This is a genomic window from Pseudomonas syringae, assembly GCF_000737245.1.
In the GTDB taxonomy this organism is placed as follows: Bacteria; Pseudomonadota; Gammaproteobacteria; order Pseudomonadales; family Pseudomonadaceae; genus Aquipseudomonas; species Aquipseudomonas syringae_J.
Genome location: NZ_JPQU01000017.1, coordinates 56,422 through 114,092 on the forward strand (window position 1 = coordinate 56,422; position 57,671 = coordinate 114,092).

The window sequence follows — 57,671 nt, forward strand, 5'->3', positions numbered from 1 at the left end:
CTCGCCGATGCACTGGCCCTGGCGCTGCGTCGCCTGGGAATGACTGTCACCAAGGCGGTATGAAGTCATGGAACGTATACCTATTCTGCAGATGGGCGCTTACCTGCTGGTCACCATCCAGGTCGACATGCACGATCAGCTGGCCCTGACGTTGCAGGATGATTTGTCCGAACGGATCAGCAAAACGTCCGCCCGGGGTGTCTTGATCGACATCTCGGCGCTGGACATTGTCGACTCCTTTGTCGGGCGCATGATCGGCACTATTTCTGGCCTGTCACGCATCATGGACGCTGAAACCGTGCTGGTTGGCATGCAGCCAGCTGTGGCCATTACCCTGGTTGAGCTAGGCATGACCTTGCCGGGCGTCAGTACTGCGCTAAACGTCGAGCGAGGCATGAAGTTGCTCCAAGAGCGAGTGCTTGCCCAATGACCGTGCGCAGCAGCGGGACGCAACCCGTGCTGATCGAGCAGGATGTCGTGCTTGCGCGCCAGACGGCCCGCAAGCTGGCTCAGGAATGCGGCATGCGGTTGATTGACCTGACCAAGATGGTCACTGCTGTGAGCGAGCTGGCACGCAACACCATGGTCTACGGTGGTGGCGGTGACATGGATTGGCAGATTCTGGATGAAAACATGCGCACCGGCTTGCGCATAACCTTTCGCGACGAGGGGCCTGGCATTCCCGACCTGAAACTGGCCATGACTGATGGCTGGACATCCGGTAGCGGCATGGGGCTCGGCTTGACGGGCGCTAAACGGCTGGTCGATGAGTTTGAACTGGACACCACGCCGGGCGTTGGTACGCGTATATCGATCACCCGATGGACGTGAATCTGCGCGGCAGCCTGACTCAGGTTTTATTGATTGAAGACAGCAGTCAGGTGGGCCACGCCCGACGCATGGCTCAGCAACTGGCTGAAACCCTGGGATTCGACAGCGCGGATGCCGGCCGCGTCGCGCTGGTGGCCACCGAGCTAGCCAGCAACATCCTCAAACATGCGGTTCGCGGCGAATTGCATCTGCGGGTCTATGACAGCGCAGGTTTTTCGGCGGTCGAGATCATTGCCGTTGACCGCGGCCCAGGTTTCGACCTTCACTCAAGCATGCGTGATGGATTTTCCTCGGTCGGTACCCAGGGTATAGGGCTGGGTGCCATCGAGCGTCAGGCTGACGTGTTCGATGTTCACGTGGATGGCCGTGGCGCTGTAGTGCTTACGCGCTTTTTCCCACGCAATTGCAAGACCCGTGACCTGCGGATCGGTATTAACCAGCACTCCCTGCACGACGATCCAGCCTGCGGTGACGTCTGGTCGCTGGCTGTTCACGGCGAGCAGATAAGCGCATTGATCATTGATGGCCTGGGCCATGGTGAAGACGCGGAAGTAGCCGCTCGGGCAGGGGAGGTCGAGTTTATCCGGCAACCGTTCGATCGCGCAGAGCATGTACTTGAAGAAATGCACCATGCCATGAAAGGCACTCGCGGTGGCGCGGCAGCACTGATGCAGTTCGACGCGGCCAGTGGTGGGCTTCGCTTTGTCGGCATCGGCAATATTGGCGCAACCCTGCTCGATGAAGAAAAAAACCGAGGGCTTGCGTCCCATCCAGGCATTGTCGGGTTGCAGTTCAGGAAAGCTCAGGCTTTCGAACATGCTCAGGTGAACGGGCAATTATTGGTGATGTATAGCGACGGTCTGCAATCTCGTTGGAACCTGCGTGATTATCCGGGTCTGATCTATCGTCATCCTGCGGTGATTGCAGCGGTGCTGCATCGCGATTATTGCCGTGGCCGTGATGATGTCACTGTCCTGGTCATTGCCATGGAGGCCTTCAATGCCTGATTTGACCGCTGCCGAGCTTGAACTGCAAACCCTGCGCGCTGAGGCCGAAGCCTTGCGTGCTGAACTTGAAGAAACCAATCAGGGCGTACTCGCGCTTTATGCCGAGCTTGATAACCAGGCCGACGAATTGCGCCAGGCGTCGGATCTCAAGAGCCGTTTTCTGTCCTACATGAGCCACGAATTTCGTACGCCCCTGGGGTCGATCCTGAGTATCACCAGTCTGCTCAAAGACGAAATCGATGGACCGTTGAGTGGCGAGCAACATAAACAGGTGGCTTTTGTCAGCGGTGCCGCTCAGGAGCTGAGCGATATGGTCGACGATTTACTCGACCTGGCAAAAATCGAAGCAGGGCGCATCACTATTTCCGCCGCCTGGTTCGATATGTTCGACCTGTTTTCGGCACTGCGCGGAATGTTCCGGCCGATCGTCAATGCGTCGGAGGTTGATCTTATTTTCGAGGAGCCGGTGGGACTGCCCCGGCTTTATTCCGATGACAAGAAGCTTGCGCAGATTCTGCGTAACTTCATCTCCAATTCGCTGAAATTCACTCAGCGCGGTGAAGTACGGGTGTCGGCAAAACTGCAGGGTGACGACCAGATCCGCTTCGCTGTGACCGATACCGGCGTGGGTATTCCACAAGAGATGCACGGCGCACTGTTCGAGGACTTCTCTCAGATCGATTCACCGCTGCAGAAGCGCTTGCGCGGCACCGGTCTCGGTTTGTCGCTGTGCAAGCGGTTTGCTGAACTGCTCGGCGGACAGGTGGGGGTCGAAAGCCAGCCGGGTCAAGGCTCGACGTTCTTTGTCATCATCCCGCTGGCCATCGCTGCGGGGCACGGTGATGCGTGAATTGCGCCTGCTGATTGTCGATGACAACGCCGCCACTCGCTACGCCCTGCGTAGGCGTATGGAACGGCATGACTTTATCGTGTCAGAAGCAGGCACCGGCACTGAGGGGCTCGAACTTATTGCTTCGCAGATGCCTGATGCGTTAATCCTGGATGTGAACCTGCCGGACATGAGCGGTTTCGATATTGTCCGCTTGCTGCGCTCTGAGCCGCGTACGGCCTTACTCCCTGTGGTGCATGTCTCAGCGGCGTCGATTCAGACGGCGGATATCGTCACAGGTCTTGAAGCCGGGGCGGACGCATATCTGGTCCATCCCGTGGATCCGGACGTGCTGTTGGCGACCTTGCGCACCTTGCTCCGGGTAAGGGATACCGAATACGCCTTACGTGAGAGTGAAGCGCGCTTCCGGGAGATATTCGTCAACATCTCCGCGCCGATCGCGGTGATGGATGCCGATCTCAAAGTGCATGAGTGCAATCATGCCTTTGCCCGATTGATCCAGCAGAGCGCGGCACAACAGTCCGTGTATCCTTCGCTGGCTGGCGAACAGGACGAAATCGTTCAGGAACTGCGCGCCGGACTGCTGGCGGGGGAGCGCTGGAAAGGCACCTTGCGCATGGTGGTTCGGGGTGAGTTGCGCGAAACCGAATGGCAGATATCGCCCTACCGCACACCGCAGTTGAGCCTGGTCTTTATCGAGGATGTTACCGAGCACCGACGTCGCGAACAGTCACATCTCGAACAACTCGATACCGTCAACATCCAGTTGGCCCATGAAGTCGCCGAACGGGCCCGCACCGAAGCTCAACTGCTGCAGGCGCAAAAGATGGACGCGATCGGCAAATTGACCGGCGGTATCGCCCATGACTTCAATAACCTGTTGACCGGCATCATTACCGGCATCGAGCTGATCAAGAAGCGCACCGAAGAAAATCGTCCTGAAAAAATCATGCGTTATGCCGACGCGGCCCTGGCGTCCGCTTCCAGCGCGGCAGCGCTGACCCATCGATTGCTGGCGTTTGCCCGTCAGCAGCCGCTGGATGCACGGCCGATTGATATCAACCAGCATATCCGCTCGCTGGAAGACCTGTTGCGACGCACCATCGGCAAACGCATTGCACTGAAGCTGGACCTCACCTCGCAATCAGCGATTGCCCTGGTGGATGCAAGCCAGCTGGAGAGCGCACTGCTCAATCTGGTGATCAACGCCCGCGATGCGCTGCCCCAGGGCGGAACAATTCGGGTCACTACGTTTGCCGCGCACTCCACCGGTGATTCAAGACTGGCCGATGGTGCTTATCTGGCGCTCTCCGTTAAGGATGATGGGGTTGGCATCGAGCACAGTGTGATCGACAAGGTGTTCGATCCGTTTTTCACCACCAAGCCCATTGGCGAAGGCACTGGATTGGGGCTTTCGACCATTTACGGTTTCGCCCGGCAGTCAGGGGGCGATGTCGTGATTCGCAGCCTTGCGGGGCACGGCACTGAAGTCACGCTGATGTTCCCCGCCGGGATTGATGTAGTCCCTGCCCAGTCAGCGCCCAGTCTGCCGCCTCGCTTGGGGGCGGGGCAGCATATTCTGATCGTCGAAGACACAGCCTCGGTGCGGATGTTCGTCAATGAACTGCTCGTCGATAATGCCTACCGCTGCACTCAGGCCGCTGATGTGGCCACTGCCTTGTCGATACTGGAAAACGATGGATCCATCGACCTGCTGCTCACAGACGTAGGGCTGCCGCACATGAATGGCCGCGAACTGGCAGACCGGGCGCGGGGGTGGCGTCCCTCTCTGCCCGTGCTGTTCATGACCGGTTACGCTGAGAATGCCCTCAATCGGCAGAGTTTCCTGGGTGAGCGCATGGACATGATCATCAAGCCGTTCAAGCTGGGTGCATTGCTGGAAAAAGTCGACGCCATGTTGGCTTCCGGTGCACGTCAGATGTGATGGCTGGCCGGTTTCAAGTGACCGGTCAGTCACAATCAGAAATATGTAGTGCTCTAAAATAATCACTACATAACCATTGACGCATGCCTTTTCGACTTGCATTATGCAGCTGTCTCCCTGATCGGGAGAGCAGTAAAAGGGTGTTCCAGACATACACGACGAGCCGTCGTGATGTTCCCGGATGTGTGCTGCCCACAAGGCAGATTGATGAAGCTGAGCCAGCATGTGCGTCGTACGGCGTGGAGATGCCGGCGAGACGTCCTCATGAGGCTTGTGGCTGACGGTAGTATGGTTACCCTCGAATCAGGATGTTTCGCTACCTTTCCTCTCGTTTTGACACTGTTGCGTAGGGCTTTTTCATCAAGGCTACATGCATCTAGTCTAGTACCGGCTCTGCATGGGTGTGGACGATTTCGATCGTTCATCTGCAGCGATATGAATCAATTGGCCGATTTGATGATGTGTTTTAACTCACTAATTAATCAGATTGACGAGCGGTCAAGGAGTATCAAATGAACTTGAATAAACAACCGACTATCGATGAACTTGCGCAATTGTTTGCAGCACGCAAGGACAGCCTGGATAACCATATCCTGTGGGTCTGCAAAGAGGGCGAAGTTCACATTGACCCGCTGGCATCAGGCACTCCGGAACAGGCGTTCAACGAAGTTCATCCTGAAATGCGCACCCGTCTGCGCATGTACCGCAGGGGCCAGGGCTATGTAGGCAAGAAAGCCGCAGCCGACAAGGTATTCATGAGTCGAGTATTTCAAACACTAAGGAATGCCTGGATTGAAACCGAGCAACAGTCGGAAGTCAGGGTCGTTGATCGGTTGTATTGAGTTGCTGTTATCGGAGTTAGCGAGCGTCGCGGATGTTTGAAGTGAATCGCTTTCGTCGCCGTCGTAACCATCGATAACGCTACAGGATAACTATTGAATAACGCGCTCAACAGAAGTGCTGATCGACAAGTGATCTTCAAAGAGCTCCTCGAGGAAACTCCGGGAGCTTTTGTTTGGGCGCTCACCCGGATCGCAGGCAAAAGAAAAGCCCGCGATGGGGATCAACGGGCTTGAAAGTCTTGAAGGAGCTGGGGTAACCATACTCTGCCGAACGTGAAAAAAGTGTGAATGGTGATTCAGTGATTGCTGATCAATGACAAAACGATCGAGTGTTCAGGCTGACCGTTGCTGCGCGAGTCGCCGGGCTGACGAGTAGCAGGATCGCGTAGGCCTTGAATGTCCTCCATCAGTAGCTTGGCGAGTATCAACGCGCCGTATCGGCCCTTGTAAGCTGAGGGCCTTATTCCCGAAACGCCGAAAACCTCGCTGGTCTGGATGTCCCTGATGCAGAGCGAGATGACATCTTCCTTGCGATTGGTGCATGAAACCTTGAACCCTGGAAGGCGGTTTGCCAGCACATGTTCTATTTGACGTGGATTTAGCAGATTCATCGGACCTCCTTTTCTCGTGCCCATAGGCTAACAACAAAAACCTTCGAGTATCTACCACTTGTCTTCTTGCGATGGGCTGTATGAGCGGTGTTACACAGGGAATGAAACTTATTCATTTGAGGGTGTGCGTTATTTTTGAGCGGGCTGTTCGGATGTAAAAACTTTGATTGTCTAAAGTTTGATACATGTTGGATCAGCTTTGCCGATGTTTTGCAGAGGCGTAGGGCAGTTGGCTTTATCTGATGCCGGGTATTTGCCGACGAGCGGCGTCTGACCGCCGACTATAATTCATAGCCCGAAGGTAGTTATCCGGCTAGGAGAGTCTCATGACCCTGCAAACAATGTGTCGAGTTCACGTGAACGGCTATGCGCTGATTCATGTCCGTGGCGCGCAATGGACCGTATGCACTGCCAGTAATCGACTGGGCGTCTTTCCGACGAGGGAGGAGGCTTCCGCATTTGCCTTCGCGCTTCCGCCACGGCGGTCGAAAGAAGCATCGCGAATCGCTCGGGAATGAACCATGCACCCGCAGTGTCGGGTCGTAGAGGCTTATTTTAGTTTGATCACTGTTGCACTAGTGCGCGCTAGTGCGTTTGTCACTGGGCGAATTAGAGCCAGCATTGTAGGTTTAGACAGTCAGATACGTACCTATTACTTTCATTCATTGTGGATGGAGCGGGTGGAGGGCTGTTCAAATGGATGGGCAAATGGATGGCATCGGGCTGCGGCTCAGAAGGGAAAGGCTTCGTCTGCGCCTCTCTCAAAGGGAACTCGGTGAAGCCGGTGGCGTAGAAATAAATACACAGGGCAAGTACGAGAACGCAAAACGTTTGCCAAAAGCGGACTATCTTGCAGCCGTGTCGGCGCTGGGCGTTGACGTACTCTATGTGTTGACTGGGCAGCCGGCGTCCGCAATCACTGAGCTCAGCAATAGCGAATCAATGATTCTGGCTAATTACCGCGCTCTGAAGGACGAGGATAAAGCAACAATATCCCGGGTAGTCCTGACCATTTCAGGCTTATTGGCAGACGGACAGGGCCCTGTTAAAAAAACAGGGTGTGTTGAAACTCATCGGCGTTACCAGGCCTGCGACGTTGGCACTGCTGATCCTGCAGCGAACATTGGGAGATGACTGATGCCTCGTGGTAGCAAAGCCAAGTACGCCGAGAAGCAGAAGCGTCAGGCCGGAGACGCACATACTTTAGCCGCCAAAAAAAAGCCAATCCAGACGGGATTCGGCCAAACGTGCTGCCGCTTCCATAGAGGGTAAGACTTGCTTATCCAACGATCGCTGTCTTCCCAAACCAAGGATTCGCTGGTCAACGAGGCCCGCAGCCAGCAAATATCCGGGCGTTCTCAAATAACTAAACCGCAATTGGTTGGCGCGTTGAGGAGAAATTCCTGACCCTGCGAGACGGTTGCGAAAACACCCGGGTCTGTTGCTCATTGGCTAGGGCTGACAGACAGTCCATGGGACGAGTCTGGAGATCACATCAGGAGAACAGCTATGTCGACTATCGGCATCCGCCTGAGGCAGGAAAGACTACGGGTGGGGCTCACTCAACGCGAGCTGGGGCTGCTGGGCGGCGTGGCTGCGAACACTCAAGGTTTTTATGAGAAGGACAAGCGCTCTCCCAGGGCCGATTATTTGTCCCGGATTCTCTCAGCCGGGGTCGACGTTGTGTACGTCCTGACCGGCACTCCCGTGCCCCCCTCGGGATTCTCCTCGGGCGATGGCGTTCTTGATCCATTGGATGCCGTGTTCGACGCCTACCTGACCCAGTCACGCACGCTGGCGCGGCAGTCAAAACAAGGAGTGTTGATCGCTACCAAACTGGCTGTTTTCTGCCGCAACCAGTTGACCATTATTGCCGCCATGAAATATCTGGCTGCGATTGCCGAGCGCCAGGGCTACACCGGTTTGTCGAGGCGGGTTGCCTCCGCGTTGACAGCGCTTGATCGCAATGTATCGATCATTGATGAGGTGGTCAGTGAGCCGGGTTTGCACAGGGAGCATCGCTCGAATTCAGCCAGCCATTAGCGTGTCAGGGCCCGGATTCTGGATGATTGAGGGAAACTTCGCTGGCCCCCCTGGTTTCGTTTCCCGCTGATCTGCTGTATAGCTAAGGCTCATTTCTTTCGTGGCAAGGAGCTGTCGATGTCGGAAGTAGAGCAAGCCCTCAATACGTCGTCGGACGTAAAGTATGACGACCTGATCGCACACTTGAAGGATCAAGGTAAACAGATCGACTGGCTGCTACAGTTTCTGGTCAAGTTTGTCGTGACCACCCCGGTCGAGATCGGAATTACTCTCTCTGTAGGCGGCAATCTGGTGTCAGGTCAGTTGATCGGTCACGACGCTTATTTCAAGCAGTTGGCTGAGGACATGGCAGCGCCATTCGGTCAGTTCAAGGATGGCACCGACGAGTCAGTAAAAGAGATCATTTTGTCCTTTACTCCAGGTGAGTCAGCCGATTCATCAACGGCGTTCCACTTCATTCACCTGAAAGACTGCAAAACTTACGCGAGCGATCAGAGCCCGATCTGCGAGGAGGGTGTGCTCTGGCGCGGCAAGATCGCGTCGGTGGATGGCTTCAATCTTGGCTTGTTGCAGCGCAAATAAGTTGCAGAGCAAATAATCTGGTCTTCAGATATGAGCCCCGGTATTTCCGGGGCTTTTTATTTGCTTGCCTGAGCCATGGCTTTCTTTGAAGCGCCACGCCTGGCGAAGGATTTAATAATGTTCTTGGTGGCTGAACTGGCGTTGAGATCGCTGACATTTTTGCGGTGTAGCCACTTACAAGCGGCAATCTCGTTTTGCGGCGAGGGCTTGGCGGACTGGGAGAGTATCGTCATAAAGATGTAGTGCGTGACCTGATCCTTTTCATATTCGGCCAGGTAAACCAGGTCGATGTCATTCAAGCCGGTTTCCTCGGTCAGTTCGCGAATAGCAGCCTGCTCCGGAGTTTCACCCACTTCTATTTTGCCGCCGGGCAGCGCCCACTTGGATTTTGGCTTGCGCACGTAAAGAATCCTTCCGTCGCGCTTGCAGATGACTGTGGCCCGTTCTTTCATCGTCTATTCACCTTTCGTTGCCCAACCTGAAGAGGTGAGGCTATTGCCTGTTGTTGCTAACGTCTTGAAAGCGCTGAAGGTGAATGGTTCACTGGGCATGGTCACATTTGTGTCATCAAACCTTCATGGAGCTCGGTAAAGCATGAATGGTGCCACCCCCAAAGAATTAATCTGCGGTACATGATTATCTCGGCCAAATGCTCAGGAAATTTAGCGGAGACCTGACCACACGCGATCCAAACCATGCTGGATGCTCCGTTTTGCTGAGCATGAGCGCGTTCGCGGACTATCAATGCATTCAAATGGTGCGCCTCCAGACTAAGGTCGACGACCGTCTATCGGGCGAAATCGTCATATCTACTTATGGGATGTCCTATTGATTACAGGGCATAAGGTTGGTCAGTTGCCCTCCTGCGATATTTGTAAAGAAGGCTATCCAATGACTATGCGAGAAGACTCCAGAAATCAGGCAAGCGCATTGATGCTTGAGTTGAACGATGCCACCTGCGCGATGATGGGGATGGTTGGCTCGCATCAAACCACCGGCCCGCTCTGGGAAGCAGCTTCGATGCGCCAGAGCCGCTCTTTCGGACGTTGGAACGCTTTCCTGCGGGAGTCTGATATTTACAGCCACGCGCTGAATTGATCTCGGCGTATGAATAACCTCTGGCGTATTCGCGTGTCCTACCAGTTCAAGAATGAACCGCGTGAATGTGTCGTGGAATCAGAACAGCAAGAGTTGCCCATTGAAACGGTTGCCATGCCCTTGCTGCAATTACACTTCGGCGACGGTGAGAACAGTTTAATTATCCCGTCCGCTGACGCGGCACCTGTTGAAGTCTTGCGTCAGGCTGAGTTGCTGGGTATTGCCGGTATAATCGTCAGCAACATCAGCTAGCACACTTGGTGTGACTACTGAATGGGAGCGCGTTCCCGTAGGAGCGCACGAGCAACGCGAGGCCGCGATCGCGGTGTATCAGACGCTGCCTCGCGTTGCTCGTGAGCTCCAGAGCGTGAAACATCGCTACCTCGTAGCGGCCCACCCTTAAATCTCGCAGCGCGCTTCCTACATAGGTGGCGTAACCCCATCTTTTCCTGCTGAAATCGATTGAGCGTTCAGCCTGCCATCCTCGGCTTTCTCGGCGCGCAGCACGACTTTCACGCCAGGACTCAATAGGCTTCGGTCCCCAGGAAGCAGATTCACTATCGGTACGTCGTCTGGTACCACGATGGTTTTCTGCCCCCCTTTGTAATTGATCGTCATGCTGCGTCCATTGCTGGTCACCAGACCGCCGACTGATCCGTTGGTCATGGTGCTTTCCTTGGTCAGATCGAATGGGCGATGACCATCGCCGGTGCCCGCCATTTCGGGTGGAAAAACATGTATTTCCAGCGCCTTGAGCGTCCCGTCAGGCTGAGGGACTGCGGCCGAGCCGATGTAGCTGCCGGGCTTGATGTCAGCAACTTTGGCCAGGGTCACGCCTCGCACTTGAGTTTGCGGGAGCAAATGGACGGTCAGATCTTCGCCTCGATTGCTGCGGATTTTCATCACCTCGCCGTCGAGCGCCGTGATCGTTCCGCGCACGCCGATTCTTTCCGGCGCGGGCGTCTGAGCTGTGGCTCCCGTCGCCATTACCAGAGCGGAGACCAGCACTGCGCTACTGACGAGTTTTGCAAGCAAGGGCCTGCCAATGGAGAGAGTCATTTCGAGTATTCCTCTGATGATCGGGGGGAGCCAGTCAGCGCTTAATACCCAAGGGCATCGTGCTCCATCAAGCCCGGTTTTGACTGTTTAGATACAGTCGTCTATAAAAAAGCGGCTTTCTTATCAGTGATTCGAATATGCCACTTGCACGCTTATGGCGGCACCGTGAAGATACACGCTTGCAGTCCCTGGTTTTGGAGCTTTCATGAATGTCCCTCCCTTGGCCCATGACCGGCGGCAGTTTTACGAAGACCCGGCAATCGTGAGCGTTAGTGAGGTTGCGGCAGCGGGTGATGCAGCCGAGCCCATCGAAACGCTTTTGAGCGCTATTCAGAACCACATGGGCGACGTGCCGTGGGCTGTCTATGCCGTCGGTGATCCGATGCACTTGCTAGGCCGCGGCGACAGCGAAATGCGCTGGTCAGTGAGTATCGCCAACGACCGATTCGATGACTTCTGTCGTGAATACCAGATGCAGCGCTGGGTGGCCGGCCGGGGCGAAGGAGTCTTGGCATGGTTGCTGGCGCCGCAGGATGAATCCGGCAACGTCGAGCTTGGCCGACTGGCACAGCGTTTAGGCCATCGGTTACAGACTGATGCCCTGGCCAGAGCGCAAATCACTCAGCGAGTCTTGTACGAAATCACTTATCTGGCCAGCTCCACCCGCGATCGCGGGGCGTTTCTGCAAGGGGTGCATGACCAGCTCGCATCGCTGATCGACGCCGAAAACTTCTACCTGGCCCTCTACGATAAAGCCTCGGGCAAAATCACCTATCCGTACTACATCGATATCATCGACAAAGAGGTGGTGACGCCTGACGCCCACGAGTTCATCGATCCATCGCATCTGTCCATGACGGCCTACGTGTTGCAGAGCGAGCAGCCCTTGTTCGTGGATGCGACCGGAATTGAGCGAGCGAGGGCGCAAAAGCGCTTCTACTGTATGGGCGAGCGTCCCGAGTTCTGGATGGGCGCACCGCTCAAGAATGCTTCTGATGAAGTGTTTGGCATGTTGGCCATGCAGGTTTATGACGTGTCCCGGGTTTACAGTGCCGAGGACCGGGCGTTGTTTCTGGTGGTGGTCCGGCATGTGGCCATGGCACTGGATCGCATCCTGCATCGCGCTGATCTGGAGCGCACGGTGCTGCTGCGTACCCAGGAGCTCTCGACGCTCAATGCCGCGTTGCGCCAGGAAGTGGCCGAGCGTGAGCGAGCCGAGCATCTGCAAAGCGCGCTGTTTCAGATCGCCGAATTGTCCAGCCAGCCTGGTGACATGGCCGAGCTGTTTCATAGCTTGCATTTGATCGTCGGTGAATTGCTCGTAGCGCTCAATTTCTACATAGCCCTGTTCGACAATGCTACGGGGGAAGTGACTTTCCCTTACTACGTGGATGAGCGCGTGCGTACTCGGCCGCCAGCGCGTCGGGGCCAGCGTGGTTTTACCGAATACGTGATACGCGAGCGTCGAGCCTGCCTGATTGACCTGGAAGAAACGCTTGTCCTGGAAACATCTGGCGAAGTCGAACCCATCAATGTCGACAATCGCTCATCCTCCTGGCTGGGGGTTCCGCTGTTCGACGGCGATGATGTGCGTGGCGTGTTGGCAGTACAAAGTTATTCCCCCCTGGTGCGTTATTCGCTACGCGATCAGGAGCTGCTGACGTTCGTCTCCCGGCACATTGACACAGCGCTGGCCCGGCGTAGCGCGGCAGAGGCCGTCCACACCGCCAATCTGCGCCTGGAGGCCCGTGTTCAGGACCGCACCCGCGAGCTGGATCTGGCCAACGCCAAACTGCAACACGAAAACTCCCATGATTCGCTCACCGGGTTGGCCAACCGCAGTCATCTACAGCAGCGTTTGCAGTCCGCATGGCGGGAGTTCAGTACCAGCGGCAAGCCTCTGGGCGTGATGTTCATTGATCTTGACCGTTTCAAACTGGTCAATGACAGCCTCGGGCATCATTTTGGAGACCAACTGCTCACCCAGACTGCTGACCGTTTGCGCAGTTGCATGCGTGAATCGGATCTGCTGGCACGTCTGGGTGGGGATGAGTTCGCGGTGCTCGCAGTCGAAGCGTCCCTGGACGTCACCATCGGCATTGCAGAGCGGATACTCGCAGCCTTCGACTTGCCGTTCTTTATCGACGGCCATGCAGTGTTCTCGTCGTGCAGCATCGGCGTCGTTGGGGCAGATAGCCAGTTCCATCGGGAGCCTTCCGATCTGCTGCGCGATGCTGACATGGCGATGTATCGGGTCAAGAACGGTGGACGTGACAGTTTTGCGGTGTTCAATCAGGAGCTGCGCCGCGAGGTGTCCGATCAGGTTGAGCGGGAAGGGGCTTTGCGCAATGCCCTCAAGCGTACCGACGAACTGATTCCTTATTTCCAGCCCATTGTCTGCGTCACCACCGGCAAGCTTTTGGCCCTGGAGGCGCTGATTCGCTGGTGTCGGCCGGATGGCAGCGTTATGGCGCCGGGGTATTTTCTTCCTGCGCTGGAGGGTTTGCGGCTGATCGGGCGTCTTGATCTATACATGCTGCAATGTGTCGTGGCGATCCTGGCTCGTCCTGGCAATGAGCATTGGCCGACCGTGCATGTCAATTGCTCCAGTTACAGCATCACCCGAGCGGAGTTCGCAGGCGAAGTGTTGGCTTTGCTTGCCCGTTATGACATGTCGCCGGCGCGTATCTGCCTGGAACTCACTGAAGGTGCGCTGGTTGCTGAGCCCGAGGCCGCCCGTCAGTCCATGAAGCATCTGGCTGATCATGGCGTTTCAGTGGTGCTGGATGATTTTGGCGCTGGCTTCTCATCGCTCAGTTATGTCCATCAGTACCATTTCAGCGGTTTGAAGATCGACAAGTCGTTCATCCTCGAGCTGACGACCAGCTCCCGCAGCCGCGCCATTGTGCGGGCGATTGTGCGGATGGCCGAGTCCCTGGACCTGAGCGTGGTGGCAGAAGGTGTCGAAGATCAGGCCACCCTCGACCTGCTGCGGGAGATAGGAGCAGGCCAGGCCCAGGGTTACTTCTTTGCCGTACCGCAGCCGGAAGAAAAGCTGGTGCTGAGTCTGTAGCCAGACGGCAAAAGCTGGCCGCAGTTGGCTGGACTTTGCCGTATTGCTCGGGGCCATCCGTGGCGTCGACCTTGCCTGAATCGACAGCAAGCCACTGCCCAGGGAGGCTTGCGGCGGCGCATGCAAAGTGGCACCAGTCTTGCTGTTCATATCGCGCAAGACAATGGGCAGCAGGAGGTGAGCAATGAACACTGCGAGTATCAGCGCTCTTCACCATCTGGTTTCACAGGTGGTGGGGCGCAAGAGTCAGGAAGATGCGGCAGCCGACGCGTTTTCCGTGCCTGCCAGTACGGTCAGCCCTGTACCGGCAGTCAACAGCATCGAGCAGAACACAGGCAGCCAGCAGGATGCGTCGTATGACGAAGCATTCGCCAAAATGCTGGTCAACCTGAAATCCGCAACCCAAACCGCAGCAGAGTCCGAGCCGACTTTTGTTTCAAAGACCAGCGATAGCAATATCGCGGCCAATGATTCAGCCGTGGTGACTGACGCTGATGTGGGCGATGCCGTATCAAAATTCAACTCGGTCCAGCAACAGTTCATGGATTACATGAACCTGACGCCAGCCGAACAGATGCGCGAAAAGCTTACTGGTGTCAGCAAGGATGATTACGACGCCATGTCTCCGGAAGACAAGCTCGCCATCGATGACAAGCTGCAAGCGGCGTTGAAAGAACAGCAACAAACCGCCACTGCTGATGTGAACAGCAAGATACTGGCGGCCAGGTTGGCGTTGGTTTAAGGCGGCTTTACGCGGTGCGGCGGTAACCGCTGTTCGCTGCCTCGCGGTGCTCGTGAGGTCCTGCAGACTCTGTGGGAGCCGAGCTTGCTCGCGAAGGCGGTTGATCTGGCAGAAGATGCGGTGAATGTACCGGCCCCTTCGCAAGCAAGCTTGCTCCCACGGATGTGTGGATGCACTCGATACCGGTAGGCGCTCACGAGCACCGTGAGGCGGTGATCAGCGATTCAGGCATCTTTCACCCCAACTGCTCCCGATACGGCAAGTCCGGCCCAACCTTGGTGCAGGTCAGTGCTGCTGCTTTTACGGCGAACCTGAGCATTTCGTCGAGGGTTTCTTTGCGCAGGGTAGGCAGGCTCATGGGGTCGTCCAGTTGGCGCTCGGTCAGGAAGGTGATCAGTGCGGCCTGAAAGGTATCCCCGGCACCAACCGTATCAGCGGTCTCGACCTTTTCTGCGGGCACTGACCAGCTGCCGTGTTGACGGCTGAACACTGTGGCGCCATCTGCGCCTCGGGTCAAAATCACTAACTGACAACGTTTGCTCAGCCAGCCCTGAGCGATGCTGGCTGCGTCCTGGTCGGGATAGAGCAGTTCAAGGTCTTCGTCGCTGACTTTGATCAGGTGCGCATGTTCGGCAAAGGTGCTGACCTGCTTGCGCCAGCGCTGGATATCCGGCGCCGGGTTGAGGCGTACATTGGGGTCCAGGGTAATCAAACGCTTGCCGCTTTCCCTGACCACCAAAGCCAGCAGTGTGTCGGCAATCGGCTGCACCACCAGCGAAAACGATCCGACATGAATGCCGCGCACCTGTTCATCAAGGTCCGGCAAATGCTGGAGGCGCAGTTGTCGATCCGCGCAGCCTTCACCCCGGAAGCTGTAAACCGGAGAGCCGTCGGCACCCACGGCAACCATGGCCAGGGTGGTCGGGGCATCGAAAGCGACCAGAAAGTCGGGCTTCACGCCTTCTTTATCCAGCACGGTGTGCAAGCGCTGGCCCAGATAATCAGTAGACAACCCGGCAAAGAGTCCGGCTTCCACGCCCAGGCGTCGCAAGCCGACGGCAACGTTGAAGGGTGATCCTCCGGCAATCGCTTGAAAGCCCAGTCTATTGAGTGGGCCGCTGCTATCGGGCTGACTGAAAAAATCGAAGAGTGCTTCACCACACACGAGAAACATAGGTGCTCCTGAAGTTAGATGAGCCAATGCCCTAACGCGACGGCAACTGGCTGCGATATCGCTCGTAGACCTGTCGATAGGCGATGACGTTCGCGGCGATAGGCCGGGTTTCACTGCCAATATCCAGACTCACACAGCGCGCGCACAGACTTGCGAGGGTTTCTGGCGTTGAATCTGGGTCTGCTTCTGCGCCTGCGTTTGAATGGCACCACGCCGCCTGTATGGCCGCACCCAATGCGGCCGCTTCGGCGTGCTCGGTGCAGATGACCGGCGTGGCCATGATGTCGGCGACTATCTGCCGCCATATCGGGCTTTTCGCGCCGCCGCCAATCAAGCGGATATTCGAGCTCTTGATGCCACTGTCCCGCAGCAGGTCCAAGCCGTAACGTAATCCGAAGGTCGTACCTTCCACGACTGCACGGCACAGGTTGGCCTGGGTCAGATTGGTCGCGTCCAGGCCGAGAATGCTGCCGGTGGCATGGGGCAGGGCAGGCACGCGTTCGCCATTGAGGAACGGCAACATCGACACGCCTTGCGCGCCAATAGGTGCTTGATCCACCGCCAGGTTGAACGCCGCAATATCCATGTCGAACAACTCGCGCACGGCTGCAGTGGCGTTGGTCAGGTTCATGGTGCAGATCAGCGGTAGCCAGCCGCCGGAGGATGAGCAGAACGTCGCCACCGACGCCTCATCGCTGACCTGCGCCTGATCGGTAAAGGCATACACGGTGCCGGAAGAGCCGAGGCTCATGGTAATAGCCCCCGGTTCAATATTGCCGGTGCCGATGGCGCCCATCATGTTGTCGCCGCCGCCACTGGACACCACGGCTTCAGGGTTTAGGCCTAGCCGCTGGGCGATCTGCGGAAGAATCCTGCCCACCGGGGCCTCTGCCTCAAGCAGTTCGGGCAGGGCCCGGCTGAGACGACCGGTGGGGTCGATATGATGCAGGATGCCCAAGTCCCACTGGCGGCTGCGCACATCGAAGTAACCGGTGCCCGAGGCATCGCCATACTCGCTGGCAGCGCGCCCGGTCAGCCAGAAATTCAGGTAGTCATGGGGCAGGAGGATATTCTCGATGCGCTCAAAAATCTCCGGATGCTGCTCCTGAGTCCACAGCAGCTTGGACACCGTATATCCCGGCGCGATGACGATACCCAACCGCTGCAACGAACCCGTGTCACCGCCCAGATACTTAAGCAGCCGGTCGTTTTGCGGAGTGGACTCGGTGTCGCACCAGAGTTTGGCCGGGCGCAGCACCTGACCTTGCGCATCCAGCAACACCAGCCCGTGTTGCTGGCCCGAAACGCCAATGCCAAGGATCTGCTGGCCCGAGACGCCCGCCTGTTGCAATGCTTGCTTCGTCGCCTGTTCAAAAGCGCTCAGCCATTGCTGCACATCCTGTTCACGGCGGCCATTGGCGCCGCTGATCATGCTGTGGGGCGCCGAGCCCTGACCGAGTACCTGCCCGGAACGGGCGTCGAGGACAATGGCTTTACTGCCTTGGGTGCCGCAATCGATGCCGAGAAACATGCTCACCTCAGACGGTTCTGGCCAACAGGTTTTCCAGGGTCTTACTGACGCCCAGCTGCTTGAGGCTGTTCAGGTTCTGTTCGAAGGCGGCAACAAATTCGGCAGATTGCGCGATGGCAGCGCCGAAAATCTCTTCCACGGCCAACAAGCGCTGGGTGATCAGAACATCGTCTGCCACCAGTGCCTTGCAGAAGTCAGCCCTTGGGTCGACGATCTTATAGGTCACGCCGTTCTCGCCTTCAGTGCGTTGCAGATACACCGCCCAGGCGGCCACCACCAGCGCCGCGCGCTCCAAATTGCCCTGGTCAACGATCAGCCGGTTGATAGTCGGCACGGTGAATTTGGGGAATTTCGATGAGCCGTCCGAGCAGACTCGCTCCAGCTGGTCGGCAATGGCCTGATTGGAGAAACGCTCGATCAGGGTGTCTTTGTAACCTTCCAGGTCAATCCCCGGCACCGAGGCCAGCTGAGGGGTTACATCTAGGTCCATGTAGCTGCGGATGTAGCTCACGAACAGCGGGTCGTTCATAGTCTCGTGGACGAAGCGATAGCCCTTGAGCGCGCCCAGATAGGTGAGGGCCAGATGGCTGCCGTTGAGCAGCTTGATTTTCATTTCTTCGTAGGGCGTCACGTCGTCGGTGAATTGCACGCCGACTTCTTCCCACGCGGGGCGGCCGTTGACGAACTTGTCCTCCAGCACCCATTGCACGAAGGGTTCACAGACCACTGGCCAAGCGTCGTCGATGCCTTTTTCGTCCGCCAGTTTCAGGCGGTGGGCGGTGCTGGTCATGGGCGTGATGCGATCGACCATGGCATTGGGGAAGCTCACGTGCTCGGCGATCCAGTCGTGCAGCGCAGCATCCAGCGGGGCGGCGAAGGCCAGCAGCGCCTTGCGGGCCACGGCGCCGTTGTGTGGCAGGTTATCGCAGGACATCACGGTAAATGCCGGAATCGATGCTGCGCGACGCTTGTTCAACGCCGCGCACAGCAGGCCGAACACGGTTCGCGGCGCGTCCGGATTGGCCAAATCATGCTCAATTACCGGCAAGTGGCTCATGAACTCGCCAGTGCTGTCGTCGATGCAGTAACCGCCTTCTGTAATGGTCAGCGAGACGATGCGGATTTCAGGGCTGGCGAGTTTGTCGATCAGCGCCTGGATATCGTCTTCGGCCAGCAGCATGCCGCTGATGGACGCGATGATCCGGGTTTCGGTGTCCGGAGTGTCGCCCAGCTCATACAGGGTATAGAGATAGTCCTGGCCCGCGAGCGCATCGCGCACGGCACGGTCTTCCGGGCGCAGGCCGATGCCGCAGATGCTCCAATCCAGGCCCACGCCCTTGTTCATCAGCGCATCGGTGTAAAACGCCTGATGTGCCCGGTGAAAACCGCCGACGCCGATATGCGCAATGCCCTGGCGTGTTGCTCGGGGCGCATAAGCGGGCAAGGCGATACTTGCCCCCAGCTGCGTGAGATTCTGATTATTCAATTTCATGGCAGGGACCTCTGATTCTCAGGCGGCGACCGGCAGGGCTCTGGCAATCACCAGACCCTGGGCGTCGAACAAATGGCAATGAGCGCTATCCAGATGCAGGTTGAGGGTGTCGCCGTACTGGCTGGCCAGATCCCCCCGGATCCGCATGGTCAAGGCTTCACCAGCGCGGGTGCGTACATGGCAATAGGTGTCGCTGCCAAGCCGTTCGCTGACATCGGCAATGACTTGCATCTGGCAGTCGCCTTCTTTGGCAAGGTTCAGGTGTTCAGGACGAATGCCCAGCGTCACCGGATCGCCGACGCTCTGATGTGCATTAGTGAACGGCAAGGTGATGCGCGTGCCGGCGTCCAGTTCGACTTCGCAGCCGCTGGCTTCGACGCGGCTGACTTTGCCCTTGAGGAAACCCATTTTCGGCGTACCGAGAAACCCAGCGACAAACAGGTTGGCCGGGTGGTGGTAAAGCTCCAGCGGCGAGCCTACCTGTTCGACCTTGCCGCCGTTGAGCACCACAACCTTGTCCGCCAGGGTCATGGCTTCCACCTGGTCATGAGTTACGTAAATCATGGTTGCCTGCAGCTCTTTGTGCAGGCGCGACAACTCCAGGCGTGTCTGCACCCGCAGCGCGGCGTCGAGGTTGGAGAGGGGTTCGTCAAACAGGAAAATCTTCGGGTTGCGCACAATCGCCCGGCCGATGGCCACTCGCTGACGCTGTCCGCCGGAGAGTTGCTTGGGCTTGCGTTCCAGCAGCGGGCCCAGTTCGAGAATCCGCGCGGCTTCATCGACTTTCTTTTTGATCAAGGCCTTGTCGCCCCCGGCCAGATCCAGAGCGAACGACAGGTTCTTGCCAACGGTCATGTGCGGGTATAGGGCGTAGGTCTGGAACACCATGGCCAGATCGCGTTTGGCAGGGGTGACCTGAGTGATGTCGCGGCCATCCAGTTCGATGGTGCCGGAAGTAACGTCTTCCAGCCCGGCAATCAGGCGCAGCAGAGTGGACTTGCCGCAGCCCGAGGGGCCGACGAAGACCACGAACTCGCGATCTTTCACGTCCAGGTCGATGCCTTTGATGATCTGATGGCCATCGAAGCCTTTTTGCAGATTTCTGATGCTGAGGTTAGCCATGATGGCCTCCGTTCTTATTCTTCAATATTTCAGCAATGGGTAAACAATGTGCCGGTTGGTCCTGCCAAGCCGATGTATTGCTTGCGAAGCCGACCTGTAGGAGCGCGCTTGGTCTGGGCCGCATCCGGACGATAGCGTTGGATCAGGCAATGATTCTTCAACTGAACCATCGTAATCGTCCGGATGCGGCCCAGACCAAGCGCGCTCCTACAGGTTCTGGCGTTTACCGCACCACCGCGGGCCGTCAAAGGCGGCGCCGGATATCTTGTGTCCGTCATTTCACCGCCCCAAACGACAGGCCGCGGACCAGCTGTTTCTGACTGATCCAGCCGAAGATCAGGATTGGCGCACAGGCCAGCGTCGACACCGCAGAAAGCTTGGCCCAGAACAACCCCTCGGGGCTGGAGTAAGAAGCGATCAGCGCGGTCAACGGCGCTGCATTGGACGAGGTGAGGTTCAGTGACCAGAACGCTTCGTTCCAGCACAGGATCAGCGACAGCAGCGCGGTGGACGCCAGGCCGCCTTTGCAGATGGGGATCAGCACCTTGAAAATTTCCTGACGGGTACTGGCGCCATCCAGCCTTGAGGCTTCGAGGATTTCCCCAGGGATGTCCTTGAAGTAGGTGTAGATCATCCACACCACGATAGGCAGATTGATCAGCGTGTAGATCACGATAAGCGCGATACGGGTATCCAGCACGCCAAAGGTCTTGGCCAGCAGGTAGATCGGCATCAGCACGCCCACTGGCGGCAGCATTTTGGTGGAGAGCATCCACAGCAGCGTGCTCTTGGTGCGCTTGGTCTCGAAAAACGCCATTGAGTAAGCTGCAGGTACCGCGACCAACATGCACAGGATCGTTGCGCTGAAGGAAATCACCAGCGAGTTCCAGGCGAAGTGGAAGTAATCACTGCGCTCCTGAATGTGCAGGTAGTTTTCCAGCGTCGGCGTGAAGATGAACTGCGGCGGCGTCGCGAAGGCGTCGATCTCGGTCTTGAAGCTGGTCAGTACCATCCAGAAGATCGGGAAGAAGATCAGCGCCGCGATCACCCAGCACAAGGTGCCGAGCAGCACGCTTTGCAGGCGACGGGATTGTTTGAGCGTCATCATGATTCGGCCCTCAAGACTTATCGGTGAGGTTTTTGCCGATCATCCGGATCAGGATGATTGCAGCAATGTTGGCGATGACCACGGCAATCAAACCACCAGCGGACGCCATGCCCACGTCGAATTGCAGCAGGGCCTGGTTGTAGATCAGGTAGGCAAGGTTGGTCGAGGCAAAGCCCGGCCCACCGTTGGTGGTCGTGAAAATCTCGGCGAATACCGATAGCAGGAAGATGGTTTCTATCATCACTACCACGGCAATCGGCCTGGCCAGATGGGGCAGGGTCAGGTGCCAGAAAATGGCGATGGGGCCTGCGCCATCCAGGCGTGCGGCTTCTTTCTGTTCCTGATCCAGCGATTGCATGGCCGTCATCAGGATCAGAATGGCGAACGGCAGCCACTGCCAGGAGACAATGATAATGATCGACAGCAACGGGTAATTGGCCAGCCAGTCCACGGGCTGAGCGCCAAACAGCTTCCACACCGAGGCCAGAATCCCGGACACCGGATGAAAAATCAGATTTTTCCAGATCAGCGCGCTGACCGTGGGCATGATAAAAAACGGCGATATCAACAGCACCCGCACAATGCCGCGACCCAGGAAATCGCTGGCTTCCAGCAGGGCGGAAATCAGCACACCCAGCACCACGCTGATCAGCAGTACGCTACCCACGAGCAGCAATGTGTTGGTGGCACCAGGGATAAACCCGCTGTCGGTGACGAAGTATTCGAAATTTTCAAGGCCGACGAATTCGTTTTCGCCGGGGTTGAGCAGGTTGTAACGGATCAGCGAGAAATAGATAGTCATGCCCAACGGCACGATCATCCAGACCAGCAATAGCAGGACCGAAGGGCTGACCAGAAACCAGCCGGGTTTGGTCACGCTGCCTTTCGCCAGCGGCTTTTCGCCTGGCGTAGCAGCATAGGGAGTGGGAGTCGAGGTTGTCATGATGGCGATCCTGGTTCAAAGAAGAGCGGTAGGCCGGGGGTCTAATACCCCGGCCGATAGTCAATGGCTGACTACTGCTTCTTCGGATAACCCGCTCGTTTCATATCCCGTTCAGTGGCGGTCTGCGCGTTTTTCAATGCCTGTTCAGGTGTTGCTGTGCCGACCAGTGCTGCCGAGAACTGCTGGCCTACCGAAGTACCAATCGCCTGAAATTCAGGAATGGTCACCAACTGGATGCCCACATAAGGCACAGGCTTGAGCGTCGGAGTCTTGGGCGTGACAGCCTTGAGGGATTCCAGGGTGATGTTGGCGAATGGTGCGGCCTTCTTGTACTCATCGGTATAAGTCGAAGCACGAGTCCCTGGCGGTACGTTGGACACGCCGTCTTTCTCCGCTACCAGTTTCGCGTAATCCTGAGACGTGGCCCATTCGGTGAAGGCCTTGGCGTCTTTCTGGTTTTTGGCGCTGGTCGGGATCGCCAACGCCCAGGAGTAGAGCCACGCCGAGCCTTTGTCGGTGACTTCATGTGGGGCATAGGTAAAGCCCACGCTGTCGGCCACCTTGCTCTGGGATTTATCGGTCACGAAGGAGCCTGCCACGCTGGCATCGACCCAGATGGCGCATTTGCCGCTATTGAACAGCGCGAGGTTTTCGTTGAAGCCATTACTGGAGGCCCCCGGAGGGCCGGATTTCTTCATGGTGTTGACGTAGAAGTTCAGCGCGTTTTTCCATTCTGGCTGGTCGAACTGCGGCTTCCACTGTTCGTCAAACCAGCGCCCGCCGAATGAGTTGGCAACCGTGCTGATCAGGGCCATGTTCTCGCCCCAGCCCGCCTTGCCACGCAGGCAGATCCCGTACTGTTCCTTGGATTTGTCAGTGAGCTTGTCGGCAAACTCGGCGATCTGGGTCCAGGTCGGGCGCTCAGGCATGGTCAGACCTGCAGCCTTGAACAGGTCAGTGCGGTAATAGGTGATGGAGCTTTCAGCATAGAAGGGCAGCGCGAACAGCTTGCCATCCACCGATAGACCATCGCGTACAGACGGGAATACATCGTCGAGGGCGTAGCTGGCCGGCAGGTCTTTCATCTCTTGCAGCCAGCCCTTTGCACCCCACAGCGAGGCTTCGTACATGCCGATGGTCAGCACGTCGAATTGCCCGCCCTTGGTGGCGATGTCCGTGGTCAGACGCTGGCGCAGGACGTTCTCTTCAAGGACGACCCACTTGAGCTTGATATCAGGATGTTTCTCTTCGAAGGTTTTCGACAGCCGCTGCATGCGGATCATGTCGCTGTTGTTGACCGTGGCGATGGTGACGTCGCCCGCAGAGGCGGTGGCGCAGAGCGTCAGACAGGTACTGGCGAGCAGAACTTTTGCAGTGGTCTTCATGTATCTCTCCTCTTCTGTGCCCGATGAGCGACAGAGGGTCAGTTATTGTTTTTGTTTCTTCCTGAGACGAGGAAGAGGTGTACCGATTACAGCGGGCGGCGCGGGCAATGACAAATCCTGCGGCGCACTGATACTGATACTTTTTTGCACTAATGGTCAGCGGGCAAACCTTGCCTGACCCGTCCGGGAAGGTCTGCGCCGGTGTTTCAGCGTAGTCGATGGGGGGTTGCGGAGGTGAATCAGTACAGGTTTTGTTCGGTCAGCCGCTGAACGGCCAGACGTCGATAATGAGACGGCGTCATGCCCTTGAGCTGCTGGAAGCGCCGGTTGAAGTTGGAAATGTTGTTGAAACCCGACTCGAAACAGACGTCTGTCACCGGTTTGTCGCCGTCTGCCAGCAGTTCACAGGATTTGCTGATACGCAGGCGATTGACGAACTCCACAAAGCAGCGACCGGTCGCCTGCTTGAAGACCCGGGAGAAGTACGTCGGCTTCATGCCCAGGTACTCAGCAACTTCTTCCAGGGGCAATTCTCGGGCGTAGTGGGCAAAAATGTAATCGACGGCGCGGTTGGTGCGGTCGACGCTGTGTTCATCAGCCATCTGCACCGAGTTGCTGGCAGATAGCAGTTGGTAGTCATCGCTGACTGCCAGCAGCTCCAACAGGATGAAAAAGTGCCCGAGACGACTGATCCCTTTGGAATCGGCGATTTTCTGCATCAGTTTCATGGCCTGGCGAATGGTTCGCTTGCAGCGGAACTCGATGCCGTACTGCGCGCGCTCCAGCAGGGGGGTCAGGGTTTTCAGTTCAGCGAAGACCTGATTGCCGCTTTCCAGCAGCTCATCGGTGAAATTCACTAGCATGTCGCGCTTGGGCACGACTTCACCTTCGTCGATCTGGCTGATCCAGTTGTGGGGCAGATTCGGACCGGTGAGAAACAAAGTCCCAGGGTAGAAGTTACCGATATAGTCGCCCACGAAAACCTTGCCGGAACTGGCAACAATCAGGTGCAGCTCATATTCCTTGTGGAAATGCCAGCGCACCAGTGGGCAGGGGAAGCCATGTTCGCGGTAGATGATGGACAGGCCGTTATGGTCGTCCATCAATTCATAAGAGGGGTCTGTGACCCTTGTTGTTTTTGTCATGGAGTGGCCGTCATGCAGAAATGCCAGGGTGCTAATGTGCACTATTTGCAGTGCTGATCAAACCGCTGATGCACCTCTTGCAGGAGCTGCCGAAGGCTGCGGAGTGCAGTTTTGCAGCAATATCGCTTTCGCAGCCTGCGGTAGCTCCTCCATAAACGCCAGGCTTGACATTCTGAGGTGCTTGCATGAAAACCATCCTCCTCATCGGCATCGGTTCGGGCAACCCCGAACAAATCACGATCCAGGCCATCAACGGTCTTAACCGTGCCAAGGTCTTGTTCATCCTCGACAAGGGCTATGCCGACGACAGTCTGTTGCGGCTCAGAAAGGAAATCTGCGAGCGCTATATCCGTGGTGATGACTATCGTCTTTTGCAGATCAGCGATTCGCGCCGAGAAGATGACCCGCTGTGCTATCAACAAGGTGTTGGTCGCTGGCACAAACAGCGCGCCGAACTGTTCCAGCGCCTGATCAGCGAGGAAGTGGGGCCAGATCAAACCGCCGCATTCCTGATATGGGGCGATCCGTCGTTATACGACAGCACCCTGCGAATCCTCGAGTTAGTTCTCGAGAATGCATCACAAGCATTTGATATTGAAGTGATTCCAGGAATCTCAAGCGTGCAGGCATTGGCAGCACAGCATCGCATCGCCCTGAACCGCATCGGCGAACCGATCCTGATCACAACCGGCCGCCAATTGGCGCAGGATCCAGGACAAGTCCCGGAAAATACAGTGGTCATGCTTGATGCCCACTGTACCTTCGAGCAGTTTCTACATCAGGGGCTGCATATTTATTGGGGGGCTTATCTGGGTACGCCGGACGAAATCCTGATCAGCGGGCCATTGGATGAAGTGTGTGAGCGGATCAAGCAGGTCCGGTCTCAAGCGCGACGGGAGAAGGGGTGGATGATGGATACCTATCTATTGCGTAGCTCGGAATAGGTCGACCAGGTGGATGGAGTCCTGTGGGAGCGAATTCATTCGCGAAAGCGATGTTAAGACCAATGAAATGCATTGAACGTACTGGCCTATTCGCGAATGAATTCGCTCCCACGCATGTCGCTACCTACGATTCTTCGCCTCAATCCACTGCGCCATGTACTGGGTGCTTTTATGGTGGTGGTGCCGCAGCATCGCCCCGACAAAATTGGCCGTGCGATGTGCTGGCAGGTTCTGACGCAGTTGCTCGATACGCTGGATCAGGCTCGCGCAGTGTTGCGTGTGTTGATAGCGGGCCTGCAGCAGCGCCGTCCCGGCCAGTTGAGCGTCGCGCCATAGCGCCTGATCCTGATACAGGCGCACAGCTGCGTTGGCGATGGCCTCGGCGCTGCTGGCGATCAGGCCAGGCCATGGATGCTCGCCACTCATGGCTTCGGCGCCTATCGGTGTCGTGACCGATGGCGTGCCGCACAGCATGGCATCGACGAGCTTGCCTTTAATCCCTGCACCAAAACGCAAAGGCGCCAGGCACACCCGCGCCTGTGCCATGACCTGCAAGGCATCCTCAGCCCAGTTCATCACATGAAAGCCTTGGGCCGCGTTATGCAGCGCAGTGGCTTTAGGCGGCGTGTAGGAACCGTAGATGTGCAATTGGGCTTTGGGCAGCTGTTGGCGGATCAATGGCCAGATCGCGTTCTTCATCCACAGCACTGCATCCCAGTTCGGCGCATGGCGGAAGTTGCCGATACTGAGAAAGTGCGCACGTTCTTCAAATGAGCCGGGTTCGCAAGCGGCGCCTTCAACCATCAATGGGCACCAGTGCAGCAGGCTTTCCGGCACAGCGAATTGACTGCTCAGTAGCTGCATTTCGACATCGGATGTCATCAGGTTAAGATCCGATCGGAAAAGGGCAGCGACTTCCCGCTGGGCAAGGTCGGCGGTGGCCATCTCGGTGTAAATGGTGACTTTTGATGACTCAAAAAATCCATTTAAATCATCAGGCTGAACAGATTCGTTAAGGTGTCGCTTTAACTGGCTGTGGCGAGTGTTGCGCAGGCTTTGCAGGTCCGACGTCTCCAGAATTCGCAGAGCATCCGGGCAGTGTTTCTCTACCCTCCAGCCGAATTGCTCCTCGATCATGAATTGGTCAAACAGCACAATGTCAGGCGCAAGCTCAGTGACAAATTCATCAAAACTGCTGCTATTGAGTTCAATGCTGATTTCGTCGATGCCCAGCGCGGCCAGATCAGCCTTGTGTTCACCTTCGGTCGCTGGGCTGGCGAAGGTGATCCGCCAGCCCTGTTCCAGAAAACACTTGATGATCTGCATCATGTGCCCACTGGCCGCTGACGATTTAGGCTCGGGCCACACGTAACCGATAATCAGAACCCGGGTTTGCACCAGGGCCGCGTCGAAGTTATCCAAGAATGCTTTTTACCTTGTCCCGCAGCTGATCGATTGAAAAGGGTTTGCCAATGCTGTGCATGCCGGCGGGGACGTCGATATTTTCCGCATAGCCGCTGGCAAACAGGATGGGCAGGGATGGACGCAGCTCCCGGGTCTTGGTTGCCAGTTGCGCACCGCTGATGCCCGGCAAGCCATGGTCGGTCATCATCAAGTCGATGTGGTTGCCTTCATTATCGAGCACTTTTAGCGCCGCTTCGCCGTCTTCAGCTTCCAGGACGGCATATTCCAGCTCTTCAAGAACGTCGACGATCAACATGCGAACGATAGCGTCGTCTTCGACCACAAGAATGGTGCTGGCGGACATGAATTGGTTTCCTTGTGCAAATGACTGGGTGCATGGCCGCTGTAGCGCGGCCGTGGAATAAGTAGGTAAAACGGCGCTGAAAGTTCCGGCCCGCCTCAAAATCTATCCATTTGAATCGTTCTGTCCAATATTTGTAAGGTTTTTGAGCCGGTTTACGGCTCTCTCGCCAAATAAATGTCAGAAAATTCAGCAATATGTGTCAGAAATCAGAGTCTTTTTCTGGAGTTTACGGCAATATTCACGGCTTGATGAATCACTTGGACATTTTCATGAACCGTCCGTCTACCGTCGATGAGCAACGTTTTCGTAAATTACTCGGTCGTAACGTCACTCTGCCCTTGAGTGTTGGCGTCATCACTGCGGTGTTTTTCATCGGGCTGATCAGCTATCTGCTGTCGGTCATTCAATGGGTCGAGCATACCGACCGAGTGATCAACAACACCAACCGGGCCTTGAAGCTTTCTATTGATATGGAAACCGGCATGCGCGGTTATCTGCTGGCCGGGGATGAGCATTATCTGGACCCCTACGAGCTCGCGAAACCCGCTGTTACGGCTGAACTCAAGGGCCTCGAGACGCTGGTCGCCGACAATCCGCCCCAGGTAGACCGTCTAAGGCGCGTCCAGGCATTGCAAGCTGAGTGGACCCTGTACGCAGAGGAAATGATCACCCAGCGCCGTAACAAGGGCGAATTCATAGCGCCGCTGCGCAGCGGGCGAGGTAAGCGCCTGACCGACGAAATCCGCAATCAGTTCGAGGAAATCGTTGCCGTCGAACAGCAACTGCGCCTGGCCCGCAATGCTGACGTCACTCGTACTACGATTCTGTCAGTTGCCCTTTATCTGATCTTTGTATTGGGAGTCAGTGGTTTCCTGGCGTACATCGGGCGTCGTGATTTGATAGCACTGTCAAAAACTTACGGCGATAACCTCAAACTTCAGGAAGAAAACGCAGAGCGTTTGAAGAAGGTTGCCTGGCTGCGCAACGGACAGAGTGAACTGGCTGAGCAGGTACTGGGCCAGTTGACCTTGAACACCTTGGGCCGCAACGTCCTGCAGTTTTTCGCGCAGTACCTGGGCAGCGTCGTGGCGGCGGTCTATGTCCGTCAGGAGCACGGTGGGCTCAAACGCGTGGCCTCTTATGGTTTCTCCCGCGAGCAGGAACAGCACGAGCAATCGATCTATAGCGGTGAAGGCATTATCGGCCAGGCGGCTCAGCAGGATCAGCTCATCAGGCTTGATCATGTCCCGAGTGATTACTTCAAAGTCAGCTCTGGTCTGGGCGAGGGTGAACCACGCAGTGTGTTGGTGATCCCGACCAGTAACGACGATCAGGTCAACGGTGTGATCGAGCTCGGTTTTTTACGCCCGATCAGCGACGACGATGTTGAGTTTCTTGAGTTGATCGCTGATAACGTCGGTACCTCCATCGAAGCCGCCCGTTACCGTCAGCGCTTGCAAGAGGTTCTGGCAGAAACCCAGCAGCTCAACGAAGAGCTGCAAGTGCAGCAGGAAGAACTGCGCACCGCCAACGAAGAACTGGAAGAGCAGTCGCGGATCCTCAAGGAGTCCCAGGTTCATCTGGAAACCCAGCAGGCTGAGCTTGAGCAGACCAACGAACAGTTGGCTGAACAGGGACAGGCACTGGCCGATCAGCGCGATGCCTTGGACCGCAATAACGAAGAGCTGCATATCGCCCAGGTGGAACTTGAAGCCCGAGCCGATGAGCTGCAACGCTCCAGCAAGTACAAGTCAGAATTCCTCGCCAACATGTCCCACGAGCTGCGCACGCCGCTCAACAGTTCGTTGATTCTGGCCAAATTGCTGGCCGAAAACCCCAGCGATAACCTCACGGCTGAACAGGTCAAGTTCGCCGAGTCGATTTACTCCGCTGGCAACGATTTGCTCAACCTGATCAACGACATTCTGGACATTTCCAAAGTCGAGGCCGGCAAGCTGGACATGCGTCCGGAAAATACCAGCGTCGCCCGCCTGGTAGAGGGCTTGCGCGGCATGTTCCAGCCATTGGCTGCCGACAAAAAGCTCGATTTTCACGTGGAATTGCAGGCTGGCGCGCCGACTATGCTGTTCACAGACCGACAGCGTCTTGAGCAGATTCTCAAGAACCTGCTGTCCAACGCGGTGAAGTTCACCGAATCCGGAACGGTCAGCATGACGGTTTCCCGTCAGCCGGGGGAAGGCATTGTCTTCACGGTTCGCGACTCCGGCATCGGCATCGCTCCTGAACATCACGAAAGTATTTTCGAAGCCTTCCGCCAGGCCGATGGCACCACCAATCGTCGCTACGGCGGCACTGGTCTTGGCCTGTCGATTTCCCGCGACCTGGCAGGGTTGCTGGGAGGCTCGATCAGTGTCACCAGTGAGCCAGGCCAAGGCAGTATTTTCTCGCTGGTTCTGCCTGAACAATACGTCGAGCAAGTGCAGCTGGAGTACGGCGAGCAGCCTGCACCGCTGGCGACGCTGTCCGCGCCAGCTATGCATGTGGCCCATTTTGCGCCTGCGCCCGCGGCTTTGCCGCCGGTGGCCAAACCAGTGGTGCCCACCTTCGCCGATGACCGTGAAAAGCTGCCTTCGGACAAACGCTGCATTCTGGTGATCGAGGACGAACCGGCCTTCTCCAGAATCCTCTTCGATCTGGCCCATGAGCTGGGTTATCACTGCCTGGTTGCTCACGCCGCCGATGATGGTTTCAACCTGGCGGCGCAGTTCGTGCCGGATGCGATTCTGCTGGACATGCGCCTGCCGGACCACTCGGGGCTCACGGTCCTGCAACGCCTCAAAGAACTGGCACCCACCCGGCATATCCCTGTGCACGTGATTTCTGTCGAGGATCGCCAGGAAGCGGCGATGCACATGGGCGCAGTGGGTTATGCGGTCAAGCCCACGACTCGTGAAGAACTCAAGGATGTATTCGCCAAGCTGGAAGCCAAGCTGACCCAGAAGGTCAAACGGATTCTTCTGGTCGAAGATGATGCCTTGCAGCGTGACAGCATCGCTCGTCTGATCGGCGATGACGATATCGAAATTACCGCCGTGGGATTTGCCCAGGACGCCCTCGATCTGCTGCGTGACAACGTTTACGACTGCATGATCATCGACCTCAAACTGCCGGATATGCTCGGCAATGACTTGCTCAAACGCATGTCCACCGAAGAGATTTGCGCGTTCCCGCCCGTCATCGTCTACACCGGGCGCAATCTGACCCGTGATGAAGAAACTGAACTGCTCAAATACTCACGCTCGATCATCATCAAAGGCGCCCGTTCCCCGGAGCGCCTGCTGGATGAAGTGACGCTGTTCCTGCACAAGGTGGAGTCGCAGCTGTCCAACGAGCGGCAGAAGATGCTCAAGACTGCTCGCAGTCGGGACAAAGTCTTCGAGGGTCGCCGGATTCTGGTGGTGGATGACGACGTGCGCAATATTTTTGCTTTGACCAGCGCCCTGGAGCATAAAGGCGCCGTGGTTGAAGTGGCACGCAACGGTATTGAAGCAATTGCCAAGCTGGATGAAGTCGAGGATATCGATCTGGTATTGATGGACGTGATGATGCCGGAAATGGATGGTTACGAAGCCACCATCGAGATTCGTAAAGACCCACGCTGGCGCAAATTGCCGATCATCGCGGTGACGGCCAAGGCGATGAAGGACGATCAGGAGCGTTGCCTGCAGGCAGGTACCAATGATTACCTGGCTAAACCTATTGACCTGGATCGGCTGTTTTCGCTGATACGGGTGTGGTTACCGAAAATGGAACGTATTTGAGCCAGGGCGGCCCAAACAATGCCGCACCTCCGGTGCGCTCGACTCATCTATCAGGTCCACCATGTCTTTAGATCACAACGCGGATATCGAATTGCGGCTGTTGATAGACGCGATTTATCTCAAATACAGCTACGATTTCCGCGATTATTCCGGCGCTTCAGTCAAGCGTCGGGTCAATCATGCGTTGCGCCAGTTCGATTGCAGCACCATCTCCGCGTTGCAGGAGAGGGTGCTCCACGACCCGGCGGTCTTTATGCAGTTGTTGCAATACCTCACTATTCCGGTGAGTGAGATGTTCCGCGACCCTTCGCACTTTCTGGCAATTCGTCGGGAGGTCGTGCCGCTGCTTAAAACTTATCCTTCGATCAAGATCTGGATCGCGGGCTGCAGCACAGGGGAAGAGGTCTATTCCATGGCGATCCTGCTGCGTGAGGAGGGCCTGCTTGAGCGCACGATTATCTACGCCACGGACATCAATCCCAGTTCGCTTGAAAAAGCCAAGCAGGGTATTTTTTCCATGGAGAGCGTGCGGGCGTACACCCAGAACTACCAGAAGGCGGGCGGCCAGCGGGCCTTCAGCGACTACTACACCGCAGCTTATGACCACGCTATTTTCGACAAAAGCCTGCGTGAGAACGTGACCTTTGCCGATCACAGCCTGGCGACTGACAGCGTGTTTTCGGAAACCCAGTTGATCTCCTGCCGCAATGTGCTGATTTACTTCAACAAGAAACTCCAGGATCGCGCATTTGGCCTGTTCCATGATTCCTTGAGTCATCGCGGCTTTCTGGTCCTGGGCAGCAAGGAAACCCTCGATTTTTCTGCCTATTCGAACAAGTTCGAATCTTTCGTCAAGCCAGAACGGATCTATCGCAAGTCATGAAGACAAGCTTTGACGTTACTCGATTGGATGAGCACGCGCTGCCGGTGGTGGATGCCATCGTGGTAGGCGCATCCGCCGGCGGCGTTGAGGCATTGCTGAAGGTTTTCGCTGCGATCAAGGTCGGGTTTCGCTTGCCTATCATCACTGTGCTGCATATCCCTGATGAGCGCCGCAGCCAATTGGCCAGTGTTTTCCAGGCGCGTTTGCAGATCCCGGTCAAGGAAGCCGATGACAAGGAGGACATCGTGCCCGGCACGTTGTATTTTGCCGGGCCGGGGTATCACTTGTCAGTTGAGCGCGACTTCAGTTTGTCCCTGAGTCAGGAAGACCGGGTTTTCCATTCCCGGCCCAGTATTGACATCCTTTTTGAGTCGGCAGCCGATGCCTACCGCGAACGCCTGGTCGGCGTTTTGCTGACCGGGGCAAACAACGATGGTGCTTTTGGTTTGTCGCTCATCAAGCGCGCCGGCGGTATGACGGTTGTGCAGGACCCTGCGCAGGCACAGGCCCGGACCATGCCCGAGGCCGCGCTGGCCTTGCATGAGCCCGATTACTTGCTGCCTTTAAATGACATAGGCCAGTTACTGGTCGAGCTGGAACGAATCGCATGTTGAGTCACACTCAAGCCAAGCTGCTGATTGTCGATGACCTGCCGGAGAATCTTCTGGCACTCGAAGCGCTGATCAAGCGCGAGGACCGCGAGGTCTACAAGGCCCTGTCGGCCGATGAAGCCTTGTCCCTGCTGCTGCAGCATGAATTTGCCATGGCGATTCTGGACGTGCAGATGCCGGGGATGAACGGCTTCGAGCTGGCCGAACTGATGCGCAGTACCGATCGCACCAAAAGCATCCCCATCGTGTTCGTCAGCGCAGCAGGTCGCGAGCTGAACTACGCCTTCAAGGGCTACGAGAGCGGGGCGGTAGACTTTCTGCACAAGCCGTTGGATATCCATGCGGTGAAGAGCAAGGTCAATGTCTTCGTCGATCTTTATCGCCAGCGAAAGGCGATGAAGTTGCAAGTCGAGGCGCTTGAACAGAGCCGGCGCGAGCAAGAGCTGCTGCTCAGCAAGTTGCAGCAGACCCAGAACGAACTTGAACACGCGGTGCGTATGCGCGATGACTTCATGTCGATCGTGTCCCACGAGGTCCGCACACCTCTCAATGGACTGATCCTCGAGACCCAGCTGCGCAAGCTGCATCTGGCCAAGGGCAATAGCGCCGCGTTCTCGATGGACAAAATGCAAGCCATGGTCGAGCGCGATGAGCGGCAAATCCAGAGCCTGATTCGCTTGATCGAGGATATGCTCGACGTGTCCCGCATCCGCACTGGCAAACTGTCCATCCGTACCAGTGCGTTTGATCTGGCCGAGCTGGTTGGCAATTTGCTGGAAAGCTTTTCCGCACAGATTGCGGCTGCCGAATCCAGCGTGACCTACACCGCAGAAGAGCCGGTTATCGGCGTATGGGATGAGTTCCGCATTGAACAGGTGATCGCCAACCTGCTGACCAACGCGCTGCGCTACGGCGCCCGTAAGCCGATCGAAGTGCGCGTCTATGCGGTTGCCGGTCAGGCGCGGGTAGAAGTACGGGATCAGGGCATCGGGATCAGCCCGGAAAATCAACGACGCATTTTCCAGCAGTTCGAGCGCGTGGCCGCCAATCATGCGATCCACGGCCTGGGGTTGGGCCTGTTCATTTCCGAGCAGATCGTCGCGGCCCATGGTGGGGAAATCGTTGTCGAGAGCGAAGAGGGCAACGGTTCAATGTTCAGGGTTTGCCTGCCGGTCTGAGGACCGGCGGCAGCAAACGAAGATTTATCTGACATTCACGCAACCTACGGCACCCGCCAGGGTCGTAATGGCAGCTAATTAAAGACCAAAGGCAGTCCCATGAGTTCTGATGCAGAAAATGTCGTCCTCATCGTCGAAGACGAACCGCTGATCCTGATGCTGCTCGCCGATTATCTATCGGGCGAGGGTTATCGGGTCTTGCAGGCGGAAAACGGCGAGCAGGCGTTCGAGATTCTTGCCACCAAACCGCACTTGGACTTGATGATTACTGACTATCGCCTGCCTGGCGGCATCTCCGGGGTGATGATTGCCGAGCCCGCAGTGATGCTGAGGCCTGAGCTGAAAGTCATTTTCATCAGCGGCTACCCGGCCGAGATCCTCGACTCCGGGAGCCCGATTGCCCGCAAGGCACCGATCCTGGCCAAGCCGTTCACCATGGAAACCCTGCATTCGCAGATTGAGCGTTTGCTGGCTTGAGTTGCGCGGGCCACACGGATCGGTCGGAGCGCGCTTGCCCGCGATAGCTTCGGCTCAGTCGAAATCAGCGTCTGGTCTAACGCCATCGCGGGGAAGCGCGCTCCTACAGCACTATGAAGTGCCATGTGGGAGCGGAGCTTGCCCGCGATAAGGGCGAATCGATCTTCGATGGTCACCCGGGCCGCAGCCTACACTTCGATCATCTCCCGCACCTTGGCCGTCAGGTGATCAAAGGCAAAGGGCTTGGTGATCATCTGCATCCCCTCATCAAGGAAGCCCGCCCTGACCGCGGCGTGCTCCGCATAACCCGTGATGAACAGAACCTTGAGACCCGGGCGGAACTGGCGGGCGATCTCGGCCAGCTGGCGGCCATTCATGCCCGGCAGGCCGACATCACTGATCAGCAGATCAACCCGCTGGCCTGACTCCAGGATGGGCACCGCTTCAGTCCCGTCCGCCGCCACAACGAACCTATAGCCCAGCTCATTGAGCACCTCGCTGACCAGTGCGCGTACCGCGGGGTCATCTTCGACAATCAGCACTGTTTCTCCATCTTTAGCGAGAGTCTGGTTGCTGATGTAGCGTTGCTCATCCTGGACTTGCAGACCTTTGAAGCGCGGCAGATACAGCTCGACCGTGGTGCCTTTACCCACTTCGCTGCTGATCGACACATGCCCGTGCGACTGTTTGCTGAAACCGTAAATCATCGACAAACCCAGACCGGTACCCTGACCGATGGGCTTGGTGGTGAAAAATGGATCGAACGCCCTGTTGATGACGCTTTGTGGCATTCCGCAACCGGTGTCGCTAACGCTCAGCACCACATAGTCACCGGGCAGCAGGTTTTCATGGGCATTGGTGAAGGAGGCGTCCAGGCTTCGGTTGGAGGACGCCACAATCAGCAAGCCGCCTTCCGGCATCGCATCTCGGGCGTTGAGCACAAGGTTGAGCAGAGCGCTTTCCAGCTGATTCGGGTCGGCTTCGGCGGTCCAGAGATCGTCGCTCAGATGCATTTCCAGACGGATGCTCTCGTTGATACTGCGATGCAGCAGTTCGCCCATGGAATGCACTAGCTGATTCAGCTCTACGGGCTTCGAATCCAGAGACTGGCGCCGAGAGAATGCCAGCAGGCGATGGGTGAGGGCCGCTGCACGGTTGGCAGACGTTACGCCCAGTTCGATCAACCCGTCCAGGTCATCAGTGCGACCTCGTGCCAGGCGTCTGCGCAGCAGCTCCAGGCTGCCGATGATGCCGGTGAGCATATTGTTGAAGTCGTGGGCGATCCCCCCTGTGAGTTGGCCCACCGCTTCCATTTTTTGCGACTGACGCAGCACTTCCTCGTTGTGACGCAGCTGCGAGGTGCGTTCTTCAACTTGCTGCTCCAGGGTTTCGTTGAGCCGTCGCAACTGACCTTCGGCCTGTTTACGCTCAGTGATGTCCGAGGTCACACCGACCAGCGAGCTGACTCGGCCGTTCTTGGCCCGGATGGCGCGAGCGCGCACATCCACCCAATTGAGCGAGCCATCCGGCCAGAGGTTGCGGTACTCGATGATGAAGTCTTCGCCGCTGTCCAGGCTGCGCTGCAGTGCCGACTGCATGCGCGGCTGATCAGCGGCGTACACCGTGTCCAGCCAGTCTTCATAAGCGAAGGGCGCATCAGCGCTGCGCCCGTAATGAGATTTGGTAATGTCGGAACAACTCAGCGTGAGAAACTCTGCCTCCAGTTGCCAGGAACCCAGACGCCCGGCTTTGAGGGCGTTCTGCAAGCGTTGCTCGGCTTCCAGCATATCCGCCATGCGGGCCCGCGCCTCGTATTGCCTTCGTCGACCACGAATCGCAGTGGTGACCAGACTGACCAAGGTAGCGGGGTGAAACGGCCTTTCCAGAAAAGTCACGTTGCCCAGCATGCTGCCAAGAAACGCCGAGGGGTTCTGTTCCGGCCCGTCATGGCGGGTCAGCAGCACAATGGGGATGTCTGACCAGGGTGGTTGGCGTTCAAGGGTCTGGACCAGCGAACTGATATCGCCGCCTCGTAACGCCTCGTCAGCTATGATCGCCATCCCTGCGCCGAGGCTCAGTTCTTCATTGAGTTCAAGCAGATTGTGCGCCACCAACGCCGGGAATCCGGCTTCCTGCAAAATCATCAGTGCGATCTGGCTGTCGCGACCTTTGGGGGCGAGAATGATTGCCCGTTCCGATAACAGCCCTGGAATGCTCACGCGTCTTCATCTCGCATCAGCGGATTGTTTTCGCCGAAGTAATGTGGAACGCCCCGCAGAACACCTTGGAATGCGTCCAGTGGTGCACCGATTCTCAAACCCTGACTGCTGATCCGATATTCACGAATGGTTGACTCGTGGGTACCGGTGCGTTTCTTGATGATCGACACTGCGCGGCGAACCTGACCCATGGCTTCGAAGTAGCGCAACAGGATCACGGTGTCAGCCAGATACGTAATATCAACGGGCGTACGCATGTCACCCACCAGCCCGTGCTGGGCGACGGTCATGAATGTCGATGCCCCCTGGCGGTTGAGGTATAGCAACAACTCATGCATGTGCAGCACCAGGGCATTTTCTTCGGGCATCGCTGCCTGATAGCCGTTGAGGCTGTCGATAACCACGGTCTTGATATGTTGCTTATCTACGCAGTTGCGTACTCGGTGGGAAAACTCGCCCGGGGACAGCTCGGCCGCGTCCACCTGTTCAATGACCAGATTGCCAGTTTCCTGAAGCGCGCGCAGGTCGATGCCCATTTTCAGCATCCGATCGAACAGCAAGCCCATTTCTTCATCGAAGATAAACAGGCCCACTCGCTCTCCGCGTGCCACGGCCGCTGCGGCGAACACCAGAGAGATCAGCGATTTCCCCGTGCCGGCAGGTCCCAGAATTAATGTGCTGGAGCCGCCGTCGATGCCGCCACCGAGCAGGGCATCAAGCTCCGCAATACCGCTGGGAATGGCTTGCCGCTGGTAAGTGTTGCGATGTTCGGCCGCCACTAACCGTGGGAACACGTGGATCCCGTCGGCCATGATGGTGAAATCGTGGAAGCCGCCGCGGTATTTCTGCCCGCGATACTTCACAACCCGCAAGCGACGTCGTTCGGCACCGTAGTTAGGTGTGAGTTCTTCCAGACGAATCACCCCGTGGGCCACGCTGTGTACAGTTTTGTCCAAGGCTTCGGTCGTCAGGTCGTCCAGCAACAAGACGGTAGCGTCGTAGCGCGCAAAGTAATGTTTGATCGCCAGAATCTGCCGACGATAGCGCAGGGAGCTTTGCGCCAGGAGGCGGATCTCTGAAAGGCTGTCGATGACCACGCGGCTGGGTTTGACGCGCTCTACCACTTCAAAGATCTGTCGGGTCGCTTCGCCCAATTCAAGGTCAGAGGAATACAGAAGACTTTGATGATGTTCAGCGTTGAGTAGGCTTTCCGGAGGAGTCAGCTCGAAGATCGAGATGTTCTCGCCCAACTCCCAACCATGAGAAGTCGCGCCTTCGCGCAGTTCTCTATCGGTCTCGGAGAGCGTGATGTACAAACAACGCTCGCCTGCTAGTGCACCTGCTTGCAGAAAATGCAGGGCTACGGTGGTTTTACCTGTGCCGGGTTCGCCTTCGAGTAAAAACACATGTCGACGAGACAAGCCGCCCGCCAGAATGTCATCCAGGCCGGAAATACCGGTTTCTGCTTTTGATGTAGTCAAGAATCGCCCTCTTGCGACCTTAGGAGGTGTGGCATAGCCATTGATCTGGCCGCTGTGCTGGTTAATGCCGTTAGCACAACTCATGTTACGTTTACCCAATACTTGACCGCTGGGCGCGACGAGCGTTCCAGTTATTATTGATAGCACCCTGATAGCGCAGGTATTACAAGGGCATGATGCCCTCTGGGAGCGGTGTCAATATTGGCTCGACGACGTGGGACCGGCTTTAGCCGGGAAGAGGCCGGTACATCCACCCGTTCTTTATCGTCCGAAATGCCGCCTTCCCGGCTAAAGCCGGTCCCACGTCGTCCCATCCGCCTGCGTGCAAACATAGAATTCCCATAGGACCTGGGTTAATCAGGAACACCACGCCGGTCCGGCATCTGTCACAACCGCTGCCTTACGATCAGCGCCACAGGCTTGTTATAGTTCCCCGGCTAGAATTCGCTGGCTAACAGAACAACAAAATCAGTGAGGTCTCCGTGTCTGACTACCAATCGTTTGTCGTCGAAGTCAACGATCACATTGCTCACGTGCAAATCAATCGACCGCAAAAGCTCAATGCTATGGATGCGGCATTCTGGTCTGAAATCATTGAGATTTTCCAGTGGGTCGACGACACCGACGAAGTTCGCGTGGTAGTCCTGAGTGGCGCCGGTGCACACTTTTCTTCGGGCATCGACCTGGGGCTTCTGGCCTCTGTCGGTAATCAATTGGGCAAGGATGTGGGCCGCAATGCGCGAACGCTGCGACGGACCATTGAGCGCCTGCAAGCCTCTTTCACTGCCGTGGACAATTGCCGCAAACCGGTGCTGGCAGCCATTCAGGGTTACTGCCTGGGTGGGGCGATAGATCTGATTTCCGCCTGTGACATGCGTTACTGCGCCGAGGATGCGAAATTCGCCATTCGAGAAATCGACATGGGCATGGCCGCCGACGTCGGCACGCTGCAGCGTCTGCCACGGATCATCAACGACGGCATCATGCGCGAGCTGGCGTACACCGGCCGCACGGTCGAGGCTCAGGAAGCGCAGAGCATCGGCCTGGTCAACCGAACCTTTACCGATGCAACCGCTCTGCTCGAAGGTGTATTTGCGATTGCCGCCCAGATCGCGGAGAAATCCCCGATTGCGATTACCGGCACCAAGGAAATGATTACCTACATGCGCGACCATCGCATTGATGATGGCCTGGAACACGTTGCCATCTGGAACGCTGCCATGCTGCAATCAGCCGACTTGAAGTTGGCTATGGTTGCGCAGATGAGCAAACAGAAGCCTGTATTCGACAATTAATCAGGAGTTTTTCATGTCAGGCGTGCGACGCTGGACCACTGCTGTATTGGATATCCAGGTGCCCGGCGGTTGGGCCATCGTTCACAGCGGGCTTGGCTTTATGCTGGATGGCAATGGCGTGCTGTTCCCTCGGGAATGGCTGCGACGCCTGGACCTCCCGGTCGTTGGCGAACACGGTATTGGTCACCTGGATGGCGAGCCGGTGTTTCTGCTGTTGATCAAAGACGCGTTGGCGGTGGAGGGCTGTAGCTGGCAAGGGCTGCGTCAATTCATGCTGGAAGGGGATTTCCACATCTTTCAGATGCTCGGTTATGCCGCGCAGATCAGCACCTGGGCACGGGAACATCGGTTCTGCGGCAGTTGTGGTGCGGCCACGGTACAAGTACCGGGTGAACGTGCCATGTATTGCGAGCACGATAATCTGCGCTTCTATCCACGCATTTCGCCCAGCATGATCGTGTTGATCACCCGCGGTGACGAGATCCTCCTGGCGCGTTCGCCGCGCTTCGTCACGGGTGTCTACAGTACGCTGGCGGGTTTCGTCGAGCCGGGGGAGTCTGCTGAAGATTGCGTGCGACGTGAAGTCATGGAAGAGGTGCAGGTCAAGGTCAGACACATCAAGTACATGGGCAGTCAGTGCTGGCCGTTCCCGCATTCGATGATGCTGGGCTTTCACGCTGAGTACGAGAGCGGTGAGATCGTGCCTCAGGCCGACGAGATCGAAGATGCGCGCTGGTTCCGGATTGACGATTTACCGCCTTTGCCCGCCAACCGGTCCATTGCGCGTTATCTGATCGAGTCGTACCTGGCTCAGCGCTCAGGCGCCCCCGAACCAGTGTTGCCAGGCTAGGCGGACGGTCAGGCACAGGACCACGGTGATGAACACCGGGCGGATGAACCGCGCACCACCTTTGATGGCGCTCCGGGCGCCAATAGCGGCGCCACACATCACCGCCACGCCCATGCTCAGACCAATGAGCCAGTCTACCTGGCCGGAAAAGATAAACACTGACAATGCCGTTGCGTTGCTGACAAAGTTCATGCTGCGCGCCACACCACTGGCTTTCACCAGATCCAGTGGGTAAAGCAACAGGCTGCTTACCGTCCAGAATGCGCCAGTGCCGGGGCCTGCCACGCCGTCGTAGAAACCCAGCCCCAACCCTTGGGGCAGTTGCCATTTTTTCCTGATCGGCAAGTGAGTATCCACAGGCGCCTTGGGTGTGCCGCCAAACAACAGGTACAAGCCACAGCCAAAGACAATCACCGGCAACATCTGGTTGATCCAGGCGGCGGGCAGGTAATGGGCAATGACAGCACCGATCAATGCCCCGACTGCGGTGCCGATCAGGGCGCGGGTCCATTGCTTCGGGTCGAAGAGCTTGCGGCGGTAGAAGGTGTAACTCGCGATAGCCGAGCCGAAGGTGGAACTGAGTTTGTTGGTGCCCAGCACCAGATGGGGCGGTAGCCCCGCGGTCATCAGGGCGGGAGTAGTGAGCAAACCACCGCCACCGGCAATGGAATCAATAAAACCAGCGACAAAGGCCACAACAGCCAGCACCACAAGGGTGCTCAGATCGACACTCAGTTCAAAGGGCATGGGAAAGACTTTTCGGCAGTTGGGCAGAAGGGCTGCGCCAGAAGGGGGGCATATTACCGATAAGTTTTTGGTGTGTCGTGCTCAGCCGCTTGTGATTTTGTCGGAGTATGCCTATGGCCTGGACGCCGCGCTGTCGGGCCGCAAACCCAGGATTCTGTAGGAGCGCGCTTGCCCGCGATGCAGTGTGTCAGCAAAAAATGTGTCGCCTGACCTGATGCAATCGCGGGCAAGCGCGCTCCTACAGATAACCGTGTTTGCAGGCGCAGATCACATCACGACAGAAAACCACCATCGACATTCAATGCAACGCCAGTGGTATAGCTGGATGCCTCGCTTGCCAGGTAGAGCACCGCGCCGGCCATTTCACTGGGTGCTGCGACGCGCTTGAGGGGGATTTGCTGCAAGGCCATGTTCAGAATCGCATCGTTCTTGACCAGCGCCGAGGCGAATTTGGTGTCGGTCAGGCCAGGCAGCAGCGCGTTGCAGCGGATCCCGAACGGTGCGCATTCCTTGGCGAACACCTTGGTCATATTGATGACTGCGGCCTTGGTCACGGAGTAGATGCCCTGAAACGCGCCTGGCGACACGCCATTGATGGACGCTACGTTGATGATGCTGCCGCCGCCGCCCTCACGCATCAGTTTGCCGGCCTCCACCGACATGAAAAAATAACCCCGAATGTTCACATCCACAGTCTTCTGAAACGCCCCGAGATCGGTATCCAGTACATTGCAGAACTGCGGATTGGTGGCCGCGTTATTGACCAGAATATCCAGACGCCCGAACTGCTCGCGAATCTGCGCGAAAACCGCGTTGATCTGATCCATTTCACCGATGTGGCAGGCTATCGCAGTCGCCGTACCACCCTCGGCAGTGATTGCATCCGCAACTTGCTGACAGCCATCGATCCTGCGACTGCTGACAATCACGTGGGCACCTTGTTGAGCCAGCAGGCGGGCGATGGCCTCACCAATGCCCCGGCTGGCACCGGAAACGAAGGCAATCTTGCCGTCGAGGTCGAACAACTGGGTTCTGGACATATTGTTTTCCTTATGAAGTCGCAGTCAAAGCGTGGATTTGGCGATCACTTGCAGGCTCATGTGCTCCAGCAGTTTGTTCATGTGGATGAACTGTGCAAAGCGCTTGTCCTGAGTCTGACCATGGAAGAAGCGGTAATAGATCTGCTGTACGATGCCCGCCAGTCGAAACAGGCCATAGGTGTAATAGAAGTCGAAGTTGTCGATGGCGATGCCTGAGCGCTCGGCGTAATACTCGACAAACTGGCGGCGACTGAGCATGCCCGGTGCATGACTGGGTTGACGCCGCATCAGCTGCACCGGAGCGGGATCCGCCGCTTCAATCCAGTACGCCAGCGTGTTGCCCAAGTCCATCAGCGGGTCGCCAATAGTGGTCATCTCCCAATCCAGCACGCCGATGATCTGCATGGCATTGTTCGGATCAAGCAGCACGTTGTCGAAGCGGTAGTCGTTGTGGACCAGTGCAGGAACAGAGTGATCGGCCGGCATTTTGTCCAGCAGCCAGGCTTTGACGGTTGCCCATTCCGGGGCGTCGGGGGTGCGAGCCTTGTCGTAACGCTCGCCCCAGCCGCGAACCTGCCGCTCAACGTAGCCTTGGGGTTTGCCCAGATCACCCAGGCCGCAAGCCTGGTAATCGACCTGATGCAGCTCCACCAAGCGGTCGATGAAGCTTTTGCACAGGGTTTCGGTTTGAGCCGCGTTCAGATTCAGTTCGGGCGGCAGGTCCGAGCGCAGGATGATGCCCTTGATCCGCTCCATGACATAAAACTCGGAGCCGATCACCGTCTCGTCGGTGCAATGCAAGAACGCCTTTGGACAGTACGGGAAGGCGTCCTTGAGCTGATTGATGATTCGGAATTCACGGCCCATGTCGTGGGCCGACCTGGCTTTCTGGCCGAACGGCGGTCGACGCAGGACAAACTCCTGATCCGGGTATTGCACCAGATAGGTCAGGTTTGATGCACCACCGGGGAATTGGCTGATCAGTGGCAGCGCTGCAACCCCGTTCAGGCTGGTAATGCTCGCCTTGAGGTAGGGATCGATGAGCGCGGCGTCAAGTTCTTCCCCCGCGCGGGTCTGTGTGGATTGGTCAGTAAGCGGCATGCTTATCCCTTCTACTTATTATGGTGCGGGTTGATCATTGACTAATCGAATGTAGCTAACAAGTTGCAGGCTGTCTTATAGATTGCCGTGTTGCAGGTCGATCATCGGCCTTGATTGATGCTCGGCTCAAGCGCAAGGTCAACTTCAAAGCAAAAAAAACCGAAGCGCGCAGGCTTCGGTTTTCAGAACGTGCCGCCCGATCAGGCCGGGAACAGCTCGCTGAGCTTCATGGCCAGCATCATGTCGCCTTCAGCGCGCAGCTTGCCGCCCATGAAAGCCTGCATGCCGTCGGTTTCGCCGCTGACGATACCTTGCAGGGTTTCCCCGTCCATCACCAGAGTGACTTGGGCGTCAGGGTTTTCGCCTTCCTGCAGCTCGCAGGTACTGTCTTTCACGATCAGCGAGAAGTGCTTGTCTTCATCGATACGGAAGCCGAAAACCAGGTCAAGACCGGCAGCAGCTGCGGGGTTGAACTTGGCTTTCATGGCTTGAACTGCGTCGGCTACGGAGGTCATGTTTCGATCCTTTTCGTTGTTCTGTGGTCAGTGCTCACCGGTAAGTGATGAGCTCGGGGCTGTTCATCAGTTGTAAGTGGGCGTGGTTATTGAAGCTCGCCAGAGTTACGTCGCTGCCACGAAACCGCAGGTGGTTGAGTGACGTGTTGACGATTTGCCAGTTCAGCGCGAAGGCCTGCTGAGCCGGCATTTGGGTAATCAGGTGGAGCAGGGCGGTAATGGTGCCGCCGGATGTAAATACCGCAATGCGTTCGCCGGTGTTGGCGCGCTCAAGCAGGCGCAGCAGCGCGGCCTCGACCTGAGTGACAAACCCGAGCCAGCTCTGCAGGCCCGCCGGGTCATGACGTCCGTCCAGCCAGCGCCCGATGATCAACGCAAACAGACGCTGGAATTCTGCCCGGTTCTGGGCTGCGTTGCGCATCACGTGCAGTGCGTCGGGTTCATCCGGGAGCATTGCAGGTAGTAGTCCGCGAATGACTGCTTCGGCGTCGAATTCGTCAAAACCTGCATCGATTTCGACTTCAGGGACTGGCAAACCGGCGCTCACCAGTTGCGCGAGGGTGGCTTGGGCAGTGTGCTGCTGGCGGCGCAGCCCACCGGCGATGCATCGATCAAAGCGCAGACCCAGACGTGAGAGGTGCTCGCCCAGCACTTGTGACTGGCGAACGCCGGTGAGCGACAGCACATCGTAATTGTCGGCACCAAACGAAGCCTGGCCATGTCGTATCAGATAGATGCTGCCCACGTCCGCGTCATCCCGGTACGTTGATGTTTTTCGCGAGGTTATGGGGATGCCGATGACGTGTCAATGAAAAAACATACGCTTGTTTGAATTCCGGTTTTGGAATTGATTGGCGACTGGTCGTCAACAGGCCGCGCCGGTATGCTTGCGCTATTCGCGACCCTTGCACGGTAAGGGCGCTATCAAGTGAGGATTTGCTGTGGAGTTTTTAGCCGATTACGCCAGTTTCCTGGCCAAAACGGTCACGCTGGTGGTAGCCATTGTTGTGGTTCTGGTGGCGATTGCGTCGTTGCGCGGAAAAGGTCGACGTCGTGCAGCCGGGCAGCTGCAAGTCACCAAACTCAATGATTTCTACAAAGGCTTGCGCGAACGTCTTGAACAGTCCTTGCTCGACAAGGATCGTTTGAAAGCATTGCGCAAGGAGCAGGCCAAAAGCCTGAAGAAAGACAAAAAGCTCGCTGAGCCCAAGCCGCGTGTCTACGTGCTGGATTTCGATGGTGATATCAAAGCTTCTGCGACAGAAAGCCTGCGCCACGAAATCACCGCGTTGCTGACCCTGGCAACCGACAAGGATGAGGTTGTGCTGCGCCTGGAAAGTGGCGGCGGAATGGTCCACAGCTATGGCTTGGCATCCTCTCAATTGGCACGAATTCGTCAGGCGGGGATCCCTCTGACCATTTGTATCGACAAGGTGGCCGCCAGTGGCGGTTATATGATGGCCTGCATCGGTGACAAGATCATCAGCGCCCCCTTTGCCATCGTGGGTTCGATTGGCGTGGTGGCGCAGTTGCCCAACGTCAACCGCCTGCTGAAAAAGCATGACATCGACTTTGAAGTGCTGACTGCCGGTGAATACAAGCGCACTCTGACCGTATTTGGCGAAAACACCGAGAAGGGCCGTGAGAAGTTCCAGCAGGATCTGGACATTACTCACGACCTGTTCAAGAACTTCGTTGCCAACTACCGTCCGCAGCTGGCGATTGACGAGGTGGCTACAGGGGAAATCTGGTTGGGTGTCGCGGCTCTGGACAAGCAACTGGTGGATGAACTCAAAACCAGTGATGAATACATCGGCGAGCGGGCCAAAACCGCCGAAGTGTTTCACCTGCATTACGTGCAGCGCAAAAGCCTGCAAGAGCGTATGGGCATGGCAGCCACTGGCTCGGTGGATCGCCTCCTAGTCAACTGGTGGAGTCGCCTGACTCAACAACGCTTCTGGTAAAACGCTCCGACCCAAGCGCTGCCTGCAATCCCGGGTAGCGCTTTTTTGTGCCCGGGATTTGCCTCAGGCGCGGTAGCTATGCAACACACTCAAGGTGGCGATATAGATAAGACTGGCGGTCACTCTGCAATAAGGAAATTGCCTCAATGCCAACCACTCTCGACTATCCAACAAATAATGCCTTGATGGACACCTTCGTCGCCGACCACGGTGCTGTCATCAAAAGCCCGGCGGGTTTTGCCCGGGAGCTGATCAGAGCTCATGCCCGCAAGCACTGGGCGCTGGACATCGATCCTGATGCCATCTGCCTGACGATACTCAGATTCAACTCGCCCCCGGCCGTAGCCCCTTACCCGGCGGTTGTGCAGCATGCGCTGACTTTGACTGAAGCGCTGTTGAGTAACGTACAGCGCCGTTCAGGACTGGCCCGATGGTTCGATTTCATCCAGCCCTGGAGGCCCGGAGGCATCGCGCTGAGGCGGGTGGACAACCTGTTACCGAACTTTACGGTCCAGACTTACGAAGGCTTGTACAAACGAACCACACCGCAGCTTTATGACACCTCGACGCACATCAATCTCAGCCCAGACCTATTCAAGCAGTTCATCAAAGACACTCAATTACCCTCGCAGTACCACGACTATCTGGAGCAGCTTCTTTCCACCCATGGGCGGTATTTTCCGGTGCTGGCCAAAGCCGCTTATTTAAAAGCGGCCTTTTATCAGGTGCAGGAGCGAACACTGAGCCAGGCAGATCAACTACTGGCGCTTGAAGCTGTTGGCCTGAGTTCGTCGCAGTCCTGGGAAACGCTGACACCGGCGAAACTTTCAGAAACGTTTGCGGCTGCCAGTCATATCGTCGTGTCGCCCTTGAAGGTCCATCGCTACACGGCCACGGATATCCTGCTGATTCAGGACCGGCGCAGCCGACGCACGCTCCTCTATATTCCGGGCAATTCCTCACCGCTACACGGCTTTGAAAACCAGCACAAGGTTTCAGAGTGGCTGGCCATCCAGTGCCGTGAGCCGAGCAAACGTCTGGCGCTGGCGACGCATTTTCAGGAACGAGACATCAGCGACGGTCTATTCATCAGTGGTCTGCACAGTGCCCTGGAAGGTGTGGCCAATTACCCACACTGGTTCAGGGGTGGCAGCTGGCCGCCGCGCCAGTATGTGCACGCCGGCGAAAAAATCTCGGGCGATCCTTTCGATTCTGTACGAGACAGTCTGCAACGGCGACTAAGAGCGGACGCCAAGTCAATTATCCATAACCGCCATGAGGCGATGCTGGAGGGCTTGGCTGAAGGTCTGACGCGAAGTCTGGTGTTTACTGGCCTTATTGCGTTGATGGTGCCTGAAGCGGTGCCCTTTATCATTGGACTTTCCACCACCCTGATTGGCGTCGGCGCAGTCCAGGCCCATCAAGGCAAAACGCTCGAGGAGCGCCAACAGGCGGCACAACGCATAGAGTTTGGTCTGTTCAATGCTTTGCCACTGGCGCTGGAAGGTGTAGTCAGCGTAGCCGTCAGCGCTTCCGGCTCAACGCCGGTTGTTGAGGAGCTGACGACAGCCGAGTCTGCACGACCCTCAACCCGGATCGGCAGTGATTCTGCCAGCCCCTCTGTGTTGCGCCCGCGTTTTGAAATGGCGCCGCCCAATCTGCGACAGCTGGGTCCTGACCTTCGCCAGTCTTTGCGAGCGTTCGAGGCCGCGCCGGATTCGGTACAAGGCGCGCCGAACGTCCATGGCCCCAGCGGCATGCTGGATATCTATCATGCAGACGGCCATTACTTCGTGCCCATCCATGACAAGGCGTACGAGGTCTGCTGGGAAGAGTCCGCGCGGCAGTGGCGAATCACTTCACCTGACGGCACGGGAAAGCAGGGGCCGTTCATCAAACAGCTGGAAACCGGTCAGTGGGATATCGATCTTCCTGGGCTAAAGGGCGGAATGGACGACTTTTCAGTGCCATCAGCCGGGCCTTCTAGACCAGTGCCCTCTGCAACAGTGCCTTCCACAGCACGGCCCTCATTGCACGCACAGGTGCAAGCGCTTTACCCCGGCTTCAGCGATCAGCAGGCTGCCGAGTTCATCGCCGGTTTGCGGGCCAATGGCACCTCCATCGAAATACAACTGGCCAGGCTGTCCATGGATTTCCAGTCCCTGGATCGCAGTCTCGAGCGCTGGGTCAACGGCCCGATGAGCTGGCAGCCGGTGACCGAGACTCATTCAGTGCCGATTACCGCCATAGCCCGGCGCAACGCGGCAGACTGCATCAAGCGTTGCTGGCAACGACAAACCCCGGTCACAGGCGTCGCCGCCCGGCATCTCAACGGCTATATGCTGGACCTCTCAGGTTTGGTGATTGGCGACCTGCCTTATCTGCCTGGCGACCTCAGCCATGTCACGGCGATCAATCTGTCGCACACCCTCATGTCCCAGCAATCCGTGAGTGCTTTGGTCAGCAAATGCCTAGAACTGAGCTGGTTGAATGCCGAAAACAACTTCCTGTCAGTGATACCCGTCGGTATTCGTAATCTGCGGCAACTGACGCGCCTGACATTGGCTAACAACCGCATCGTGCTGACCGGCGACATGGTGCAGACCCTTCGACGTCTGCCTAGCCTGAGGCTGCTCAATCTTGAGCGCAACCCGATCGGGCCGTTGCTTGATGTCAGTGAAATGCCGCAATTGCTCAACCTGTTTTTGCGCTCAACCGGCCTTCAGGATACGCCTATTGGCGTGTTTGAGATCCCCAACCTGATGGCCCTGGATTTGCGTGGTAATCGCATCACGACTTTGCCTGAAGCGTTCTATGAATCTCCAGGGGCAGTCCGACACACATTACTCGATGGCAATCCGCTTTCCGCAGGCACAGGGGCGCGGATCTCGGCGCTGGGTGGCCCGTGGGTATTTACCGAGCTGGCGGATAACCCCGAGTTCTGGCTTTATCAGACCCCAGCCCTGGAGCGCGTACGTCGTCGGGAAATCTGGGAGCTGTTCTGGAGCCAGTTGCATGGGGCTGATTTTTTTGAGGTGGTCTCTCGCTTGCAGGGTTCGGCTGACTTCAGCCTGAGCCGTGCCGACGTTACCCACAGGCTCTGGAACGTGCTGGAAGCGGGGGCCGAAGATCAGGCATTGCGCAGCCGACTGATCGCCATGGCGGCGTTCCCCGAGACTTGTGTAGACGGCGCAGCAGTCATTTTCAGCAATATGGAGCTGGAAGTGTTGGTCACTAAAGCTCGCACCATGGCAGCCGGCGGCAGGGAAGGGCCGCAGTTGCTCAAGCTGATACGCGGGTTGTTTCGGCTTGAAGAGGTGGACGCCATCGCTCGTCTGGACGCAGCGTCAAGGGTGGGGTTCACCGAGGATGTTGAAGTCTTGCTGGCTTATCGGGTCGGCCTTGCCAGCCGACTTGAACTGCCGATCGGCACCCGAACCATGCAATTCTCCACCTCTGCCGATGTCAGCAATCAAGCATTGGCTGAGGCTACGCAAACGGTCTTGAACCATGAAACCCCTGAAGCGCTGACGGACTTTGCCATCAAGCGCGACTTCTGGATTGACCACCTGAAGCGCCAATACGCAAATGAGTTGACCGCCTGCCAGCGGCCTACCGCCATGCGCATGGAGGCCTTGGACGATCTCCAGAGTGAAAACCCGTTGTCGGATGAGACGTACAAGCGGGAAGCGGATGCCATTCTGCGTCAGCGGCAGCTGGATGAAGAGCGGCTGATGAAGCAGTTGACCGAGGCGGAGCTGGCGGGTGGGGCGGCTGCCAATGAGGTTTGATCATCTGATTCGGTGATGCCTGTGGGAGCGAATTCATTCGCGAAGGGGCTGGTACAGTCGAAATTCATTCATCGTCAATCCTGCCGTCTTCGCGAATGAATTCGCTCCCACAGGTCCAGTGATCGGTAGGAACGACTGGGCGCTTCTGCCAAAAGTGACAAAAAAACCCAGGCTGGAATCCAGGCCTGGGCTTTTTTAGCCAGATGTATCAGCGCCTACGGAAGAGGGGCAACGGCTCGTCGGCAGCAGCCTGATACGTCACCGAAAAATCCTTGAGGCCTTCCAGGGCTTCATAGGGGTCTTTGTCGGCACGGATCGCGAAAGCGTCAAAACCGCAGCGGCGCAGGTAAAACAACTGGTCACGCAGCACGTCACCAATGGCCCGCAGTTCACCTTTGTAGCCGTAACGGTCGCGCAACAGGCGAGCGTTGGAGTAACTGCGCCCGTCGGTGAATGCCGGGAAGTTCAAAGCAATGACCTGGAACTTGCCTGCATCGTCACCGATTTCTTCAGCTTCCTCATCACTGTCCAGCCACACGCCAAGACCGCCGTCGCGAGCCTGAAGCGCATGGCCGTGTTCGCGCCACAAGGCCAGCGGTACGATCAGATCGTCACAGTTGGACAGTTCGTCAAACGAAGCATCCTTGGGCAGCAAGTGCCAGGTTTCGTCGATGACTTCGTTGTTCTTAATTATTCGCTGCATAGACGCGCTCCTTGAAAGGGTCGATGCCAATACGCTGGAAGGTGTCGATGAAACGCTCGTCTTCGTTACGTTTTTCAACGTAGACGTCGATCAGCTTCTCGATGACGTCCGGCATTACGTCCTGTGCGAACGATGGGCCAAGGATCTTGCCCAGGCTGGCGTCGCGGCTGGCACTGCCACCCAGGGAAACCTGGTAGAACTCTTCGCCTTTCTTGTCCACGCCCAGAATGCCGATATGGCCGACATGGTGGTGACCGCATGCGTTCATGCAACCCGAAATATTCAGGTCCAGTTCGCCGATGTCGAACAGGTAATCCAAGTCGTCGAAACGGCGCTGGATGGATTCGGCAATCGGGATCGACTTGGCGTTGGCCAGCGAGCAGAAATCGCCGCCAGGGCAGCAGATGATATCGGTCAGCAGACCTACGTTTGGCGTGGCGAAACCCTGCTCGCGCAGTTCGTGCCACAGGGCGAACAGTTGAGTCTGCTCCACGTCGGCAAGAATGATGTTCTGCTCGTGGGAGGTACGCAGTTGGCCGAAGCTGTAACGATCGGCCAGATCCGCGACACCATCAAGTTGCTTGTCGGTCAGGTCGCCCGGCGCAACACCGGTCGGCTTGAGGGACAAGGTCACCGCGACGTAGCCAGGCTTTTTATGGGCCAGGGTGTTGCGTGTACGCCAGCGGGCGAAACCCGGGTGTTCCTGATCCAGTTTTGCCAACTCGGCGCTGTAGTCTTCCAGAGCTTTGTAATCCGGGTCGACAAAGTGCTTTGAGACACGATGCACTTCGGAGTCGGTCAAGGTGGTCTGGCCACCCCGCAGATGGGCCATTTCCGCCTCGACTTTTTCAGCGAAGACCTCAGGCGTCAGGGCCTTGACCAGAATCTTGATCCGCGCCTTGTACTTGTTGTCACGCCGGCCGTAGCGGTTATAAACCCGCAGAATCGCGTCGAGGTAGCTCAACAGGTCCTGCCATGGCAGGAATTCGTTGATGAAGGCACCCACGACAGGCGTGCGGCCCAGACCGCCGCCAACCAGCACACGGAATCCCAGTTCGCCAGCGTCGTTCAGGACAGGCTCAAGGCCAATGTCGTGAACTTCAATCGCGGCGCGGTCGCTGGTGGAGCCGTTGATCGCGATCTTGAATTTACGCGGCAGATAGGCAAATTCCGGGTGGAATGTGGTCCATTGACGGATGATTTCACACCATGGGCGCGGGTCTACCAACTCGTCAGCCGCAACGCCGGCGAACTGATCAGTGGTGACGTTGCGCAGGCAGTTGCCGCTGGTTTGAATGGCGTGCATCTGCACGGTTGCCAGTTCCGCCAGAATGTCAGGGATGTCTTCCAGCGCAGGCCAGTTGAACTGCACATTCTGCCGTGTGCTGATGTGTGCGTAGCCCTTGTCGTAGTTACGGGCGATCTTTGCCATCATCCGTGCCTGGCGTGAAGTGAGCTGGCCGTACGGCACAGCCACGCGCAGCATTGGCGCGAATCGCTGGATATAAAGGCCATTTTGCAGGCGCAGCGGTCGGAACTCTTCTTCGCTGAGCTCCCCTGCCAGATAGCGTTTGGTCTGATCACGGAACTGCTTTACGCGGTCCTCGATGATCCGCTGGTCGTACTCATCATATACGTACATATCGGTCCTGTTCTCAGGCAATTACTACGGTAAATCTGCGCGCACGGCCGCGCACTCCCAACGGAGCCGGGGGAAGATACCAGTTTGCAGTTATGCGCAAAAGTCATGTTTGAATATATGCAAAGAACCAAAAGTGCTAAGCCAACTCTCCCAGGCACATAAGCCGCCTTGTGGGATGCACATCGCTGAACTTTACTGAGGTCGAGTCTGCTCCGAAAGGACGCTGGACTCCCGTGATGCCACTAATAAAACAGACAAGAGGCGTTGTTAATGAGCAATCATCCAAAAATCTCCAAAAAGGATAGCCATGTTGATGCATGGGCCATCTTCTTCATTATCATTCTGGTGGTCGGGGCCGCCGTATTCTGGGTCAGTCATCAATAAATAACAGTGCAGATAATCGGACATAGAGCCGATGGATATTCATGACTACCTGACTTTGACGTTGCGTATTCGGCCACTCGCTCGATGATCGGCTCGCGAGAAGCCAAGTCATGCCATTGCTAGCCTGAAGATGTGAAGAAAATCCTCGGAGCCAGCTAGCAGGACGATTTCGGCATAGAGGCGCGCGTGTTCAGCCTACAAGGCATGCCTCCAGGCAGCGACTACGCATTTACACTGAAAAGCCTGGTGCGTTGAGCTGCATGATGCTGGTCTGTTCATGGTAAGGCGAAATACAGGACCAGTTGCACCACGCCGAACAGCAACGCCGCAAATGCGACAGTGAATATAAGTCCAAGCACGAGGAAATGAGCTGGCTTGCCGTGGGTGAAATCACGCTCGCGGTTTTTCCCGCTTTGCACGCCAAAGGCCGCAGCCATGATGCTGTGCAGCATTTGCCAGAGCGTCGGAGGGCGGCTTTCAGTCGGCGCTTTATCTTCGGATGGCTGTTGCATGGTTGCCTCCGGGAGGGTTGTTCTCCCAGAGAGTAGTTGCAATTGGCACGGTGGGATGACTGATCTGACGATGTACCCGCTAATCGACCCACACCTCTACCCGACGGTTTTTGATGCGCCCGGCTTCAACGTTATTACTGGCAACCGGCATCTCATCGCCCAACCCCCGAACGTCGCGCAACATCACGTTGTTTTTAACCAGCTCGCGCCTGACCGCCATGGCGCGCAGCCTTGAGAGCAGCGCCGCACGCTGTGGATCGCTCTTGGCGTCGGCGAAGCCCACCAGCGTGACTCGCTGATTCAGTTTGTCATTGCGCTTCAGGTAATCCACTACCCGATCTAAATCCCGCAAGGCTTTGTTATCGAGGGTGGCGCTGCCCTGGGCGAAGCGAAAGTTTACCGACAGGCGTTCGCTATCGCGGGCCAGCGCCTGATATTCGGCTGGCATTTGCGCAGTCGGCTGGACCTTCACGGCTTGTACGGTCTGGGCGACAAAGCCGTTCTGCGCGACGATGGCCTGGCCCTCGGGGCTTTGCGCGAAGTGGACGAAGGCCAATGCCCAGCGATGATGCAGCTCGGCGGGTAGATACAGGTACAGGCGACGGGAGAGCGGATAGTCTTCTGTGGCAATCAGGCCGATGGTCGGCAGCATAGGTCTCGAGTCGCCATCAACCACAGCAACCGGTTTGGCATGACGGACATAGGGCAGACCGATGAAGCCGATGGCCTGGCGATCCTGGCTGACCTGGTCAGAAAGCTGCTCGCTCGACTCAAAGCGTGCGGCATTGCGCGCAAGGCTTTTGGCGTATTTGCTCAGCACCAGCTCTTTGAAGGTCTCAAAAGTGCCGGATTTCTCATCCCGGGCATACAAGTGGATTTCACCGGCGGTGCCACCCAGTTGTTGCCAGTCATGGATTTCCCCGGAGAAAATTCCCGCCAGTTGCTCAATGGTCAATTGGCGCAAAGGGTTGGCCGGGTGCAGGATGACGGCCACGCCATCAATGGCGATCACCTGCTCAGCGCGCTGGCTTTTCATGTTGCCCAGGCTGCCGAGCTCCGTTGCTTCTTTCTCCTTGATGGGACGAGACGAGGCGGCCAGATCCGCTTTGCCAGACTTCATCGCTGTAAATCCAGTGCCTGAGCCGTGAGCTGCGACTTCAATAGTCACCTGCCGACCATCGCCCGCGATCCCGATAACCCGTATTTCATTGGTGGCAACACCCGCTTCGGTGCGCACGGACTGCAGACCCTGTTGGTGCATTAACCCTTCGGCCAGTGCCGGGCCCAACTGAGCGCCAATGGTGTTGGAGCCCTGAATGCGCAGCGCGGGAGAGTCGTCGGTGGGTACGGGGAGGGTCGCCACGGCGCTCGCTGAAAATAACGCAGTCGCCGCCAGCAGAAACACAGCGCGCAGCATGTGCGGCACCTTACGGAAGGAGGGGTGGGACGCAGAATAAGACGGATGTGTTACGGGGATGTGACGGTTGTGAACGCGCAAGGGCGGCGAATCACTTTGGATCTATGGCACTAACACTATCGCCATCGCGGGCAAGCGCGCTCCTACAGGGGAATGCGGTTTCCCGTAGGAGCGCGCTTGCCCGCGATGACGTCGGTACAGTCTGTCAGCTCAACTCAAGCCAGATCGGCGCATGGTCGGAAGGTTTTTCCATGCCCCGCAGGTCGTAATCAACACCGGCCGCCTTGATCCGCGGTTGCAGGCCGTGTGACGCCATGATCAGGTCAATGCGCAACCCGCGCTTGGGCTGATCCTCGAAGCCACGGCTGCGATAGTCGAACCAGCTGAACTGATCGATCACTTCCGGGTAGAGATGGCGAAAGCTGTCCACCAGCCCCCAGTTCTTCAGGCGTGCCATCCACTCGCGTTCTTCCGGCAGGAAACTGCACTTGCCGGTCTTCAGCCAGCGCTTGGCATTGTCGGGGCCGATACCAATGTCGCTGTCTTCCGGGGAAATGTTCACATCACCCATGACGATCAAGGGCTGGTCATTGCTGAAGCGGGTTTCCAGCAATTCCTGCAGATCGTCATAGAAACGCTCCTTGGCGGGGAATTTCGTCGGGTGGTCACGGCTTTCACCTTGTGGGAAATAGCCGTTCATGATTGTCACCGGAAGGCCGTCATCATCTGCGAATGTGCCCCAGATGAAACGCTTCTGTGCTTCTTCGTCGTCTTTATCGAAGCCTTTGTGCAGCGCCAATGGCATTTTTCGAGAAAGCAGGGCGACGCCGTAATGGCCTTTTTGCCCGTGAAAGTGCACGTGATAGCCCAAGGCTTCAATCTCTGCCTGGGGGAACTGCTCGTCCGAGACCTTGGTTTCCTGCAGGCCAATGACGTCTGGCTGGTGTTTTTCGATCAGCGCCGCCAGCTGATGGGGTCGGGCACGCAGACCGTTGATATTGAACGACACGATTTTCATGGGGCGGCAGTCCTGAGCAAAGCAAAAAAGCGATGCTAGCTGACCTCTTGGCTCATCACCAGTCTGACGCGAAAGACTGGGCTGATTTGGCGCTGGCGGTCGTCATTGCGAAGTCAATGACGCTGCCGTTGGAACTGTGGCCGCAGGCCATGACTCGAAGCTTGTATATCACCGGAACGCAGCCGTCCGAGCCGCGTCGTCTATGCGAGGTCAATTCCATGTCTGAATCGTCTGCCACTGTGGCGCAGGTGCGCCAGCTCGACAGCGGTTACTCCAGGGAAACCCGTTCGCTGCTTTATCACGCCTATCGTCACGAACCGAGTTTTGCTTATCTGTTCAATGCCGGACGCGCCGGGTTCGATCAGCGCGTACGGGCCACCGTGCGGGAATTGGTCAAACAGCATTTTCTTCAGGACCTGCCTGCCATTGGCCTGTTCATCGAAGATCGGCTGGTGGGCGTGGCACTGATCGCGCCCCCGCAACGACGCCTGGGTATTACCGAAAGCTGGGCCTGGCGGCTGCGCATGGTGCTTAGCACCGGTTTCAACTGCACACGGCGTTATCTGGAATATTACAACTCTGTCTTGGCGTGCCTGCCCTCAGAGGCTGTGCATGTACTGCCGCTGGTGGGTATCCATCCGGAGTTTCAAGGCAAGCAGCTGGGCGAGCAGCTGCTACAGGCGGTTCACGACTGGTGCGCAGTAGATGAAAACTCTCAGGGCATCGTTGTCGACACCGGGAATCCTCGCTATCTGGATTTCTATAAACGACAGGGCTATGAAGAAATCGGTGAAGTGGCTGTAGGACCTATACGAGAGCACGTGTTTTTCCACCCAAACCCGCAGGTTTCACCACCGGTCATGGCGTAAGGATATGAAAATCATGCGGTTTAGCGTGTTTTAGTCACGGTGGTTGCTCGTGTTAGCATTCGCGCCATGAAGTTTTTCGCAATGTTTACCAGTGGCTTGATCCTGATTGTTACCAGCGTCACGGCGATGGCCGAGGCGCAGTTGGACGTAAGGATTACACCTGCCAATTCCGAGCTCAAAGCCAACGTCGAAGGCTATGTGGGCAGCCCCGGCGAGCGCGATGTTCAAAGTCTGCAGCATTTCAGCATCGGCGCTGAAGAGCAGGCCCAGCGCGCTGCCCAGGCATTGGGTTATTACCAGGCCATCATCAGCAGCGACGTGCAGACAGGTCGTGATAGTCAGCCGCAGCTGGTGATCAAGATCCAGCCCGGCGAGCCGATCCATCTTCGCAATGTCAACGTCCGCATCGAGGGCGAGGCCTCGTCGATGAAGGCGTTCCGGATCCCCAGCAGCCAGGCACTGAGAAGTGGTGCGGTGCTCAATCACGGTCACTACGAAGATGCCAAACGGCTGATTCAGAATCAGGCTTCTCGCTATGGATTCTTCTCCGGACGCTTTACTTCACAACGTCTCTCGGTCGACCCTGCGGCTGGCGTTGCGGATATCGATCTGGTTTATGACAGCGGCCCGCGCTACACCCTCGGCAAGGTCAGCTTCAGTGGCGACGCGCCATTCGATGATGACCTGCTGCGACGCATGGTGCCCTTCAAGGAAAATACTCCTTACGACTCCGAGCTGATTGCCGAACTGAATCAGGCAATGCAGACCAGCGGATATTTCGAAGGCGTGCGGGTGGACGCTGCGCCCACCGCCGCAGTCGGGCGCGAGATTCCGGTGGTCGTCCAGCTCGATACCCGCAAACCGCGCACCATGGGCCTGGGTCTTGGGTATTCCACCGACGTGGGGCCACGGGGCAAGGCAAACTGGACTCGTCACTGGGCCAACCCTCAGGGTCACAGTTACGGCATTGAAAGTGAGCTGTCAGCCCCACGACAGAACGTCGGTCTCTGGTACGACGTCCCCCTGGACCCGCCGCTGACCGACAAACTGCGCTTTGCCGGAGGTTATCAGTACGAGGAAATTGCCGGCACCGACACGCTGAGCAAGCTGCTCACCGTCGGCCCTGAGTGGCACAGCAAACTGCCCAGCGGTTGGGAACGGGTCATTTCCCTGAAATGGCAGCGTGAAGAATATCGTCTGGGTGATGACTCGGGGCTGAGCACTTTACTCATGCCAGGCATCAGCTATTCCTACCTGCGCAGTGATAACCGTATTGATCCCCACAACGGATACCGGCTGCAATTTGATACCCAGGTCGCCAAGGAAGGGTTGATGTCCGACTCCAACCTCCTGCGCGGCACAGTTCTGCTCAAAGGCTTGACCACGCTGTGGGATAACCATCGGTTCCTCGCCCGTGTGCAAGCGGGCGGTAACGCCACCAATGGCTACAAATCCATACCCCCGTCGCTGCGTTTCTTCGCCGGTGGTGACCAGAGTGTTCGAGGTTACGACTACCAAACTCTTTCGCCGGAGAACTCCGACGGTGATCGAATAGGCGGCCGCTACATGGTGGCCGGGAGCGTGGAGTATCAATATTCCATCGCTGAGAAATGGCGTGTGGCGACGTTTGTGGACCAAGGTAATTCTTTCAACAGTCTGGACCTGCCGAGCCTCAAAACCGGTGTCGGCATCGGTGTGCGCTGGGTATCGCCGGTCGGGCCTTTGCGGCTGGATCTGGCCCATGCCCTGGACGATGACGGCGGGGTAAGGCTGCACTTTTCCATGGGACCTGAGTTGTGAGCACTCTGAACTGGCCACGTGGGCTGAAAATCTTCGGGCTGGGCCTGCTGGCAATCGTGATGTTGCTGCTGGTCAGCCTGTGGCTGTTGTTGTTTAC

52 protein-coding genes (2 of these 52 only partly in view) are annotated in these 57,671 nt (G+C 57.1%); 27 read left to right on the plus strand and 25 right to left on the minus strand.

All coding sequences use genetic code 11. From position 1 onward, the window contains the following. The 7 genes from IV01_RS21570 to IV01_RS21540 all read left to right on the plus strand — a co-directional run. Positions 1-63, plus strand: partial view of an STAS domain-containing protein gene (locus tag IV01_RS21570; RefSeq protein WP_032625917.1) — the 3' portion only. 789 nt of this gene lie to the left of the window's left edge; the window shows 63 of its 852 coding nt (coding positions 790-852); the start codon falls outside the window, past its left edge; the stop codon is at positions 61-63. 4 nt (positions 64-67) lie between these two features. Further along, positions 68-430 carry an STAS domain-containing protein gene (locus tag IV01_RS21565; RefSeq protein WP_032625918.1) on the plus strand — a complete coding sequence of 121 codons (363 nt, stop codon included), beginning with the start codon at positions 68-70 and terminating at the stop codon, positions 428-430. Then, positions 427-831 carry an anti-sigma regulatory factor gene (locus IV01_RS21560; RefSeq protein ID WP_032625920.1) on the plus strand — a complete coding sequence of 135 codons (405 nt, stop codon included), beginning with the start codon at positions 427-429 and terminating at the stop codon, positions 829-831. The genes IV01_RS21565 and IV01_RS21560 overlap by 4 nt, the downstream gene beginning before the upstream one ends. Continuing rightward, positions 822-1,838, plus strand: coding sequence for an ATP-binding SpoIIE family protein phosphatase (locus IV01_RS21555; RefSeq protein ID WP_195758745.1), 1,017 nt, complete (start codon positions 822-824; stop codon positions 1,836-1,838). Before IV01_RS21560 ends, IV01_RS21555 begins: the two co-directional genes overlap by 10 nt. Continuing rightward, positions 1,831-2,688, plus strand: a complete 858-nt coding sequence (locus tag IV01_RS21550; RefSeq protein ID WP_050507283.1) for a sensor histidine kinase — start codon at positions 1,831-1,833, stop codon at positions 2,686-2,688. The genes IV01_RS21555 and IV01_RS21550 overlap by 8 nt, the downstream gene beginning before the upstream one ends. Next, entirely contained in the window at positions 2,678-4,633 is a 1,956-nt protein-coding gene (locus tag IV01_RS21545; protein WP_032625921.1) for a response regulator, read from the plus strand. Before IV01_RS21550 ends, IV01_RS21545 begins: the two co-directional genes overlap by 11 nt. Positions 4,634-5,145: 512 nt before the next feature. Then, positions 5,146-5,475, plus strand: coding sequence for a hypothetical protein (locus IV01_RS21540; RefSeq protein WP_032625922.1), 330 nt, complete (start codon positions 5,146-5,148; stop codon positions 5,473-5,475). Positions 5,476-5,771: 296 nt separating this feature from the next. Here the strand turns inward: IV01_RS21540 and IV01_RS21535 are convergent, their stop codons facing one another. Then, positions 5,772-6,086 (minus strand): hypothetical protein, encoded by a 315-nt coding sequence (locus IV01_RS21535; protein WP_032625924.1) that lies wholly within the window; start codon positions 6,084-6,086, stop codon positions 5,772-5,774. Positions 6,087-6,794: 708 nt separating this feature from the next. On the opposite strand from IV01_RS21535, the gene IV01_RS0124590 reads away from it, so the two are divergent. From IV01_RS0124590 to gvpU, 3 genes are all read left to right on the plus strand, one after another. Then, positions 6,795-7,220, plus strand: coding sequence for a helix-turn-helix domain-containing protein (locus tag IV01_RS0124590; protein ID WP_080290208.1), 426 nt, complete (start codon positions 6,795-6,797; stop codon positions 7,218-7,220). A 375-nt stretch (positions 7,221-7,595) separates the two neighbouring features. Next, a complete protein-coding gene (locus IV01_RS27355) occupies positions 7,596-8,129 on the plus strand; it encodes a helix-turn-helix domain-containing protein (RefSeq protein WP_154232178.1) in 534 nt (177 codons plus the stop codon). Between the two features lie 117 nt (positions 8,130-8,246). Continuing rightward, positions 8,247-8,711: a gas vesicle accessory protein GvpU gene (gene gvpU / locus IV01_RS21530; protein ID WP_032625932.1), complete on the plus strand. Its 465-nt coding sequence runs from the start codon at positions 8,247-8,249 to the stop codon at positions 8,709-8,711. Positions 8,712-8,767: 56 nt separating this feature from the next. Here gvpU and IV01_RS21525 read toward each other — a convergent pair whose 3' ends face one another. Further along, positions 8,768-9,163 (minus strand): NUDIX hydrolase, encoded by a 396-nt coding sequence (locus IV01_RS21525; RefSeq protein ID WP_032625934.1) that lies wholly within the window; start codon positions 9,161-9,163, stop codon positions 8,768-8,770. A 439-nt stretch (positions 9,164-9,602) separates the two neighbouring features. Here IV01_RS21525 and IV01_RS21515 point away from each other — a divergent pair, with 439 nt between their 5' ends. Together IV01_RS21515 and IV01_RS21510 are read left to right on the plus strand one after the other, a co-directional pair. Then, positions 9,603-9,809, plus strand: coding sequence for a hypothetical protein (locus IV01_RS21515; protein ID WP_032625937.1), 207 nt, complete (start codon positions 9,603-9,605; stop codon positions 9,807-9,809). 9 nt (positions 9,810-9,818) lie between these two features. Then, positions 9,819-10,061 carry a hypothetical protein gene (locus IV01_RS21510; protein WP_032625939.1) on the plus strand — a complete coding sequence of 81 codons (243 nt, stop codon included), beginning with the start codon at positions 9,819-9,821 and terminating at the stop codon, positions 10,059-10,061. A 168-nt stretch (positions 10,062-10,229) separates the two neighbouring features. Here the strand turns inward: IV01_RS21510 and IV01_RS21505 are convergent, their stop codons facing one another. Beyond that, positions 10,230-10,868 carry a DUF5666 domain-containing protein gene (locus tag IV01_RS21505; RefSeq protein ID WP_032625940.1) on the minus strand — a complete coding sequence of 213 codons (639 nt, stop codon included), beginning with the start codon at positions 10,866-10,868 and terminating at the stop codon, positions 10,230-10,232. Positions 10,869-11,073: 205 nt separating this feature from the next. On the opposite strand from IV01_RS21505, the gene IV01_RS21500 reads away from it, so the two are divergent. Both IV01_RS21500 and IV01_RS21495 read left to right on the plus strand, forming a co-directional pair. After that, complete coding sequence (locus IV01_RS21500; protein WP_050507284.1) at positions 11,074-13,941, plus strand: EAL domain-containing protein; 2,868 nt, start codon at positions 11,074-11,076, stop codon at positions 13,939-13,941. Positions 13,942-14,125: 184 nt separating this feature from the next. Further along, positions 14,126-14,683 carry a hypothetical protein gene (locus IV01_RS21495; protein WP_032625942.1) on the plus strand — a complete coding sequence of 186 codons (558 nt, stop codon included), beginning with the start codon at positions 14,126-14,128 and terminating at the stop codon, positions 14,681-14,683. 235 nt (positions 14,684-14,918) lie between these two features. Here IV01_RS21495 and IV01_RS21490 read toward each other — a convergent pair whose 3' ends face one another. From IV01_RS21490 to IV01_RS21455, 8 genes are all read right to left on the minus strand, one after another. Next, positions 14,919-15,857 carry a carbohydrate kinase family protein gene (locus IV01_RS21490; RefSeq protein ID WP_032625944.1) on the minus strand — a complete coding sequence of 313 codons (939 nt, stop codon included), beginning with the start codon at positions 15,855-15,857 and terminating at the stop codon, positions 14,919-14,921. A gap of 31 nt (positions 15,858-15,888) precedes the next feature. Next, positions 15,889-17,388: a xylulokinase gene (gene xylB, locus IV01_RS21485; RefSeq protein ID WP_032625947.1), complete on the minus strand. Its 1,500-nt coding sequence runs from the start codon at positions 17,386-17,388 to the stop codon at positions 15,889-15,891. Positions 17,389-17,395: 7 nt separating this feature from the next. Further along, entirely contained in the window at positions 17,396-18,880 is a 1,485-nt protein-coding gene (locus tag IV01_RS21480; protein ID WP_032625949.1) for a mannitol dehydrogenase family protein, read from the minus strand. A gap of 18 nt (positions 18,881-18,898) precedes the next feature. Next, complete coding sequence (locus IV01_RS21475) at positions 18,899-20,002, minus strand: ABC transporter ATP-binding protein (protein ID WP_032625952.1); 1,104 nt, start codon at positions 20,000-20,002, stop codon at positions 18,899-18,901. Positions 20,003-20,276: 274 nt separating this feature from the next. Further along, positions 20,277-21,110 carry a carbohydrate ABC transporter permease gene (locus IV01_RS21470; RefSeq protein WP_032625955.1) on the minus strand — a complete coding sequence of 278 codons (834 nt, stop codon included), beginning with the start codon at positions 21,108-21,110 and terminating at the stop codon, positions 20,277-20,279. Between the two features lie 10 nt (positions 21,111-21,120). Next, positions 21,121-22,053, minus strand: coding sequence for a carbohydrate ABC transporter permease (locus tag IV01_RS21465; RefSeq protein WP_032625958.1), 933 nt, complete (start codon positions 22,051-22,053; stop codon positions 21,121-21,123). Between the two features lie 71 nt (positions 22,054-22,124). Then, complete coding sequence (locus tag IV01_RS21460) at positions 22,125-23,438, minus strand: ABC transporter substrate-binding protein (protein ID WP_032625961.1); 1,314 nt, start codon at positions 23,436-23,438, stop codon at positions 22,125-22,127. Between the two features lie 239 nt (positions 23,439-23,677). Beyond that, the gene (locus IV01_RS21455) at positions 23,678-24,583 is read right to left on the minus strand and encodes an AraC family transcriptional regulator (protein ID WP_032626088.1); all 906 of its coding nucleotides are present in this window, start codon (positions 24,581-24,583) and stop codon (positions 23,678-23,680) included. 185 nt (positions 24,584-24,768) lie between these two features. On the opposite strand from IV01_RS21455, the gene cobF reads away from it, so the two are divergent. Further along, complete coding sequence (gene cobF / locus IV01_RS21450) at positions 24,769-25,527, plus strand: precorrin-6A synthase (deacetylating) (protein WP_032625964.1); 759 nt, start codon at positions 24,769-24,771, stop codon at positions 25,525-25,527. A gap of 120 nt (positions 25,528-25,647) precedes the next feature. Here the strand turns inward: cobF and IV01_RS21445 are convergent, their stop codons facing one another. Both IV01_RS21445 and IV01_RS21440 read right to left on the minus strand, forming a co-directional pair. Further along, on the minus strand, positions 25,648-26,949 hold the full coding sequence (locus IV01_RS21445) for a glycosyltransferase (protein WP_032625966.1): 1,302 nt from the start codon (positions 26,947-26,949) through the stop codon (positions 25,648-25,650). Further along, on the minus strand, positions 26,942-27,295 hold the full coding sequence (locus IV01_RS21440; protein ID WP_032625968.1) for a response regulator: 354 nt from the start codon (positions 27,293-27,295) through the stop codon (positions 26,942-26,944). The genes IV01_RS21445 and IV01_RS21440 overlap by 8 nt, the downstream gene beginning before the upstream one ends. 269 nt (positions 27,296-27,564) lie before the next feature. Between IV01_RS21440 and IV01_RS21435 the strand changes: the two genes are divergently transcribed. The 5 genes from IV01_RS21435 to IV01_RS21415 all read left to right on the plus strand — a co-directional run bounded on the left by IV01_RS21435 (position 27,565) and on the right by IV01_RS21415 (position 34,226). Beyond that, positions 27,565-31,077 carry a response regulator gene (locus tag IV01_RS21435; protein ID WP_032626091.1) on the plus strand — a complete coding sequence of 1,171 codons (3,513 nt, stop codon included), beginning with the start codon at positions 27,565-27,567 and terminating at the stop codon, positions 31,075-31,077. Positions 31,078-31,138: 61 nt separating this feature from the next. Then, positions 31,139-31,960, plus strand: coding sequence for a CheR family methyltransferase (locus IV01_RS21430; RefSeq protein ID WP_032625972.1), 822 nt, complete (start codon positions 31,139-31,141; stop codon positions 31,958-31,960). Continuing rightward, positions 31,957-32,574 (plus strand): chemotaxis protein CheB, encoded by a 618-nt coding sequence (locus IV01_RS21425; RefSeq protein WP_032625974.1) that lies wholly within the window; start codon positions 31,957-31,959, stop codon positions 32,572-32,574. The genes IV01_RS21430 and IV01_RS21425 overlap by 4 nt, the downstream gene beginning before the upstream one ends. Further along, positions 32,568-33,749, plus strand: coding sequence for a hybrid sensor histidine kinase/response regulator (locus IV01_RS21420; protein WP_032625977.1), 1,182 nt, complete (start codon positions 32,568-32,570; stop codon positions 33,747-33,749). The genes IV01_RS21425 and IV01_RS21420 overlap by 7 nt, the downstream gene beginning before the upstream one ends. 99 nt (positions 33,750-33,848) lie before the next feature. Next, a complete protein-coding gene (locus IV01_RS21415) occupies positions 33,849-34,226 on the plus strand; it encodes a response regulator (RefSeq protein ID WP_032625979.1) in 378 nt (125 codons plus the stop codon). Positions 34,227-34,414: 188 nt separating this feature from the next. Here IV01_RS21415 and IV01_RS21410 read toward each other — a convergent pair whose 3' ends face one another. After that, complete coding sequence (locus IV01_RS21410; protein WP_032625983.1) at positions 34,415-36,445, minus strand: PAS domain-containing hybrid sensor histidine kinase/response regulator; 2,031 nt, start codon at positions 36,443-36,445, stop codon at positions 34,415-34,417. Continuing rightward, a complete protein-coding gene (locus IV01_RS21405) occupies positions 36,442-37,926 on the minus strand; it encodes an ATPase domain-containing protein (RefSeq protein ID WP_032625984.1) in 1,485 nt (494 codons plus the stop codon). The genes IV01_RS21410 and IV01_RS21405 overlap by 4 nt, the downstream gene beginning before the upstream one ends. Before the next feature lie 482 nt (positions 37,927-38,408). Here IV01_RS21405 and IV01_RS21400 point away from each other — a divergent pair, with 482 nt between their 5' ends. Beyond that, positions 38,409-39,221, plus strand: a complete 813-nt coding sequence (locus IV01_RS21400) for a crotonase/enoyl-CoA hydratase family protein (protein ID WP_032625987.1) — start codon at positions 38,409-38,411, stop codon at positions 39,219-39,221. A gap of 13 nt (positions 39,222-39,234) precedes the next feature. Continuing rightward, a complete protein-coding gene (gene nudC, locus IV01_RS21395; protein ID WP_032625989.1) occupies positions 39,235-40,071 on the plus strand; it encodes an NAD(+) diphosphatase in 837 nt (278 codons plus the stop codon). Here the strand turns inward: nudC and IV01_RS21390 are convergent. The 5 genes from IV01_RS21390 to IV01_RS21370 form a co-directional block, all read right to left on the minus strand. Continuing rightward, a complete protein-coding gene (locus IV01_RS21390) occupies positions 40,039-40,818 on the minus strand; it encodes a TSUP family transporter (RefSeq protein WP_032625991.1) in 780 nt (259 codons plus the stop codon). The two genes, nudC and IV01_RS21390, sit on opposite strands and share 33 nt — an antisense overlap. 272 nt (positions 40,819-41,090) lie before the next feature. Continuing rightward, the gene (locus tag IV01_RS21385) at positions 41,091-41,858 is read right to left on the minus strand and encodes an SDR family oxidoreductase (RefSeq protein ID WP_032625993.1); all 768 of its coding nucleotides are present in this window, start codon (positions 41,856-41,858) and stop codon (positions 41,091-41,093) included. 24 nt (positions 41,859-41,882) lie between these two features. Further along, positions 41,883-42,959 (minus strand): phosphotransferase family protein, encoded by a 1,077-nt coding sequence (locus IV01_RS21380; RefSeq protein WP_032625996.1) that lies wholly within the window; start codon positions 42,957-42,959, stop codon positions 41,883-41,885. 200 nt (positions 42,960-43,159) lie between these two features. After that, positions 43,160-43,474 (minus strand): SCP2 sterol-binding domain-containing protein, encoded by a 315-nt coding sequence (locus IV01_RS21375; RefSeq protein ID WP_032625997.1) that lies wholly within the window; start codon positions 43,472-43,474, stop codon positions 43,160-43,162. A 34-nt stretch (positions 43,475-43,508) separates the two neighbouring features. Further along, positions 43,509-44,219, minus strand: a complete 711-nt coding sequence (locus IV01_RS21370; protein WP_032626000.1) for a histidine phosphatase family protein — start codon at positions 44,217-44,219, stop codon at positions 43,509-43,511. 196 nt (positions 44,220-44,415) lie between these two features. On the opposite strand from IV01_RS21370, the gene sohB reads away from it, so the two are divergent. Both sohB and IV01_RS21360 read left to right on the plus strand, forming a co-directional pair. After that, positions 44,416-45,438 (plus strand): protease SohB, encoded by a 1,023-nt coding sequence (gene sohB / locus IV01_RS21365; protein ID WP_032626002.1) that lies wholly within the window; start codon positions 44,416-44,418, stop codon positions 45,436-45,438. Positions 45,439-45,584: 146 nt separating this feature from the next. Then, positions 45,585-49,229 (plus strand): NEL-type E3 ubiquitin ligase domain-containing protein, encoded by a 3,645-nt coding sequence (locus tag IV01_RS21360; RefSeq protein WP_032626004.1) that lies wholly within the window; start codon positions 45,585-45,587, stop codon positions 49,227-49,229. Between the two features lie 208 nt (positions 49,230-49,437). Here IV01_RS21360 and IV01_RS21355 read toward each other — a convergent pair whose 3' ends face one another. From IV01_RS21355 to xthA, 5 genes are all read right to left on the minus strand, one after another. Further along, entirely contained in the window at positions 49,438-49,932 is a 495-nt protein-coding gene (locus IV01_RS21355) for a DUF934 domain-containing protein (RefSeq protein ID WP_032626006.1), read from the minus strand. Continuing rightward, a complete protein-coding gene (locus IV01_RS21350) occupies positions 49,916-51,574 on the minus strand; it encodes a nitrite/sulfite reductase (protein WP_032626008.1) in 1,659 nt (552 codons plus the stop codon). The genes IV01_RS21355 and IV01_RS21350 overlap by 17 nt, the downstream gene beginning before the upstream one ends. Before the next feature lie 659 nt (positions 51,575-52,233). After that, on the minus strand, positions 52,234-52,470 hold the full coding sequence (locus IV01_RS21345; RefSeq protein ID WP_032626009.1) for a DUF2970 domain-containing protein: 237 nt from the start codon (positions 52,468-52,470) through the stop codon (positions 52,234-52,236). A gap of 79 nt (positions 52,471-52,549) precedes the next feature. Next, positions 52,550-53,887 carry a substrate-binding domain-containing protein gene (locus tag IV01_RS21340; protein WP_032626011.1) on the minus strand — a complete coding sequence of 446 codons (1,338 nt, stop codon included), beginning with the start codon at positions 53,885-53,887 and terminating at the stop codon, positions 52,550-52,552. A 205-nt stretch (positions 53,888-54,092) separates the two neighbouring features. Next, positions 54,093-54,905 carry an exodeoxyribonuclease III gene (xthA, locus tag IV01_RS21335; RefSeq protein WP_032626013.1) on the minus strand — a complete coding sequence of 271 codons (813 nt, stop codon included), beginning with the start codon at positions 54,903-54,905 and terminating at the stop codon, positions 54,093-54,095. Between the two features lie 218 nt (positions 54,906-55,123). On the opposite strand from xthA, the gene IV01_RS21330 reads away from it, so the two are divergent. The 3 genes from IV01_RS21330 to IV01_RS21320 all read left to right on the plus strand — a co-directional run. After that, positions 55,124-55,774, plus strand: a complete 651-nt coding sequence (locus tag IV01_RS21330; RefSeq protein ID WP_032626093.1) for a GNAT family N-acetyltransferase — start codon at positions 55,124-55,126, stop codon at positions 55,772-55,774. A gap of 66 nt (positions 55,775-55,840) precedes the next feature. Further along, the gene (locus tag IV01_RS21325; RefSeq protein WP_032626016.1) at positions 55,841-57,574 is read left to right on the plus strand and encodes an autotransporter assembly complex protein TamA; all 1,734 of its coding nucleotides are present in this window, start codon (positions 55,841-55,843) and stop codon (positions 57,572-57,574) included. A gap of 59 nt (positions 57,575-57,633) precedes the next feature. Further along, positions 57,634-57,671: the 5' end (the start) of a translocation/assembly module TamB domain-containing protein gene (locus IV01_RS21320; protein ID WP_195758747.1), read on the plus strand. Its footprint extends 3,589 nt past the window's final position; only the first 38 of its 3,627 coding nucleotides appear in the window; its start codon is at positions 57,634-57,636; its stop codon lies off the right edge, out of view.

What these genes read in the sequence shown, in the direction of transcription:
- IV01_RS21510 (WP_032625939.1), top strand. Translation starts at nt 9,819, where the DNA reads ATGAATAACCTCTGGCGTATTCGCGTGTCCTACCAGTTCAAGAATGAA.
- IV01_RS21355 (WP_032626006.1), bottom strand. Translation starts at nt 49,932, where the DNA reads ATGCAGCGAATAATTAAGAACAACGAAGTCATCGACGAAACCTGGCAC.
- IV01_RS21495 (WP_032625942.1), top strand. Translation starts at nt 14,126, where the DNA reads ATGAACACTGCGAGTATCAGCGCTCTTCACCATCTGGTTTCACAGGTG.
- IV01_RS21415 (WP_032625979.1), top strand. Translation starts at nt 33,849, where the DNA reads ATGAGTTCTGATGCAGAAAATGTCGTCCTCATCGTCGAAGACGAACCG.
- IV01_RS21425 (WP_032625974.1), top strand. Translation starts at nt 31,957, where the DNA reads ATGAAGACAAGCTTTGACGTTACTCGATTGGATGAGCACGCGCTGCCG.
- IV01_RS21345 (WP_032626009.1), bottom strand. Translation starts at nt 52,470, where the DNA reads ATGCAACAGCCATCCGAAGATAAAGCGCCGACTGAAAGCCGCCCTCCG.
- IV01_RS21555 (WP_195758745.1), top strand. Translation starts at nt 822, where the DNA reads ATGGACGTGAATCTGCGCGGCAGCCTGACTCAGGTTTTATTGATTGAA.
- IV01_RS21465 (WP_032625958.1), bottom strand. Translation starts at nt 22,053, where the DNA reads ATGACAACCTCGACTCCCACTCCCTATGCTGCTACGCCAGGCGAAAAG.
- IV01_RS21540 (WP_032625922.1), top strand. Translation starts at nt 5,146, where the DNA reads ATGAACTTGAATAAACAACCGACTATCGATGAACTTGCGCAATTGTTT.
- IV01_RS21420 (WP_032625977.1), top strand. Translation starts at nt 32,568, where the DNA reads ATGTTGAGTCACACTCAAGCCAAGCTGCTGATTGTCGATGACCTGCCG.
- IV01_RS21390 (WP_032625991.1), bottom strand. Translation starts at nt 40,818, where the DNA reads ATGCCCTTTGAACTGAGTGTCGATCTGAGCACCCTTGTGGTGCTGGCT.
- IV01_RS21325 (WP_032626016.1), top strand. Translation starts at nt 55,841, where the DNA reads ATGAAGTTTTTCGCAATGTTTACCAGTGGCTTGATCCTGATTGTTACC.
- IV01_RS21505 (WP_032625940.1), bottom strand. Translation starts at nt 10,868, where the DNA reads ATGACTCTCTCCATTGGCAGGCCCTTGCTTGCAAAACTCGTCAGTAGC.
- IV01_RS21525 (WP_032625934.1), bottom strand. Translation starts at nt 9,163, where the DNA reads ATGAAAGAACGGGCCACAGTCATCTGCAAGCGCGACGGAAGGATTCTT.
- IV01_RS0124590 (WP_080290208.1), top strand. Translation starts at nt 6,795, where the DNA reads ATGGATGGCATCGGGCTGCGGCTCAGAAGGGAAAGGCTTCGTCTGCGC.
- IV01_RS21435 (WP_032626091.1), top strand. Translation starts at nt 27,565, where the DNA reads ATGAACCGTCCGTCTACCGTCGATGAGCAACGTTTTCGTAAATTACTC.
- IV01_RS21515 (WP_032625937.1), top strand. Translation starts at nt 9,603, where the DNA reads ATGACTATGCGAGAAGACTCCAGAAATCAGGCAAGCGCATTGATGCTT.
- IV01_RS21360 (WP_032626004.1), top strand. Translation starts at nt 45,585, where the DNA reads ATGCCAACCACTCTCGACTATCCAACAAATAATGCCTTGATGGACACC.
- IV01_RS21350 (WP_032626008.1), bottom strand. Translation starts at nt 51,574, where the DNA reads ATGTACGTATATGATGAGTACGACCAGCGGATCATCGAGGACCGCGTA.
- IV01_RS21380 (WP_032625996.1), bottom strand. Translation starts at nt 42,959, where the DNA reads ATGCCGCTTACTGACCAATCCACACAGACCCGCGCGGGGGAAGAACTT.
- IV01_RS21375 (WP_032625997.1), bottom strand. Translation starts at nt 43,474, where the DNA reads ATGACCTCCGTAGCCGACGCAGTTCAAGCCATGAAAGCCAAGTTCAAC.
- IV01_RS21470 (WP_032625955.1), bottom strand. Translation starts at nt 21,110, where the DNA reads ATGATGACGCTCAAACAATCCCGTCGCCTGCAAAGCGTGCTGCTCGGC.
- IV01_RS21550 (WP_050507283.1), top strand. Translation starts at nt 1,831, where the DNA reads ATGCCTGATTTGACCGCTGCCGAGCTTGAACTGCAAACCCTGCGCGCT.
- IV01_RS21480 (WP_032625949.1), bottom strand. Translation starts at nt 18,880, where the DNA reads ATGAAATTGAATAATCAGAATCTCACGCAGCTGGGGGCAAGTATCGCC.
- gvpU (WP_032625932.1), top strand. Translation starts at nt 8,247, where the DNA reads ATGTCGGAAGTAGAGCAAGCCCTCAATACGTCGTCGGACGTAAAGTAT.
- IV01_RS21535 (WP_032625924.1), bottom strand. Translation starts at nt 6,086, where the DNA reads ATGAATCTGCTAAATCCACGTCAAATAGAACATGTGCTGGCAAACCGC.
- IV01_RS21500 (WP_050507284.1), top strand. Translation starts at nt 11,074, where the DNA reads ATGAATGTCCCTCCCTTGGCCCATGACCGGCGGCAGTTTTACGAAGAC.
- IV01_RS21455 (WP_032626088.1), bottom strand. Translation starts at nt 24,583, where the DNA reads ATGACAAAAACAACAAGGGTCACAGACCCCTCTTATGAATTGATGGAC.
- IV01_RS21490 (WP_032625944.1), bottom strand. Translation starts at nt 15,857, where the DNA reads ATGTTTCTCGTGTGTGGTGAAGCACTCTTCGATTTTTTCAGTCAGCCC.
- IV01_RS21440 (WP_032625968.1), bottom strand. Translation starts at nt 27,295, where the DNA reads ATGTCCGCCAGCACCATTCTTGTGGTCGAAGACGACGCTATCGTTCGC.
- IV01_RS27355 (WP_154232178.1), top strand. Translation starts at nt 7,596, where the DNA reads ATGTCGACTATCGGCATCCGCCTGAGGCAGGAAAGACTACGGGTGGGG.
- IV01_RS21565 (WP_032625918.1), top strand. Translation starts at nt 68, where the DNA reads ATGGAACGTATACCTATTCTGCAGATGGGCGCTTACCTGCTGGTCACC.
- xthA (WP_032626013.1), bottom strand. Translation starts at nt 54,905, where the DNA reads ATGAAAATCGTGTCGTTCAATATCAACGGTCTGCGTGCCCGACCCCAT.
- nudC (WP_032625989.1), top strand. Translation starts at nt 39,235, where the DNA reads ATGTCAGGCGTGCGACGCTGGACCACTGCTGTATTGGATATCCAGGTG.
- IV01_RS21385 (WP_032625993.1), bottom strand. Translation starts at nt 41,858, where the DNA reads ATGTCCAGAACCCAGTTGTTCGACCTCGACGGCAAGATTGCCTTCGTT.
- cobF (WP_032625964.1), top strand. Translation starts at nt 24,769, where the DNA reads ATGAAAACCATCCTCCTCATCGGCATCGGTTCGGGCAACCCCGAACAA.
- IV01_RS21340 (WP_032626011.1), bottom strand. Translation starts at nt 53,887, where the DNA reads ATGCTGCGCGCTGTGTTTCTGCTGGCGGCGACTGCGTTATTTTCAGCG.
- IV01_RS21330 (WP_032626093.1), top strand. Translation starts at nt 55,124, where the DNA reads ATGTCTGAATCGTCTGCCACTGTGGCGCAGGTGCGCCAGCTCGACAGC.
- xylB (WP_032625947.1), bottom strand. Translation starts at nt 17,388, where the DNA reads ATGTTTCTCGGCATCGATTGCGGCACCCAAGGCAGTAAAGCCATTGTC.
- IV01_RS21460 (WP_032625961.1), bottom strand. Translation starts at nt 23,438, where the DNA reads ATGAAGACCACTGCAAAAGTTCTGCTCGCCAGTACCTGTCTGACGCTC.
- IV01_RS21475 (WP_032625952.1), bottom strand. Translation starts at nt 20,002, where the DNA reads ATGGCTAACCTCAGCATCAGAAATCTGCAAAAAGGCTTCGATGGCCAT.
- IV01_RS21430 (WP_032625972.1), top strand. Translation starts at nt 31,139, where the DNA reads ATGTCTTTAGATCACAACGCGGATATCGAATTGCGGCTGTTGATAGAC.
- IV01_RS21560 (WP_032625920.1), top strand. Translation starts at nt 427, where the DNA reads ATGACCGTGCGCAGCAGCGGGACGCAACCCGTGCTGATCGAGCAGGAT.